This is a genomic window from Pseudomonas sp. CCC4.1, from assembly GCF_035019225.1.
Lineage (GTDB): Bacteria > Pseudomonadota > Gammaproteobacteria > Pseudomonadales > Pseudomonadaceae > Aquipseudomonas > Aquipseudomonas bubulae.
This window is the reverse complement of sequence record NZ_JASJWL010000028.1, coordinates 1-57671: the sequence shown is the minus strand read 5'-3', so window position 1 is coordinate 57671 and position 57671 is coordinate 1. Positions and strand designations below refer to the sequence as shown.

Sequence of the window (57671 nt, the reverse complement as noted above, 5' to 3'; positions counted from 1 at the left end):
TGATTCCAATGTGCTTGAGGTTCATGTGAACCATCTGCGTCGTAAGCTTGGGCGTACAGTCATCGAAACCCGTCGTGGTCAGGGGTATATGTTCGGTACGGCCAGTCAGTGAAGTCCATGCAAAGGCGCTTGAGCCTGGGTTTGATCAGTGTGCTCTTGATTGCCGGTCTGGTAGTAGGCCAGGTCAGTCTGTGGTTGTTTGAAAATGGCCTTCAGCGTTATCTGGAGTCAGGCCTGCAAAACGACAGCGAGAACTTGCTGATTGCCTTGAGTCGTGGCCCCCAGGGCTTGCAACTGGATGAGCGGCGTTTGTCGCCGGCGTATCAGCGGCCATTTTCCGGGCACTATTTCAGTATTGAATTCGGGGAGACTCACTGGCGTTCACGCTCGCTGTGGGATGCTCAATTACCGCGCCCCGACCGACCGGGCCTGAGTCGTGAACTACAGCCTGGCCCGGAAGGGCAGATGTTACTGGTCTTGCGCAGCGACTATCAGCGCCTTGGCCAGGCGGTATCGATCACGGTGGCTCAGGACTACACGCCGATACGCGATAGCTTGCGTCAAGTTCAACGGATCGGTCTTGGTATGGGGGTCTTGGCCCTTATTGTGATTTTGCTGCTGCAGCGCGTCACGGTTCGCCGTGCCCTGCGGCCGTTGGAAACAGCACGCCAGCAAATTTCTCAGCTTCAGTCGGGGCAGCGCTCTCAGCTGGATGCCCGGGTGCCCCTTGAGCTTGAGCCACTGGTCACGCAGATTAACCATTTGCTGGCTCATACCGAAGACACCCTCAAACGCTCGCGCAATGCGCTGGGCAACCTGGGGCATGCACTCAAAACTCCGTTGGCGGTGTTGATCAGCCTGGCCAACGATCCGCGGCTTGCGGCTTATCCGCAGATACAAAATACATTGTGTGAACAGTTGGAGCAGATACAGCAGCGCATGAGCCGTGAGCTTAACCGTGCGCGTCTTGCGGGCGATGCCTTGCCGGGTGCGCAATTCGATGCGGATGCAGAGTTGCCGGGGCTGCTGTCGACTCTCGGGATGATCCACGGCGAGCATCTGCAACTGACGCACAACGTTGCGCCGGGGTTGCTGTTGCCCTGGGATCGGGAAGACATGCTCGAATTGCTCGGCAATCTTCTGGATAACGCCTGCAAATGGGCGGACTCCCAAGTCGAACTGAGCATCAGCCAAACTGGCGACGGGTTTGTCATTGAAGTACAGGACGATGGCCCGGGCATTCCCGAGACTGAGCGTGATCAGGTGTTCAGTCGTGGTATGCGCCTTGACGAGCAAGCCAGTGGTCACGGCTTGGGGCTTGGCATCGTGCGGGATATTGTTGAAGCGTGGGGTGGCAAACTGCAGCTTGGAACGGCTGAGATAGGCGGGTTGCTGGTGAGCATCAAGCTACCGGCGCGTAAGCAAAAGGCGACGACGGCTTAAAGCCGTCATCGCCAAAGGGTCAGACGCGGAACTGATCCATCAGTTTTTGCTGCTGGTTGGCCAGTGAGTTAAGCGACTGGCTGACCCGTGCAGATTCATTGGCTTGCTCAGACAATGACTCGGTAACATCGCGAATGGTAGCAACGTTGTTGTTGATCTCTTCCGCCACGGCACTTTGTTCTTCTGCCGCACTGGCAATCTGCAAGTTCATGTCGGTAATCACGGTCACGGCATCGCCGATCTGTTGCAGGGCGGTCACGGCTTGACCCACCTGCTCGACACTGCCCTGGGCCTGGCGATGGCTGTTGCTCATGGAGCTCACCACTTCCTGGGTGCCGGCTTGCAGTTGTTCGATGACCTGGCGGGTTTCTTCAACCGATTCCTGGGTCCGGCGTGCCAGGTTGCGTACCTCGTCGGCCACCACGGCAAACCCGCGTCCGGCTTCGCCTGCTCGTGCCGCTTCGATCGCTGCGTTCAAGGCGAGGAGGTTGGTCTGTTCGGCGATTGCACGAATAACTTCCAGTACCGACCCGATTTTCTCGCTATCGGCAGCCAGCCCTTCAACCTGGGTCATGGCTACGCTCATGTCGGCGGCCAGATGATCGATACTGGCGGTGGTGCGATCGATGATGGTCAAGCCCTGTCGTGTGGCCTGGTCGGCATCACGGGCGGCCTGGGCCGCTTGCGCTGCGCTGCGTGCCACATCCTGTGCGGTAGCGCTCATCTCATGGGAAGCAGTGGCTGCCTGATCGACCTGACGGTATTGCTGCTCCATGCCTGCGCTGGTCTGGGTGGCAATCGCCGCTGACTGATCGGCCGTACTGCGGGCATCCTGCACCGAGCGTTTGACCTCGGCGATGGTCGGTTGCAGTTTGTCGAGAAAGCGGTTGAACCAACTGGCCAGTTGCCCCAATTCATCTTTTTTATCGTAGGCCAGGCGACGGGTCAGGTCTCCCTCACCGCTGGCAATATCTTCCAGCATATGGGCCACGCCGAGGATTGGCCGGGTCACGCTACGGGCCATCAGCCACACCAGCAAGAGCCCGATAATGGCCGCCAGTGAGCCCCAGGCTAGCTCGATCAATGCTCCGGCTTTATTACGCTCGTCCAGTTCGGCCTGCAACGCCTGGGCCGGGCCGATCAGAACTTTCTCGGGTACGTCGAGCAACACGCCCCACGGCTTGCTGCCCGGAATCGGCAGGAAGGGCGTGAGCACCTTCAGGCGTTGCTGGCTGCGAATGCTTTGTACCTGATCACCGCTGGCCATCATTCGGATCAGGGCCGTGCCATCGTTGCTGTCGACCTGATCGAGGCGTTGGGCAAGTTTGCTGGCATCAGCACTGAAACCGGCCAGGATGCCTGCCGAACTGATGATGCCCACCCGGGTTTCCCCGTCGTACAGTCGCTGGCTGGCTTGCAGGCTGAGGGCTTGCAAGCTGTTGAGGTTGATATCCACCGACAGCGAAGCGATGACTTTACCGTCCACGATCAATGGGAAAACGATACTGGTCAGCAGTACGCTTTGCCCGTCGATTGTATAAAAGTAAGGCTCGATGATGCACGGTTTGCGTGTGGTGCGCGGGCAGGTAAACCATGCGTTGTTGGCCTGGCCGCTGGGCCCGGTGCTGGTATCGGCCATGTCTGATTCGGGCAGTGCCATCGAGGTCAGCTTGCCCGGCGTCGGTTGCGACCAGTACAGGGCAAAGCGGCCCTTGTCGTTACTGCCCAGTTCTTTTTGATGATCGAACAGCTGATCCTTGCCATCCAGTGCGTTGGCTTCGAAAACCAGCGAGAGCCCCAGCAAGTCCGGGTTGGCCTGCAGGGCGGCTTTGACCTGACGGGTCAGGTCTTCACGCAGGTCGAAGGCATCCAGAAAGCGTTTTTCCGATTGCTCACGCAAAAACAGGACTTGGCGGGCGAAGCCGTTGCCGTACTGGTAGGCGTCCATAAACTGGCGGCTGATTGCCAGTGCCTGGGCTTCACCCTGCGCTTCAATGCGGGCCTGTGCCGCCTCATTGAGCATCTGCGAGCTGGATGCCTCCACCAGATCGGCAGTGTGGTCCATGCGATAGAGCGAAAGCCCCACCAGCAGGGTAACAACACCCAGCAGGCTGAGCCCGGCGAGAAGGGTGATTTTCCATTGGATGGAAAGCTGTCTGAGCGACATGGAGACATCCTGACTAAAAGAGGCTTTGTCTGTTAGCGGCCGCAGGTGGTATTTCTTTATGCCAAACCCCGTTTTTTTAGTATGTGACCCTCCCTTTAAAAGTACGATTTGGCCCTGCAAATACTAGGGTTAAGGCCGATTGTGGACGATTGTGGGGCCGCTATCGGCATGCGCTTTGACATGACGCTGATGGTGCTGCAAAGTGTGCGCCCCAAATACACCCACACTTCCAGATCCGGCGATTGGAACAGTCTTCTTTTGCCCGAAATTTTCCGCTTCACGGTGTTTTTATCGTGGTGCGCGCTATGAGGTTGTAATGATGAATGCAGTAATTGCCGCGGTCGGCATCATGCTGGTGCTCAGTCTGTCCCGTGTGCATGTGGTTATCGCACTGATTGTGGGTGCCCTTGTGGGCGGCCTGGTCGGCGGGCTGGGTATCGAGGCTACGCTCAATGCGTTTAATGGCGGCTTGGGTGGCGGTGCTCAGGTCGCTTTGTCCTATGCGATGCTGGGCGCTTTCGCAGTAGCCATTGCCAAGTCTGGCCTGGCCCATGCCATGGCCGATAAAGCACTGCGCATGGTCAACAAGCAGCAAGCCGTGGGTGGCAATCGGGTCAAATGGCTATTGATCGGCTTGCTGCTGGTGGTGGCTATTTCATCGCAGAATATTCTTCCTATTCATATCGCCTTTATCCCGCTCTTGGTTCCGCCGCTGTTGTATGTGCTGACCAAACTGAAAATCGATCGGCGCCTGATCGCCTGTGTCATGACCTTTGGTTTGATCACGCCCTACATGTTCTTGCCGGTGGGCTTTGGCAACATCTTCCTTAACCAGATACTGCTCGCCAACGTCAGCAAAAGTGGCGTGGATATCAGCGCTGTCAACGTGACCCACGCCATGGCAATCCCGGCTTTGGGCATGTTGTTCGGCTTGCTGGTGGCGGTATTTATCAGCTACCGCAAAAAGCGCGATTATGATCTGGGCAAGATCGAGCAGGTCGAGCAGGTGGCCATTAGTTATAACCCGCGCACATTGCTGGTGGCTGGGGTGGCCATTGCAGCGGCGTTTATCATTCAGCTGTGGCTGGGCTCCATGATCATTGGTGCGCTGGCAGGCTTTCTGATTTTCTCGGCCTCGGGGATCGTGCGCTGGCGTGAGACCGACGATCTGTTTACCGAAGGCATGAAAATGATGGCCATGATTGGTTTCATCATGATCGCCGCTTCGGGTTTCGCCGAAGTGCTCAAAGCCACGGGGGAGGTCAAGTCGCTGGTTGAAGCGTCTGCCGGCTGGATCAACCACAGCAAGGGGGTAGGTGCACTGCTGATGTTGCTGGTGGGTTTGCTGGTGACCATGGGCATCGGCTCGTCCTTTTCAACGGTGCCGATCCTGGCGGCCATTTTTGTGCCGCTGTGTGTGCAACTGGGTTTCAGCCCCATGGCCATCGTGTGTATCGTCGGTACGGCGGGCGCTCTGGGCGATGCCGGTTCGCCAGCGTCGGACTCCACCCTGGGCCCGACTTCCGGTCTGAATATTGACGGTCAGCATCACCACATCTGGGACACCGTGGTGCCCACCTTCCTGCATTACAACTTGCCACTGCTGGCCTTTGGCTGGGTTGCGGCAATGGTCTTGTAAGGCACGGGTTTTACGGCAGTTCGATCCGGCCGATTTCTCCGGGAACGGTCGGCCAGTCGCCTGCCGCCCAGCGTGCTCTGGCCTTTTCGATAAGGGCCGGGTCGCTGGCGACGAAGTTCCAGTTCATGCGCCGCGGGCCATCCAGCGGTGCGCCGCCGATCAGCACCAGGTGGCAGTCGCTGTCGGCACTCAGGGTCATCTCTTCGCCTGCTTCCAGCAGCACAAGGCTGTGGGGCTCCAGTGCCTGGCCATCCAGTTGCACGTCACCTTCAAGCATATAAAGCGCGCGTTCCGGGTAGTCGGCCGGGATCAGCAAGGTGGTGGCCGTTTGCATATGCACGTCTGCGTAAAGGGTAGGCGAGAGCACCGGTACCGGTGAAGTCAGGCAAAAGCCTGTTCCGGCTATCAGGCGAATCCGTACCCCGAGGTTGTCGCTTACGGGCAGGCTGTCGGCGGGGTGATGACTGTAGTGGCTTGCACCTTGCTCGTGGGTTTTGGGTGATGCCAGCCACACCTGCAGGCCGTGCAAATGTGAACCCTGCTCTAGCAATGATACCGGCGTGCGTTCGATATGGGCAATGGCTGCACCGGCGGTCATCCAGCTGACATCGCCGGGACCCACCAGTTGGTCAGATCCCAGGCTGTCCTTGTGCTGAATCTGGCCTTCAAACAGATAAGTCAGCGTAGACAGACCAATATGCGGGTGCTGTCGGATATTCATGCCGCTACCGGCAGGGTAATGGGTTAGCAGCATGTGGTCGAAAAATACGAATGGCCCGACGCTGCGGCATTTTGCCGAGGGCAGGGGGCGCAAAATCGGTTGGCCTTCTACGTCCTCGGCCCGAGGTCGGATCACTGTGAGTGCGCGCATGGTGCTGGCCCGGCAATGGATAAGCGCTGAGCATAACCCAGCGCTTATCCGGGCGGCAGGCCGTTACTGGCTGAAAGCGCCTTCAGACAGGTGGGTTTCGATGGTGACCTCGGCGGTGGTCATCAGTTTATGCACCGGGCACTTGTCGGCCACATTGTGCAGTTCCTCGCGCTGAGCGTCGGTCAGTACGCCCTTGAGGGTCAGTTTGACGTGCAGGGCATATTTGCCCTTAAGTTCTTCGCTGGCGTCGTGTTTGACTTCAACCGTGACTCCGGTGAGCGGGATCTCTTTTCTCTGTGCGTATAGCTTGAGCGTCAGCGCTTTGCAGGCGCCAAGGGCGGCATCGAAATAATCATGGGGGGTAGGGGCGCTGCCTTCGCCGCCCATTGTTTTGGGCAGATCGGTGAACACTTCGTAATCGTCGATCTTGATGCTGTGACGAAAACCTTCGTGTGACACGGTATTAACGGTAACAGTCATGGCAAACCTCAGCGTGGAGTGATTAAACGTCCTGATCTTTATAGAGCATGCTGGCGGCTGTACGTTCCCTCGGACAAAAAAATGCCCCGAACCAGTCGGGGCATTTTTTACTTCGCGAGCGGGTGGCTTATTTGCCAGCCCAGCGCTTGAGGACCAGAGTGGCGTTGGTGCCACCGAAGCCGAAGCTGTTGCTCATCACGTTGTTGAGCGTGACGTTCTCGCGGGTCTTGGTCAGGATCGGCATGTCGGCAACGACAGGATCGATCTCTTCGATGTTGGCCGAGCCAGCGATGAAATTGCCTTCCATCATCAGCAGGCAGTAGATCGCTTCATGAACGCCTGCGGCGCCCAGGGAGTGACCCGACAGGCTTTTGGTCGAGCTGATGGCCGGGGCCTTGTCGCCGAATACCGCGCGCACACCTTCCATTTCCTTGGCGTCGCCTACCGGAGTAGAGGTGCCGTGGGTGTTGAGGTAGTCGATCGGGCCGTCAACGGTGGCCATTGCCATCTGCATGCAGCGGATGGCGCCTTCACCGCTTGGGGCAACCATGTCGTAGCCGTCGGATGTTGCGCCGTAGCCGACGATTTCAGCGTAGACCTTGGCGCCACGGGCCAGGGCGTGTTCCAGTTCTTCAACAACAACCATGCCGCCGCCACCGGCGATGACGAAGCCGTCGCGGTTTTTGTCGTAGGCACGGGACGCTTTTTCAGGCGTGTCGTTGTACTGGGTGGACAGGGCGCCCATGGCGTCGAACAGGAACGACTGGCTCCAATGTTCTTCTTCGCCGCCGCCGGCAAATACGATGTCCTGCTTGCCCAGCTGGATCTGCTCGACTGCAGTACCGATGCAATGGGCGCTGGTGGCGCAGGCAGAGGAGATCGAGTAGTTCACGCCCTTGATTTTGAAGGGGGTGGCCAGGCAGGCGGAAACGGTGCTGCCCATGGTCCGCGTAACGCGGTACGGGCCAACACGCTTGACGCCTTTTTCACGCAGGATGTCGAGTGCTTCCATCTGATTCAGGGTCGACGCGCCGCCGGAGCCGGCGATCAGGCCGGTACGCGGGTTGGAGACTTGCTCCTCGGTCAGGCCCGAATCAGTGATGGCGTCTTTCATGGCCAGGTAGGCGTAAGCCGCTGCGTGGCCGACGAAGCGATAGATCTTGCGATCGATCAGCTCTTCGAGAGGCAGGTCAATGGAGCCGGAAACCTGGCTACGCAGACCCATTTCGGCATATTCCGGGTTGAATCGGATGCCAGGGCGACTTGCACGCAGGTTAGCGGAGACGGTCTCTTTGTCATTGCCCAGGCACGAAACGATGCCCAGACCAGTGATAACGACGCGGCGCATGCGGATAACCCTTAAAAGTTGTCAGTGGAAGTAAATACGCCGACCCGAAGGCCTTCGGCAGTATAAATCTCGCGACCGTCGACAGTTACCGAACCATCGGCAATGGCCAGGTTCAGCTTGCCCTTGAGGACGCGCTTGATTTGAATGTTGTAGGTGACTTTCTTGGCGGTCGGCAAGACCTGGCCAAAGAACTTCACTTCGCCCGAACCCAGGGCACGACCGCGGCCCGGCAGGCCCTGCCAGCCTAGGTAGAAGCCGACCAGCTGCCACATGGCATCAAGGCCCAGGCAGCCCGGCATCACCGGATCGCCTTCGAAATGGCAGGCGAAGAACCACAGGTCCGGGGTGATATCCAGCTCGGCGACCAATTCACCTTTGCCGTACTTGCCACCCTCTTCGCTGATATGGGTGATGCGATCTACCATCAGCATGTTAGGGGCGGGCAGTTGCGCGTTACCCGGGCCGAACAGTTCGCCGCGGCTACAGCGCAGCAGATCTTCCCGAGTAAAGGCGTTTTGTTTGGTCATGCGAGCTCCTCAATAATCCCATGCGGCGGGTGGGGCAAATCTTCCCGACCAACTGAAACACAGGTGTTTCAGTTCGCCAGCCTACACATAGACTATTGCGTTGTAGTGAAAGTCACAGCGCAAAGGACAAGAATGTACACTTGTGCACTGAAAATTTAAATCGGGCCGGTTCAGTGGCCCATTCGGGTGCCTAAGACTGCCGCACTTTTGTCTTTTACGCCAGTCGCAGGTGGCCTTTTAGCCATAAGTTACTGGACCCAGCGCTGCAGAATTTGTTCCAGGTCAGCGCGTTTGAACGGCTTTGCCAGGTAATCGTTCATTCCGGCCTGCAGGCAGGTCTCCCGGTCGCCCTGCAGGGCATTGGCGGTCAGGGCGATGATGGGCAGGGCCCGGCAACCGGGCAACTGGCGGATTTGCCGGGTGGCTTCATAGCCGTTGATGATCGGCAGCCGGCAGTCCATCAAGATCGCGGCGAAGCGCTCGCTGTTGGCAAAGTGAATGGCCTGTGCACCGTCACTGACCATAGTCACTTCATACCCCAGGCTGCTTAGCATGGCCTCAATGACGGTCTGGTTAACCTGGTTGTCTTCCACCAGCAGCACTTTGCGCCCGGGTGCACAGATGGCCCCAGGCTCCAGCAACGGTCTCTGGCTGAGCGTGACGGGTTGATGCAGTTGCAGCGGGATTTCGAGAGTGAACACCGAGCCTTGGGCCTCTTCGCTCATGGCGTGCAGCGTGCCGCCCATTCGCTCCGCCAGCGTGCGGGCGATGGGCAGGCCCAGCCCGGTGCCGCCATAACGTCGGGAAATAGAGCTGTCGGCCTGCTGGAAGGCGGTGAACATGGCGTCCAGTTTTTCGCTGTTGATTCCGATACCGCTGTCACGTACGGCGCAGGTAAACCAGATCAGTTCGTGATCCAGTTGTTGCCAGAGCGGTTCGATAATCACCTGACCCCGTTCAGTGAACTTCAGGGCATTACCGATCAGGTTGACCAGGATTTGCCGGATCCGGGTCGGATCGCCCAGTACAGGCAAGTCCTGCAGCCCTTCAGGAATGTTCAGTTGCAAGTGCAGGCCACGTTGCACGGCGTTGTGCTGGAATGCCTGGGCGCAGTTGCTGACCATTTCGGCGAGGTTGAAGGGGATACGCTCCAGCTCCAGTGCTGAGCGTTCGATTCGGGAGAAATCGAGGATGTCGTTGATGACCTTGAGCAAGTGTTCGGTGGATTCCGATGCCAGGGCGGCATATTCGGCCTGCTCTTCGGTCATCTGCGTGGTTTCCAGCAGTTGCAGCATGCCCAGCACGCCGTTCATGGGGGTGCGCAGTTCGTGACTCATCATGGCCAGGAAGTCGGTTTTCGCACGGTTGGCACGCTCGGCTTCTTCACGTGTCTGGATCAATTGCGCAATGGCAGATTGTTGCTCGCGGCTGGCTTGCTCAAGGCCTGTGGCCAGGTTGTTGATGTGTTGGGCCAATGTGCCCAGCTCGCCGTCGTCGACCACGGGCAAGGGGGTTTTATAGTCGCCGTACTGGATGGCCTTGACCGCCTTGCTCATGTCACTGATGGGCCTGGACAGGTTGGACGCCAGGCGCTTGGCCAGCAGATAAGTGAAGCCCAGGGCAAACAAGGCAAGAATCACGGCCTTGAGCAGGATTTCCTGCTGGCGCGTGCTGAATGCTTCGCCGGACATGCCGACCAGTACCCGGCCCAGATAATCTTCTGTCAGGTCCGCAGCCTGTCGATTGCCGAGCAGTAAATAACCGCCGGAGGGGCTCTTCTGCACTCTGACCGGCGCCTGAAACACTTCAACCTGCGAGCTCTTGTCAGCATTGGGCGCGGGATGCTCGGCGTGGGCCAGTATGTCGTTGGCCCGGTTCTGTACCTGCACGAATTGAACATGGGGAATGTTCAGCGAGGCGTTGATCAGGGTTTCCAGCACATCGTTGTTCCCCGACATGATCCCGTACTCGGTGGCGGGTGCCAGCTGGTTGGCGATCAATTGGCCGGTGTGCTTGAGTTCCTGGCGCAAATCCTGGATTCGTACGAAGGTAAAAAAGCTGATCAGCAACAGCGTCAATAGCAGGGCCGGGCCCAGACTCATCATCTGCGTGCGGGTGTGGATGTCCCACCGGCTGCGAGTCATCATGGGAACGCGGCTCCGTCGGTCAGTCGCCAGTGCGTCAGTCCATTTCCACTGTCCATTGTCATCCTTGACCTGCGCGTGTTCATTTTGAAGTGCAGCAATGCTGCCTCTGGGTGTGAGTACCGGAACCGCATGGTAACCGAGGTCCTGTTCTTTTTCAGTCATGGCCATCTATATGCTGTGGGGCTGGTCGCGGGGGATGTGCTCCGTATAATGCCGTCATTGCCACTGCTAGATGGATAACGGGATTGCATATGACTGAACAGCACGCTATTGCGGTCTTGGGAGGCGGAAGCTTTGGCACCGCCGTGGCCAACTTGCTGGCAGAAAACGGTCATCGAGTGCATCAGTGGATGCGCGACCCCGAGCAAGCCGAGGCCATTCGCCTCAATCGTGAAAACCCTCGTTACCTTAAAGGTATCAAGATTCATCCCGGGGTCGAGCCGGTCACTGACTTGCAGGCCACACTCGATGCCTGCCAGTTGTGCTTCGTGGCTTTGCCGTCCAGCGCCTTGCGCAGTGTGCTGGCGGAGCATGCCGGGCGCCTGAGCGGCAAGATGCTGGTCAGCCTGACCAAGGGGATTGAAGCCCACAGCTTCAAGCTGATGAGCGAGATCCTTGAAGAAATCGCCCCGCAGGCACGCATCGGTGTGCTTTCCGGGCCCAACCTCGCCCGCGAGGTGGCCGAACATGCGCTGACTGCCACCGTGGTCGCCAGCGCCGACGAAGAACTCTGCACCCGCGTGCAGGCTGCACTGCATGGCCGCACGTTCCGTGTCTACGCCAGTGCCGACCGCTTTGGCGTGGAGCTGGGCGGGGCCCTGAAAAACGTTTACGCGATCATCGCCGGCATGGCCGTGGCGCTGGGTATGGGCGAGAACACCAAAAGCATGCTGATTACCCGTGCCTTGGCAGAAATGACTCGCTTCGCCGTCAGCCAGGGTGCCAACCCCATGACCTTTCTCGGGCTGGCAGGAGTAGGCGACTTGATCGTTACCTGCTCATCGCCTAAAAGCCGCAACTATCAGGTCGGCTTTGCCCTGGGGCAGGGGCTGAGCCTTGAAGATGCCGTTACCCGCCTGGGTGAAGTGGCCGAAGGCGTGAATACCCTTAAGGTACTCAAGGCCAAGGCGCAGGAACTGAACGTTTACATGCCATTGGTTGCCGGGTTGCACGCAATCCTGTTCGAGGGCTACACCCTGGAGCAGGTGATCGGGCAATTGATGCGTGGCGAGCCCAAGACCGATGTCGACTTTATCTCCACCAGCGGTTTTAACTGAGCACCACAGGAGCAGCACATGAACGACACTAAAAACGCACCCAAGTACGAGTCGCTTGTTTTGCGCGTGCTGTGGATGCTGGTTTTCCTGCTGGTCTGGCAGGTGGCACAACTGGTTCTTGGCGGGCTGGTGCTGGTGCAGTTGATTTACCGTGTGGTCTACGGTGCGCCCAATGGCGGCTTGATGAACTTTGGTGACAGCCTGAGCCTTTACCTGGCGCAGATCGGTCGTTTCGGCAGTTTTCACACCGAACAAAAACCCTGGCCGTTCGCCGACTGGCCAGTGCCGCGGGCACCTGAAGGCGAAGCGCCCTACACGCCAGGCGCCAATGGTGAAGGGACCAAGCCATGAAAGTCTGGATTCTGCGTCATGGCGAAGCCGAGCCCCATGCCCGCCGTGATGCCGAGCGTGAGCTGACCCCCCACGGGCGTGAGCAGGTGCTGGGCAGCGCCGCTCATTTGATTGGCCAGCCGCTGGACTGCATTCTGGTCAGTCCTTATGTGCGCGCCCAGCAAACCGCCGCGTTGGTTTGCCAGGCCCTGGGCTTTTCATCACCACCCGTCACCGTGCCCTGGCTGACGCCCGAAAGTGAACCCAAGTATGCGCTCGGCAAACTGCCGGACAGCGGCAATGTGCTGTTGGTCAGTCATCAGCCGTTTGTAGGTGAATTGATCAGCCTGATGCTGCACGGGCACATGCGGCAACCGCAGCCCATGCACACGGCCAGCCTGGTGGAGCTTGAAGGTGAGTGGCCGCTGGCGGGCAGCATGACATTGCTCAGCGCATATCACCCCTGAGCATTGCAGCGGTTGCACAGTACGGTCGTAGTGCAAGATAGTTGGGGGCGGGTTAATGGCATTTGACGCTTGCGTCGAGGGCCAGTGGCTCCGTCACCAACACTCACTGACCAAGGAATGACCACATGAGCTTGTGGACGACCCAGCCAGATCTGGCACGCCTCAATGAAATGCGCAAAAACACCATTTGCGATGTGCTGGATATCACGTTCGATGCGTTTGACGACAACTCCATCACCGCAAGCATGGTAGTGGACCATCGTACCCACCAGCCCTTCGGCTTGCTGCATGGCGGTGCGTCGGTGGTGCTGGCAGAAACACTCGGCTCGATGGCCAGCTACATGTGCATCGATACGCAAAAATTCTATTGTGTGGGCCTTGAGGTCAATGCCAACCACTTGCGTGGCGTGCGCAGCGGCCGGGTGAGTGCAATCGCACGCCCGGTCCATATCGGTCGCACCACCCATGTGTGGGATATCCGCCTGAGCGACGACAGCGGTAAAATAAACTGCATCTCGCGCCTGACCATCGCCGTTGTGCCCCTGGGTGAAACACCCCCAGCGCGGTGATCAAACGGTCAGTCAATGGCCGTAGTGTCGTCACTCATGGCGCATACGGTCATTGATATGAAGAATATTCCTGCAGACAATACGGCATTCTTCCTACATCTGGATGCCTTGTATGTCTCGGCAGATTTTTTTCGCCCATGCCAACGGCTTCCCTTCAGCCACGTACGGGAAGTTGTTCAATGCCCTGGCGCCGGATTTTTGCGTGACGCATTTGTCACAGCACGGGCATGACCCGCGTTACCCGGTGGACAACAACTGGCATAACCTGGTCGATGAGCTGATATATCATCTTCGCCAGCAAGCCGGGCCCGTACTGGGCGTGGGTCACTCGCTGGGCGGGATGTTGCATTTGCATGCCGCAATCCGCTGCCCGCAGCTTTACCGGGGCGTCGTCATGCTGGATTCGCCGGTGTTGACGCGCACTGATCAATGGGTGATTCGCGCGGCCAAGCGCTTTGGCCTGATTGATCGCCTGACCCCCGCCGGTCGCACGCTGGGGCGGCGTGAAGAGTTTGCCGACCGTGAAGCGGCACGCGCTTACTTTGCCGGCAAATCACTGTTTCGCAGCTTTGACCCCGATTGCTTCGAGGCCTATCTGGAGCACGGCTTGCAACCTGTGGATGAGTGTTTGCGGTTGCGCTTTGACCCTGCCACCGAAATCGATATCTATCGCAGCGTTCCGCATACCAGTCCGGGGCAGGCCTTCAAGCTGCAGGTGCCGCTGACCGTGGTGCGTGGTCGCGACAGCCGCGTGGTCATGAACCATCATGCCAGGGCGGTGGCGCGCATGCCCAACGGCGAGGCGTTGAGCGTGCCGGGCGGGCACATGTTCCCGCTTGAGCAGCCGCAGGATACCGCCAGCCTGCTGAAACAGATTTTTGCCCGCTGGGAACTCCGTCATCCCGGCCTTTAACGAGCATTTCGCATGAGCCCTGTGGTTGAAGAAATTCGTCTGAGCCTGCCGCATATCGAGCTGGCTGCACATATATTCGGCCCCGAGGATGGCTTGCCTGTTATCGCCCTGCATGGCTGGCTGGATAACGCCAACAGCTTTGCCCGGCTGGCGCCAAAGCTGACGGGCTTGCGTATCGTGGCCCTGGATTTTGCCGGGCATGGCCATTCCGATCACCGTCCCCGTGGCGCCGGCTATGCGCTGGCGGACTATGCCTTTGATGTGCTGTGCGTGGCCGAGCAACTGGGCTGGGAGCGCTTTGCTCTGCTTGGGCACTCACTGGGTGCCATTGTGTCTGTGGTCATTGCCGGTTCGTTCCCGGAGCGCGTGACCCGCATGGGGCTGATTGATGGCATTGTCGCGCGCAGCGGCCCCGAGGGTGATGCCGCCGAGCGCATGGGCCAGGCTCTGCAGGCGCAGCTCGATCTGGAGCACAAGCGCAAGTCGGTGCATCCGACACTCGACCGGGCTGTCGAAGCGCGGATGAAAGGCCTGGTAGCCGTCAGCCGTGAGGCCGCCGAGCTGCTCGCCCAGCGCGGGCTGATGCCCGTGCCCGGCGGCTACAGCTGGCGCAGCGACAGCCGGCTCACCTTGCCATCGCCCTTGCGCCTGAGTGACGAGCAGGCGATGTCCTTTGTACGACGGGTGAGTTGCCCGACCACCCTGGTGGTGGCGCAGCAGGGCATGCTGGCCAGCCACCCCGAGCTACTGGATCGGCTACCCTTCAACCTGGAACGGTTGCCGGGTGGCCATCATTTGCACCTGAATGACGAGGCGGGAGCGATCCTTGTTGCAGACTGTTTCAATCGCTTCTTCGCTGTTCCTTGACTTGCGGCTAGCAACTGTCGAGGCTTGGCGGGTTGAAATGGGAGACAACCATGATAGATCTGTACACCGCTGCGACCCCGAAAGGCCACCCGGTCTCTATCGTGAGGATGCTCAGCCACACGTCATCACCCGGTGATGTGCGCCGATGAAAATACCCAGCCGATTTATCCTGGCTCTGGGCCTGGGCTGTTTGAGCCCGTTACTTTGGGCCAGCGATGTGCCCGGCAGCAGTGATTTGCCGGATGTGCCGCGCCTCGCGGACGCGCAGATTGTCGATTACAGCGTGCGGCCCGATGTCGAACGTATCTACCCGATGGGCTCGATCCGCAAGATCAGCGGCCGCCTGCGATTCGAAGGGCAGGTCAATGCCCGTGGTCAGATAACGGCCGTCACCTACGAGCTGCCTGCCGAGCACTCGGCCACCGAAGCCTTTACCGCTGCACGCGAGGCGTTGCAAAAGCAGGGCGCCGAGTTGTTGTTCTGGTGTCAGGCTCGTGACTGTGGCGAAAGCAGCCTGTGGGCCAATGAAGTGTTCGGCAATTCCAAGCTGGTGGGCTCCGACGAGCAGCAGTCTTACTTGCTGCTGCGCCGTGCGGCCCCCGCTCAGAACCAGCTGGTTGCCCTGTACGGGATCAATCGGGGCAATCGCAAGGCCTATCTGCACGTTGAGCAGATGCAGGCGAGTGCCGACCTGGGAGAACTGTTGCCTACCTCGGCTACCCTGCAACGCCAGCTTAAAAGCACGGGCGAGCTGGATTTCCCCAAGCTTGCGAGCGACCCGGATACTCAGTGGCTGACGTTAATTTCAAGGGCATTGAACCTGGATGCAACCTCCAGGGTCAGTTTAACCGGTGCCAAGGCTGGCGCCTGGCGCGATGCGCTGATCGCTAACGGTGTACGGGCGTCGCGCCTGGAACTGGGTGACGGTCAGGCCAAAGGGTTGCGCATCGAACTGTTGCGTTAAGCCTGTGTAAACGACGACTACACTCTACGTAGTCGTCGTCCTTCTTTGATTTCTGAATTTTCTGTGGAACACACATGCTCAATAACGATCGCCTGCTGGTGCAGATTCTGCTCCTGGTGTTGTTCGGTGCCAGCCTGTGGGTGATGGCCCCTTTCTGGTCGGCCTTGTTCTGGGGCGCGGTACTGGCATTTGCCAGTTGGCCCCTGATGCGCCTGCTGACACGCTTGCTCGGTGGGCGCGAGTCGCTCGCTGCCGGCATCCTTACCCTGGGCTGGATGCTGTTGGTGGCCGGGCCTCTGGTGTGGCTGGGGTTGAACCTGGCAGATCATGTTCGCGATGCCACCACCTTCGTCAAGGATGTGCAGCTTGAAGGTTTGCCTGAAGCGCCGGCCTGGCTGGCCGGTCTGCCGCTGGTGGGGGAGCGTCTGGTGGGCATCTGGAACACCATCGACGAGCAGGGTGCGGCAATGCTGGTGGCCATCAAGCCTTACCTGGGGCAGGTCGGTAACTGGTTGCTGGCGCGCAGTGCACAGATCGGCAGCGGTATTCTGGAACTGACGCTGAGTATTGTCTTTGTGTTCTTTTTCTATCGTGACGGGCCGCGCCTGGCGAGTTTTGTACACGGTTTGCTGGAGCGCCTGATCGGTGAGCGCGCGGATTATTATCAGGAGCTGGTGGCCGGTACCGTGCAGCGCGTGGTCAACGGTGTGATCGGCACCGCAGCGGCGCAGGCATTGCTGGCATTGATCGGCTTCTTGATTGCCGGCGTGCCGGGGGCGCTGGTACTTGGGCTGGCTACGTTCCTGCTCAGCCTGATTCCGATGGGGCCGCCGCTGATCTGGGTACCTGCCACGGCCTGGCTGGTCTGGAAGGGTGACTACGGGATGGCGATCTTTCTCGGCATCTGGGGCACGCTGATCATCAGCGGTGTCGATAACGTGCTCAAGCCTTATCTGATCAGTCGGGGCGGCAACCTGCCACTGGTGATCGTGCTGCTGGGCGTGTTTGGCGGCTTGATAGCTTTCGGCTTTATCGGCCTTTTCATCGGCCCCACCTTGCTCGCCATCGCCTACAGCCTGCTGGTGGACTGGAGTGCCAGCCAGCAGAACAGAGGCAAGGTCTGACCTAGCCGAACTTGGGCCCGGAACGGGTATTGTTGCCCTTGGCCAAGCGGTCGTAGAGCACCACGTTGACTGTTGCAGCCAGGTTCATGCAGCCGGTGGTGGGGATGTAAATCACGTCCTCACACCATTCCAGCACATCCTTGCCGAGGGATCCGTCTTCCGGGCCAAAGATATAAATCGCCCGATCCGGGTGGGTGTACTCGGGCAATGGGCGCGCGCCCTCGACCATTTCTACGGCGACGGGGATACAGCCCAGGGGGATGATTTTTTTCAGGTCATCGATACCGATCAGCGGGATATCCTGATGGACTTTCTTGGTATCGGTGATGAAGTCGCGGGCGCGTTCATAGCGCTTGCCGGTATAAAACACCGACGCCACGTTGTAGCAACCAGCCGCACGCATCACCGAGCCGACGTTTTCCGGTGATTTGGGGTTATACAAACCAATGCAGCTGTACCGTTTGTTTGCCACGTGCCCGAGCCCTTGCGAAAAAAGACGCGAGTATACCTGTGTTGTCCCAAACTCCGTAGCAGCTGCCGCAGGCTGCGTCCGGCGACGGAGTCGTCGTAAAGCCCGAGCCTTGCGGTCTGCTCGTGAAGTCGCGGGCTCTGGTTTTACGATCGCTGCGCAATCGGACGCAGTTTCGGCAGTTGCAACGAAAACAGGCTACTCGTCTTTTTTCATCAGCCCGGCCAGTGCTGCGAATGGGTTGTGGGTAGCTTTGGCGATTTTCGGGCTGCTGGTGGAACTGTCCGAAAAATACTGCTGGTCGGTGTAGCGCGAGTGTTCGTTGTCGTGGCAGTACAGGCACAACAGCTCCCAGTTGGAGCCGTCCTGCGGGTTGTTGTCGTGGTTGTGGTCGCGGTGGTGAACAGTCAGCTCGCTCAGGCGCTTGCCGGCAAATTCACGGGCGCAGCGGCCGCACACGTGGGGGTACATTTTCAGGGCCTTGTCGCGATAGCCCATTTCGCGGTCACGCTGGGCATCGGCCAGGATGCGATCCAGCTTGGCGGTGTGGGAGGGTGGATTCGCCGAACTCATGGGTTCACCTTGTAAGACTAATGACGGTTATGTCGTTAAGTTTAGCTGTTGATCAGCCTTTGATTTTTTCTGCAATCCAGATGGTGTGTCGGGTGCCCTTGTTGCCGTGGGCAAACACCTGGACTTCCTCAGCCTTGAAACCGGCTTTGCGCAGTTTGTCCGAAAATTGTTTGTCGGCACTGGCAGACCATACCGCCAGTATGCCTTTGGGGCGCAAGGCCTTGGCGCAGGCACTCAGGCCGCCGGCCGAATACAGCCAGCTATTGGCTTTTTGGGTCAGGCCTTCGGGGCCGTTGTCGACGTCGAGCATGATTGCGTCAAAACCGTTGGGTTCGGCTTGCAGCACCTTGGCCACGTCTTCCATGCGAATCACGGTGCGTGGGTCTTGCAACGGGTTGCCCGATTTTTCGCCAAGCGGGCCGCGGTTCCATTCCACAACGCCGGGCACCAGCTCGGCAACCACCACTTCAGCCGTTTTACCCAGATGTTTGAGTGCTGAAGCCAGGGTAAAGCCCATGCCCAGCCCGCCGATCAGTACCCGCGATTGCTGGCGCCCTGCGACTTTGCGGCAAGGTATTTCGGCCAGTGCGTCTTCGGAGCCGTGCATGCGGGTGTTCATCAGCTGGCCGCCATCACCACCCTGAATCTTGATCACGAAGTCTTCGCCATACTCGAACAGGCACAAGGCGCCGCCGTTTTCGGGGATCGGAGTGGTGTCGAGCAAAACAAAACGTTTCATGGAAATCTCATTGAGGGGGGCAAAAACCGCAGGTTACGAGTAGCCTGAGGGCAGACAAGCCGGTCTGGCAACGGAGTGATTGATGAAACGCACTATTCTAACGGCCATTGCAGGGTGCGCGCTCTTGATAAGTGCGGCCCAGGCAGCGGAATTGACCACAGTACCGATTACCCCCGTGACAGCCGCGCCGGGTTCGCCGGGCACCGCCACGCCAACCCCGTACCCGCAAATCACCCCGCGCGCCGTGCCCAAGCCTGTGGCCGGTAGTGGCAGCCTGATACCGCTGCCACCGATCGACCTGCCGCAGCCGCCCAAGGATCAGCCACTGCCGGGGCTGGAGCTTAAAGACCCGAAGGGCAAAAGCTCGCAGGATTGACCGTGCATCCACCGAGCTGATGCTTTGCCTTTGCGGGAGCGAGCCTGCTCGGGAACGATCTTCGCGAGCAGGCTCGCTCCCACGGTTACAGTATCTCTAACGGTTGAAGAGGGGTGTGATCGGCGGGGCTGTCAAATCCCCAGCACCTTGAACACAAATGCATATTCCAGCGCCACGTCGCGCAAGCCCTGATAACGCCCGCTCATGCCGCCATGGCCTGCTTCTAGCTCGGTCTTCAGCAATAGCAAATTGTCATCGGTCTTGCTGGCGCGCAGCTTGGCCACCCATTTGGCCGCTTCCCAGTACTGCACGCGACTGTCGTTGTACCCGGCAATCACCAGCATTGACGGGTAAGCCTGCGCGGTAACGTTTTCATAGGGCGCGTAAGCCTTGATCCGTTCATAGACCTCGGGGTCTTGCGGGTTGCCCCATTCGTCGTATTCGGTGACGGTCAGCGGCAGTTCCGGGTCGAGCATGGTGTTGAGCACATCCACAAACGGCACTTCGGCAATCGCTGCCTTGAACAGTTCCGGGCGCTGATTGAGTACGGCACCGATCAACAGGCCACCGGCGCTGCCGCCACTGATGACCAGTTGTTCGCTGCGGGTCAGCCCTTGGTCGATCAGGTGTTCGGCGCAGGCGATAAAGTCGGTGAAGGTGTTGTGTTTGTGTTCCTGCTTGCCCGCGCGATACCAGGCCTCGCCCAACTCGCCGCCGCCACGTACATGGGCAATGGCAAAGGCCACGCCACGATCAAGCAGGCTTAGACGGGCATGGGAAAACCACGGGTCAAGGCATTCGCCATAGGCCCCGTAGCCATACAGGTAGAGCGGCACAGGTTTGCCCAGCACATCGCGTTTGACCACCAGGCTGATCGGCACCTGAGTACCATCGGGGGCGGTGGCCCATAAACGATGGCTGACGTAATCATCGGCGTTGAATGGCCCCAGCACAGGGGTTTCCTTGAGAACGCTTTGCTCGCCTGTGGCAAGGGTCAACTGGCGCACTTGTGCCGGGCGATTCAGCGCCTCGTAGCGAAGGCGAATGTACTTGCTGTCAAATTCCAGGCTGTCTTGCACATACAGGCTGTAGGCCGCGTCCGGCAATTGCACGCGATATGGCGTCAGGCCGTCGGGGCGGATTTCGATAATGGGCAAGCCGCCCTCGCGCAGGCTCAGGCACAAGGCTTGGGCGTTGAGGGTCATGCCTTCCAGCATCACGCTGTCACTATGGGCAATCAGTGGCTGCCAGTCATTGCGTGACGGCACCTCGCCGAAGGCGTAATACAGGGCAAAGTTGATGCCGTCCTGATTGGTGCGGATAAACCACGCCCACTGGCCTTCAAACAGGCCGTGATCGACGCTGTAGTCGTGGTTTTCAACCCGTAGTGCCAGACAGCTGAAGGGCTGGCGCGGCAGGTTGGCGTCCAGCACCCAGGTTTCGCTGGTGGTTTTACTGTTAAGCAACAAAATCAGTTGCTGTTCAGAACTAGAGCGGTAGCAGTGCAGGAAAAACCTCCCGTCCGCTTCATGGAATACTTCATGGGCAGCTGTTTCGCCGAGGGTGTGGCGAAACAACTTGTGCGGACGATGGGTGTCGTCCAGCCCGGCGAAAAACAGGGTCTGGCTGTCATTCGCCCAAGTCATGCTGCCATCGCAGTCTTCAAACGGCAGCTCGGTGACCGTGCCGCTGCCCAGCTCTTTTACAAACAGGCGGTAGGTTTCTTCGCCGCTAGTGTCCAGGCTGTAGGCCAGGCGCTGGTGATCGGGGCTGATACTGAACGCCCCCAGAGAAATAAAGCCACCATCGGCCAATGCATTGGGGTCCAGCAACAAATGTTCGGCGTTCTCGTCCACCTGCTGGCTGTCATCGGCCGGGCGCGGGCAACGGTAGTGGCGGGCGTATTCATCGCCGGCGTTGGTGCGCGTGTAATACAGATACGGGCCCCAGGGGGAGGGCAGCGACAGATCAGTCTCGCGAATCCGTCCCTTGATCTCTTGAAACAGCGTCTCCCGCAATTCAGCCTGGTCGGCCAACTGCGCCTCCTGATAACTGTTTTCGGCTTTCAGGTAGTCCAAAACCTCGTCACTGTCGCGGTTTTGCAGCCACGAGTAAGGGTCTGAGCCCTCGATCTTATGTGCGATAGGAGCGCTGATTGGGGAGGCTGATTGGGTCATTGAGTGTGCTCTGAAATCTGCATGAAAAATAAGTGACGCTGACGGCGTTGCAGCCGCACTGCCTAAAAGCCGTTATCATAGCCTCTCATTGCCTGCCGACCATGGATACCATGACCGAGAACGACTATCTGATCGCCTGGGGCCTTTACGCCTTTGCTGCTTTGGGCTGCCTGCTCGTATGGTGCCGCATGACCCGCTTTATGTGGCGCTGGTTGCGCGAACCGTTGCGGGTATTAATGGCCGTGTTGCTGTTCAGCCCGACCATCATTGACCCGGTCAAGGAAAAATTTGCCCCTGCAGTGGCGATTGCTGCTCTGGATCTGGCCTTTAAAGTGGGCGACAACGCCTGGCGCGCGGTCTCTGACCTGCTGATGTACGCCATAATTGCACTGTGCGTTTACGCTATATTTGTGCTGATCCGCTGGCCGATCGAGCGCTCCGGCAAAGCCCGCAAGGCGCAAGCCGCCGCGGCCGCCAAAGCCCGTCAGGCCGATCCTGAAGACGACCAGCCTTTTGGCCCGGCCGGCGATGACCGTCATGTTCCAAAGAGTGCGCCGCGTGCATCGGGCCCGTCACGGGTTGAGCCGCGGTTGTAATTTTGTTTCGTCCAGCCTGAATGCGAGAGTGCGAGCGTGTGTGAATTATTGGGCATGAGCGCCAACGTCCCGACTGATATTGTGTTCAGCTTTACCGGCCTGATGCAGCGCGGCGGGCGTACTGGCCCGCATCGTGATGGCTGGGGCATTGCCTTCTATGAAGGCCGGGGCCTGCGCTTGTTCCAGGACCCTGCCGCCAGTTGCGACTCCGAAGTCGCCCTGCTGGTACAGCGTTACCCGATCAAAAGCGAAGTGGTGATTGGCCATATCCGCCAGGCCAACGTGGGCAAGGTGTGCCTGTCCAATACCCACCCGTTTGTTCGCGAGCTGTGGGGACGCAACTGGTGTTTTGCGCACAATGGCCAGTTGGCCGACTTTTCTCCGAGTACGAGTTTTTACCGCCCTATTGGTGATACCGACAGTGAAGCGGCGTTCTGTGACCTGCTCAACCGGGTCCGTGAAGCCTTCCCGGAGCCGGTCGACGTCGAACGCATCCTGCCGGTGCTGGTCGAGGCGTGCGCCGGGTTTCGCAGCAAAGGCGTGTTCAATTGCCTGCTCAGTGATGGCGACTGGCTTTTCTGCTATTGCTCGACCAAGCTGGCGCAAATTACCCGGCGAGCCCCGTTTGGCCCGGCGCGCCTGAAAGATGTCGATGTTATCGTCGATTTTCAGGCAGAGACCACGCCCAACGATGTAGTCACCGTGATTGCCACCGAGCCACTGACTGAAAACGAAACCTGGACACGCTACGAACCGGGCCAATGGAGTCTGTGGCGACGCGGTGAATGCGTCAGCCAGGGCATAACCGAATAAGGATGGGTGTGTATGTTCCTGAGCTACCTGCGGTTGGTATTGTTTACTCTTGGCCTGCTGATCGGTGTGCAAGTGCCGGGGTTTATCAATGATTACGCCAACCGTGTTGAAGCTCATCTGATCGAGGCCCAGACCGGGTTGGCGGGGTTCCAGAACACCGCCAACCAGTTTTTCAAGGGTGACCTGCAAGCGCTGGTGGCCCATTACCAGGCCAGCGGTGACCCGGTTTTTCGCAGTGATGCCGGCAGCCTCGGCACCTTGCTCAACCGTCAACGCCTGCTTGATGAGCAGTTCCAGGCCATGCAGGGCCCATGGTACATGCGCGCCCTGCAAGTGGCCTATGCGGCTGACCCGGCCATTCGCGAAGAAACCCTGAACGCCTACACCTACCAGGTGTTGCTGTCGCCGAGCGCCATTGGTTGGGCGATGGCGGGTGCCTTGCTGTTCTCCTTCATTATCGAAGGTTTCCTGCGGCTGGTGGACTGGGTCGTGCTCGGCGGCAAACGCCAGCGTGAGCGCATTGCCCGCCGCGAGCGCAGCTACTGACCCCGGGGGAATATCCCCTTTCACAAGAAATGTTAAGCAATCAAATTTTTCTTATGCCCGAGCCCGGCTTTTATTAGTTGGACGAATGGCCCGCGCCTGTCGAAAAATGCTCCTACCTAATCTATAAAAAGACCACAGGAGCATCATCGTGAGCCGCCTGTTATTGAATTGTGACATGGGTGAGAGTTTTGGCAGCTGGACCATGGGCCTGGATGCCGAAGTCATGCCGTTTATCGATTGCGCCAACATTGCCTGCGGCTTTCATGCCGGCGACCCAGGCATCATGCGCAAAACCGTGGCCCTGGCTGTGGCGCATAATGTGAAGATCGGTGCTCATCCGGCGTATCAGGATCTGGCGGGCTTTGGGCGCCGCTCCATAAGCTATTCGGGGCAGGAAGTGCAGGATCTGCTGCATTATCAGATCGGTGCACTGGACGGTATTTGCCGCGCACAGGGTGTGCAGGTCAGCTATGTCAAACCCCACGGCGCGATGTACAACGACATGATGGCCAACCCGGTACAGCTGCGGGCAGTGGTTCAGGCTGTGGCCGCTTACGATTCCAGCTTGCCGCTCATGCTGATGGCCACGCGCGACAACAGCGCCGCCCAGGCAATCGGCGACGAGTTTGGGGTAACACTGTGGTTTGAAGCGTTTGCCGACCGCGCCTACGACAATGCCGGGCGGCTGGTCTCGCGACAACTACCGGGGGCAGTCCACCACGATGCGGATGTCATCGTGCAGCAGGCCCTGACCATTGCAGCGGGCAAGGCCCTGCTTGCCAGTGACGGCAGTGCCCTGCATTTGCACGCTGATACCCTGTGTGTGCATGGCGACAACATTAGCTCGATTGCTGCTGTGCAGCGTATTCGCGAAGCCCTTGAGCAGCAGGCGCGGGCATGAAGCCGCGTATCGAAGTGGTCGCCATCGATTGCCTGATGCTGCGCCTGTTTGATGAAATTGCCGAAAGCAACATGCCCTGGATACTGGCTGCCAGCGAGCGGATCCGCACCTGCTTTGCGGTGCATCTGATCGATCTGGTGCCGTCCTACACCACAATGATGGTGCATTACGACGGGCTGGCGCTGACCCCGGCCCAGGCCCGTGAATTGATCGCCCAGGCCTTGACCGACCTGCGCCCGGAAACCCGCAACCTTGGCCAGTGTCATGTGCTGCCCGTGTGGTACGACGTGAGCGTGGGCCCGGAACTGACGTTGCTGGCCCAGCGCGCCGGCTGCTCGGTAAGCGAAGTGATTCGCCGGCACAGTGAGCACGAATACCAGGTGTTTGCCCTCGGTTTTGCTCCAGGTTTTGCCTTTATGGGGCTGGTTGAAGAGGCTCTGGCCGCGCCACGCCTGAACACCCCGCGCAAGCGTGTGGCCAGTGGCAGCGTGGGCATTGCCGAGCGACAGACGGCAGCCTACCCGGCGCAATCCCCGGGGGGCTGGAACCTGGTCGGGCGTACGCCGAGCGCACTGTTTGATCGTGAACGTGATGGCTACAGCCTGATGCAACCCGGTGACAGGGTGCAGTTTGCACCCGTGTCCCATGCTGAATTTATCCGCCTGGGCGGTGACGACACGCCTCAGGAGGCCTTGGCATGAGCCACTTATTGATTCAGGCCAGCACTCCATTGTGCCTGCTGCAAGACGCGGGGCGTTTTGGCGTGCGGCATTTGGGCGTAACCCAGGGCGGCGCCGCAGACTGGCTGTCGATGGCCTGGGCCAACTGGCTGCTGGGCAATTCGCCGGATGCAGCGGTGATTGAAATCACCCTGGGCGGCCTGACCCTTGTTGCCAAGGCCGATTGCACTCTGGCATTGGCGGGCGCGGACCTGGCGGCCACCATTGACGGGCAGCCGCTCAAGCCCTGGCGCAGTTTTGTCCTGAAGCAAGGCCAGACCCTTGTATTTACCCGGCCGCTGAGCGGTGCCCGGGCTTATCTGGCAGCGCCCGCGGGCTTTGTTGCGCCGCAAGTGCTGGGCAGTTGCGCGACTGTCGCCCGTGAGCAGCTCGGCGGGCCGGATGGTTTTGGTCGCGGGCTGGTGGCAGGTGATGAATTGACGTACGCCGGGCATGCCGGGCAATTGCGAGAGTTGCCATGCGAACTGCAACCGGTATTCAGCGCCAATCCGGCGCTGGACGTGGTAATGGGCGCGCAAATGGGTGCTTTCAGCGGGCAAAGTACCTTCGATGCTTTCAACAGCGCCTGGACGCTGGACACTCGCGCCGATCGCATGGGCATCCGTTTGCTGGGGCCTGCGTTGGTGTATCAGGGCGCACCGATGATCTCGGAAGGGATACCGCTGGGCGCCATTCAAGTGCCGCCGGATGGCCAGCCGATCGTGCTGCTCAATGACCGCCAGACCATTGGCGGTTACCCGCGACTTGGCGCCTTGACGCCTTTGGCGCTGGCGCGACTGGCCCAGTGCTTGCCGGGGGAGGGCGTGCATATGCGTCCGACCACGCAGGAGGCGGCGCAACGCCAGCATGTGGTGTTTATGCGGCGGTTTGTGGCTTAGCGCCATTTATGTGGGAGCGGGCTTGCTCGCGATTCAGGCGGCGCGGTAAAGCAGGAACACCGCGTCGAACAATCGCGAGCAAGCCCGCTGCCACACTCACCGCGCTGAATTATTTGGCCAAAAACCGCATCCCTTCTTCCAGCCCTTCAAGGGTGAGCGGATACATGCGGTCTTCGATCAGATCACGTACGATCCCGATCGAAGCCGTGTAATGCCATGTGTCCTTGGGATACGGGTTAATCCACACCAGCTTTTTGTATTTCTCCATAAAACGCTGCATCCACTTGTAGCCCGGCTCTTCATTCCAGTGCTCGACACTGCCCCCGGCATGGGTGATCTCATAGGGTCCCATCGTCGCGTCACCGATAAAGATCACTTTGTAATCCGCGCCATATTTGTTCAGCAGGTCCTGGGTCGAGATGCGCTCAACCTGACGACGCTGGTTGTTCTTCCACACCGATTCATAGATAAAGTTGTGAAAGTAGTAGTACTCCAGATGTTTGAACTCGGTTCTGCACGCGGAAAACAGCTCTTCACAAATTTTGATATGGGCGTCCATCGAACCGCCGATATCGAACAGCAACAGCAGTTTGATATTGTTGCGCCGCTCCGGGCGCATCTGAATATTCAGCAACCCGGCATCGCGAGCGGTGTGGTCGATGGTGCCATCGATATCCAGCTCATCCGCTGCGCCCTGGCGGGCGAATTTACGTAGCCGACGCAGCGCGACCTTGATATTGCGCGTGCCCAGCTCGACCTGATCATCCAGGTTCTTGTACTCGCGCTGTTCCCAGACCTTGGCCGCCTTGCCCTGACGTGCGCCAGCATCGCCCACGCGGATGCCTTCGGGGTGATAACCGCCCGAGCCGAACGGACTGGTGCCACCGGTGCCGATCCATTTGTTGCCGCCGGCATGGCGTTCCTTTTGCTCTTCCAGACGCTGCTTGAACGCCTCGATCAGCTTGTCCAGCCCGCCCAGTGACTGCAGCTGGGCGCGATCTTCGTCGCTCAGCGAGCGTTCGAACTCCTTGCGCAGCCAGTCTTCGGGGATCAGTGCCTCCAGGTGTTCATTGAGGTTTTGCAGACCATTGAAATAGGCGCCAAATGCGCGGTCGAACTTGTCGAAATGGCGCTCGTCCTTCACCAGGATCGTACGGGCCAGATAATAGAACTCGTCCATATCGGCGAAGGTCACCCGGTTTTTCAGGGCGTTGATCAGGTCCAGCAGCTCACGCACTGAAACCGGCACCTTGGCCGCACGCATTTCATTGAACAGATTAAGCAGCATGCTTTTCGCCTTCTCGGAAATCAGCGATTGGGGCGGCGGCTCATAAACGCCAGGCGCTCAAGCAATTGCACATCCTGCTCGTTTTTCACCAGGGCACCGGCCAGTGGCGGAATGGCTTTGGTCGGATCACGTTCGCGCAATACCGCTTCGCCGATATTGTCGGCCATCAGCAACTTGAGCCAGTCGACCAGCTCGGAGGTGGAAGGTTTTTTCTTTAAGCCCGGGACCTTGCGCACATCGAAAAACACATCAAGCGCTTCGCTGACCAGCTCTTTCTTGATGTTGGGGAAGTGCACGTCGACGATTTTCTGCAGCGTGGTGCGGTCCGGGAAACTGATGTAGTGGAAGAAGCAGCGGCGCAGGAAGGCGTCCGGCAGTTCTTTTTCGTTATTGGAGGTAATGATGATGATCGGGCGCACCTTGGCCTTGATCGTCTCGTCCGTCTCGTAAACGTAGAACTCCATCTTGTCGAGTTCTTGCAGCAGATCATTGGGGAACTCGATGTCTGCCTTGTCGATCTCGTCGATCAGCAGGATGACGCGTTCTTCGGCCTCGAAGGCTTCCCACAACTTGCCCTTTTTAAGGTAGTTGCGCACATCGTGAACCTTGTCGACACCCAGTTGCGAGTCACGCAGGCGACTGACTGCGTCGTACTCATAGAGGCCCTGGTGGGCCTTGGTGGTTGACTTGATATGCCAGGTGATCAGCTTGCAGCCAAAGGATTCAGCCAGTTGCTCGGCAAGCATGGTTTTACCGGTGCCGGGCTCGCCCTTGACCAGCAGCGGCCGCTCCAGGGTAATGGCCGCGTTGACCGCCAGTTTCAGGTCATCGGTGGCCACATAGGCGTGTGTGCCTTCAAACTTCATCTGCAATTCCTCAAACCATGACCCGGGTCCTGCAAGGGGCAGGGCGGGAGAACTGAAAAGTATGTCCGACTATAACGCGCTGCCCGCCTGACGTGAACGCAGACGCGCCATTCAGTCCCTGAATGAGGCGTCACGCCATGACTGGACGCATGTCAGCGTGAGGCCTACCCTTGGGATCTTCCCAAAAGGTGCACAAGGACCCCGCCATGAGCCGCATTTATGCAGACAACGCCCAATCCATCGGCAACACGCCTTTAGTCCAGATCAACAGCATTGCGCCGCGCGGCGTGACCATCCTGGCCAAGATCGAAGGCCGCAACCCCGGTTATTCAGTTAAATGCCGGATTGGCGCCAACATGATCTGGGATGCCGAAAGCCGTGGCGTACTCAAGCCGGGCATGACCATCATCGAGCCTACGTCGGGGAACACGGGGATCGGCCTGGCGTTTGTCGCAGCGGCGCGTGGTTACAAATTGATGCTGACCATGCCGTCATCGATGAGTATCGAGCGGCGCAAGGTACTCAAGGCGCTGGGTGCCGAGCTGGTCTTGACCGAGCCGGCCAAGGGCATGAAGGGTGCGATCGACAAAGCCGCAGAAATTCAGGCCAGCGACCCGGCCAGGTATTTCATGCCGCAGCAGTTTGAGAACCCGGCCAACCCCGCGATCCACGAAAAAACCACCGGCCCGGAAATCTGGAACGACACCGATGGCGGCGTTGATGTACTGGTTTCTGGCGTCGGCACCGGCGGCACGATCACCGGGGTTTCACGCTACATCAAGCACACCCAGGGCAAGCCGATTCTGTCGGTGGCCGTCGAGCCCATCACCTCGCCGGTGATCACCCAGGCGTTGGCCGGAGAAGAAATCAAGCCTTCACCGCACAAGATCCAGGGCATCGGTGCCGGTTTCGTCCCCAAAAACCTTGATCTGTCGATCGTCGACAAGGTCGAACTCGTCAGCGATGACGAATCCAAGGCCATGGCCCTGCGCCTGATGCAGGAAGAGGGCATCTTGTGCGGTATATCCTGCGGTGCAGCGATGGCCGTGGCGGTGCGACTGGCGGAAACCCCGGAAATGCAAGGCAAGACCATCGTCGTGATCCTCCCCGATTCGGGCGAGCGTTATCTGTCGAGCTTCCTGTTCAGCGACCTGTTCAGCGAGCAGGAATTGCACCCGTAACATTGTGCGGGGGGTGGCGCGCCCGTTCCCCGCAGAGTTTGTGCAACTGACTCAAATCAAGTGGCTAATGCCCAAGTTTCTGAATAATCAGCCTGCTGTTGCGTAAGACTTAATACTGATTATTTGGATTCGTGGGTTTTGTCCTACGCCTGTAGTGTTTATCATGGCCTGCTGCTACATCGGGCTATTGATGCTGCACGGTATTTTTGAGGAGTTGTTGCATGACCTTATCCTTCGCCATCAAGGCAGGGCTCATACTGTTATTTGTCGGCAGCATTCTTTACGTGCACCTGCGCGGCAAGGCACGGTTGCCGGTGTTGCGCCAATTCGTCAACCACTCCGCGTTCTTTGCGCCCTACAACGCCCTGATGTACCTGTTCTCCGGGGTACCGTCCAAGCCGTACCTGGACCGCAGCAAGTTCCCCGAGCTGGATGTGCTCAAGGACAACTGGCAAGCGATCCGCGAAGAAGCCATGCACTTGTTCGATGAGGGCTATATACGCGCCGCCGAGAAGAACAACGACGCAGGCTTCGGTTCGTTCTTCAAAAAGGGCTGGAAGCGCTTTTACCTCAAGTGGTACGACAAGGCGCTGCCATCGGCTGAATTGCTGTGCCCCAAAACCGTTGAATTGGTCAACAGCATCCCCAACGTCAAAGGCGCGATGTTTGCCCTGTTGCCGGGCGGTAGCCACCTCAACCCGCACCGCGACCCGTTTGCCGGATCGCTGCGTTACCACCTGGGCCTGTCGACCCCCAACTCCGACGCTTGCCGCATCTTTGTCGATGGCGAGGAATACGCCTGGCGTGATGGTGAAGACGTGATGTTCGACGAGACTTATGTGCACTGGGTCAAGAACGAAACCGATATCACCCGCGTCATTCTGTTTTGCGATATCGAGCGGCCATTGACCAGCCCGCTGATGACCCGTATCAACCGTTGGGTCAGCGCGCAACTGGGTAAGGCGACTGCGCCGCAGAACCTGGACGACGAACGCGTTGGCGGGATCAACAAGGCCTACGCCTGGAGCAAAACCTTCAGTGACCGCTTCAGTGGCGTGGTCAAACAGTGGAAGCGCCGCAATCCCAAGCTTTATCGTATCGCCCGGCCGATATTGGCGGTGCTGGTACTGATACTGCTGTGGCGCTGGTTGTTTGGCTGATTGCATCAGACACAAAAAACCGCTCTATCGAGAGCGGTTTTTTTTTGGATTTTTTAAGTCAATTGCCTGCCAAAACCCCACCACGGCATGTGATTATTTGGACGCTGCCATTGCCCCGGGCTTGAGCACCAGCCACAGCGCCACGGCGATCAGCAGACCTCCGTACAGGTGCGCCATCGACAGCGGCTCGCCCAGAAACAGCGCGCCCCACAGCACGCCAAACGGCGGGATCATAAAGGTCACGGTCATGGATTTGACCGGGCCAATGCTGGTCAGCAAGCGGAAGTACAGGATATAGGCAAACGCGGTACACACCAGCCCCAGACCCAGCAACGATAACCAGACACTCGTCCCGCCCCAACTGACCGGTGGCTGATTGATCACACTCAGCCCGAACAGCGGCAGCAGGAACAAAGTAGCCCCGAGCATACTGCCCAGTGCCGAAAGACGAGGGTCGAGACCGCCTTGCTGATCCAGCCAGCGGCGTGCCAAAAAGCCGGCAAATCCATAAAAGGTGGTGGCCAGCAGACAGGCGAGGGCGCCCATCAGCAAGTCCAGATTGAAAGCAACCGGCCCGGCACGGGTCAAAATGCCTACACCGAGCAAGCCCAGAAACACCCCGGCCATTTTGGTCAGGGTCAATTTTTCGCTGAAAAACAGACCGCCGATCAATACGCCCATCAACGGTGTGGTGGCGTTGAAAATCGATGAGTAACCGGCAGGCAACACCTGGGCCGCCACCGAATACAGTGTGGCCGGTACCCCGGAGTTGATAACCCCCAGTATCAGGATTACCTTGAGTTTGCCGCCGAAATCCCAGCGCACGCGCATCAGCGCCAGAATTACCACCAGACCGGTTGCTGCGATGGAAACCCGGAAAAAAGCTGTCGGGATGGTCCCGAGTACCGGTGCAATGATCCGCATAAACAGAAAGCTGGCGCCCCAAATGCCTGCCAGCGACAGCATGCGCAGCAAATCGACAAGTCTCACGGGATTTTCCTTACAAGTTTCAAGGCGGGCAGTGTAGGGGATGCAGCGGACAAGACAACGCGCTAATTCCTACAGATTCGTGCATGAGCGTCCAAATCTGCGACAATCCGCCCCCTGCATTTACGAAGAATTCTGCGCACCTGATGACTGACGAATCGCCTGCTATCGACCAACTGTTGAAAAACCTCGATCAAGCCATGATTGCCGACCGCCACAAGCTGCGCCGGCAATTGCATGAGCTGCGCAAAAAGCCTGACGACGCCAAGCTGGCCGCCTGGGCCGAGCGGGTGCAGTCGTCGTGCGCGCAGGTGGCAGCGCGGGCGGCCAGTGTGCCGCAGGTTCGCTATGACGAAAATCTGCCGATCGCGGCCAAGCGGGACGAGATCAAGGCCGCGCTGCTCAAGCATCAGGTGCTGATCCTGGCCGGTGAAACCGGCTCGGGCAAAACCACCCAGTTACCGAAGATCTGCCTTGAAATCGGCCGTGGGCAGCACGGCCTGATCGGCCATACCCAACCGCGCCGCATCGCCGCCCGCAGTGTGGCCAGCCGGGTGGCTGAAGAGCTGGGCACGCCGCTGGGTGCGCTGGTCGGCTATCAGGTGCGGTTTGAGGATCAGAGCGATTCCAATACCCTGATCAAGCTGATGACCGACGGTATCCTGCTGGCCGAAACCCAGCACGACCGCTATCTCGAACGCTATGACACGATCATCGTCGACGAAGCCCACGAGCGCAGCCTGAACATCGACTTTTTGCTCGGTTATCTGAAGATCCTGCTGCCCCGTCGTCCCGATTTGAAGGTCATCATCACCTCGGCAACCATCGATCTTGAGCGTTTCTCCAAACACTTCAATGACGCGCCCATTGTCGAAGTGTCGGGCCGTACCTTTCCGGTCGAGACCTGGTATCGCCCGTTGACCTCCCAGCAGGACGAAGAGGGCAACAACGTTGAAGAAGACCTGAGCGTCGACCAGGCCATAATTGCCACCCTGGACGAGATTGCCGCGTTCGAGCGCAGTGAGCGTAAAAGCCCCGGCGATGTGCTGGTATTTTTACCAGGCGAGCGGGAAATCCGCGATGCCGCCGACATGCTGCGCAAGGCGCAACTCAAGCACACCGAGATCCTGCCGTTGTATGCGCGGTTGTCGCCTGCCGAACAGCAGCGGATTTTCCAGTCGCACCCGGGCCGCCGTGTGGTGCTGGCCACCAACGTAGCGGAAACGTCATTGACTGTGCCGGGCATCCGTTACGTGATTGACAGCGGCACGGCGCGCATCAGCCGATACAGCTACCGGGCCAAGGTCCAGCGCCTGCCGATAGAAGCGATTTCCCAGGCCAGCGCCAACCAGCGCAAGGGCCGTTGTGGCCGGGTCGAGCCGGGTATCTGCGTGCGCCTGTATGCCGAAGAAGATTTTAACGGTCGCCCGGAGTTTACCGATCCTGAGATTCTTCGTACCAACCTTGCGGCAGTCATTCTGCAAATGCTGCACCTGCGCCTGGGCGAAATCACCGCGTTTCCGTTTATTGAGCCGCCGGACGGCAAGGCAATCACCGACGGTTTCAATCTGCTGCAAGAACTGTCGGCGGTTAACCGCGAAAATCAGCTCACACCGCTGGGCCGTCAGTTGGCCCGCCTGCCGGTGGACCCGCGCATGGGCCGTATGTTGCTCGAAGCCGCCAAGCTCGGCAGTTTGCAGGAAGTATTGATCGTCGCCAGCGCGATGTCGGTACAAGACCCGCGCGAACGTCCGCCGGAACGTCAACAAGCGGCTGATCAGGCCCACGCGCAATGGAAAGATGTCGACTCTGACTTTGCCGGTCTGATCAACGTATGGCGCGGTTTTGAGGAGCAGCGCCAGGCGCTGACGGCCAGCCCGCTGCGCAACTGGTGTCGCAAGAACTTCCTCAACTACCTGCGGTTGCGCGAGTGGCGTGATTCCCACCGTCAATTGAGCCTGATCTGTCGCGATATGCAGCTCACGGTCAATCAGGAACCGGCCGATTATGCAAAACTGCACAAGGCGGTGCTGTCGGGGTTGCTGAGCCAGATCGGGCAAAAAACCGAGGACGGAGATTACCTCGGGGCGCGCCAGCGCCGGTTCTGGATCCATCCGTCTTCGGGGCTGGGTAAAAAGCGTCCGCAGTGGCTGATGACTGCCGAGCTGGTAGAAACGACCAAATTGTATGCGCGGATGGTGGCCAAGATCGAGCCGGACTGGATCGAACCGCTGGCCGGGCATCTGGTGAAAAAGAACTATTTCGAGCCCCATTGGGAGAAGAAGCGCGGGCAGGTGGTGGCCTATGAGCAGATCACCCTGTTCGGCCTGATCGTGGTCGGTCGCCGTGCCGTGCATTACGGGCCGATTGACCCGGTGCTGTCCCGCGAGCTGTTTATCCGTGAAGGGCTGGTGCGTGGCGAAATTCAGTCGCGGGCCAAATGCCTGACGGCCAACGCGCAGTTGCTTGAACAACTCGACGAACTGGAGGCCAAGGCCCGGCGCCGTGACATTCTGGCGGATGAAGAAACCCTCTACGCGTTTTACGACGCTCGCCTGCCGGCCGAGATTCATCAGACCGCGACATTTGACAGCTGGTATCGGGTCAACAGCCAGAAAGATCCACAGTTGCTGATCATGCGCGAAGAAGACGTGCTGGCCCGCGAAGCCACCGAAATCACGGCCATGCATTACCCTGACACGTTGCATCTGGGGGATTTGACCCTGGAGCTCAGCTATCACTTTGAACCCAACCACCCCCGCGATGGCGTGACGGTCAAGGTGCCAGCGCCGCTGCTCCCGGTTTTGCCGCCGGAACGAATGGAGTGGCTGGTGCCCGGCATGATAGAAGCCAAATGCATCGCTCTGGTGCGCAGTTTACCCAAGGCATTGCGCAAAAACTTCGTGCCGGTGCCGGACTTCGTCAAGGCCGCGTTGCAGCGCATGGAATTTGCTGAGGGATCATTGCCACAAACCCTGGGCCGCGAATTGCTGCGCATGACCGGCGCTCGGGTGAGCGACGAGGCCTGGGCGCAAGCCGCGCAGCAAGTTGAAAATCATCTGAAGATGAATATCGAAGTGGTCGACGCCGACGGCAAGTTTCTCGGCGAGGGTCGTGATCTGGCCGAATTGACGGCCCGCTTTGCCCAGGCCAGTCAGGCAGCACTGGCCGTACCGCAAACCGCGAAAAATCAGCAGCCGGTCGAGGCCAAGGTGTTTGCCCCGGTGGCGGAGAAAACCCAGCAGAAGATCGCCGGGCTGTCGATGACGGTTTACCCGGCGCTGGTGGAAGAGGGCAATACGGTCAAGGAAGGGCGCTTTTCTACCCCGGCCGAGGCTGAGTTCCAGCATCGCCGTGCGTTGCAGCGTTTGCTGATGCAACAACTGGCGGAACCGGCGAAATTTTTGCGTGGCAAGCTGCCAGGGTTGACTGAGCTTGGCCTTTTGTACCGCGAATTGGGTCGGGTCGAGAGCCTGGTGGAGGACATTCTGCTGGCCAGCCTCGACAGCTGCATCCTGGAAGGCGAGGCGGTACTACCCCGTGATGGCGCGGGGCTGGCATCGCTTGCCGAGCGCAAGCGCGGAGCCTGGACCGAACATGCGGAAAAGCTGGCCAGATTGACGCTGGAAATCCTCAAACTGTGGCATGGTCTGCAAAAACGCTTCAAGGGCAAGATCGATCTGGCCCAGGCGGTGGCGTTGAATGACATAAAGCAGCAGCTGAGCCATCTGGTGTACCCGGGTTTTGTGCGCGAAACCCCGGCTTTGTGGCTTAAAGAGTTGCCGCGCTACCTCAAGGCGATAGAAATGCGTCTTGAAAAACTGCCGGGCCAGGTGCAAAAAGACCGGGTCTGGAGTGGTGAGCTGAGTGGTTTGTGGGCGCAGTACCAAGCGCGTGCGACCAAGCATGCGCAGGAGGGCAAGCGCGATCCGCAACTTGAGTTGTACCGCTGGTGGCTGGAAGAATATCGGGTGTCGTTATTCGGCCAGCAACTGGGGACCAAGGTGCCGATTTCGGACAAGCGCCTGAGTAAGCAGTGGAGTTTGGTGGAGGCTTGATCCTGCAGTCCTGTGGGAGCGGGCTTGCTCGCGATGCAGGCGACGCGGTCATGCATTTGCACCGTGTTGCTGCAATCGAGAGCAGGCCAGCTCCCACGGGGGATTACTGCAAGATCCGTAAATAACGCCAAATGCTGGCATTTATGGCAAACTTCGCGGCTATCCGTACCTGAAACGATTTCAATATCTTCTGCTTGAACAGAATAGAGGAACGATCGTGCATAACGTCGTCATCAGCGGCACCGGCCTGTACACCCCGGCCAACAGCATCTCCAACGAAGAGCTGGTGCAGTCTTTCAATACCTATGTACAACAGTTCAACGCGGACCACGCCGTGGCTATCGAGGCCGGTGAAATCCAGCCTCTGGCCGAGTCCAGCGCCGCCTTTATCGAAAAGGCTTCGGGCATAAAAAGCCGCTTTGTGATGGACAAGGACGGCATCCTTGACCCGCAGCGCATGCGCCCGCATTTGCCGGAGCGCTCCAACGACGAAATGTCGGTACTCTGCGAAATGGCCGTTGGCGCTGCCAAACAAGCGCTGGAACGCGCGGGTAAAACCGCCGCTGACATCGACGGCGTGATCGTGGCCTGCTCCAACCTGCAACGCCCGTACCCGGCCATTGCCATCGAAGTGCAACATGCACTGGGCATTCAGGGTTTTGGTTTTGACATGAACGTGGCCTGTTCTTCCGCAACGTTCGGTATCCAGACCGCCAGCAACAGCGTCCAGTTGGGCCAGGCTCGCGCGGTACTGCTTATCAGCCCTGAAGTATGCACCGGCCACTTGAACTTCCGTGACCGTGACAGCCACTTTATCTTTGGCGATGCCGCGACCGCGATAGTGGTCGAGCGTGCCGACCTGGCAACGTCCGAACACCAGTTCGACATCGTCAGCACTAAACTGCTGACTACGTATTCGAACAATATTCGCAACAATTTCGGCTTCCTCAACCGTGCATCCGACGAGCCAGCTGACAGCCCGGACAAACTGTTCGTACAAGAAGGGCGCAAGGTCTTCCGCGATGTCTGCCCGATGGTGGCTGAACTGATCGGCCAGCATCTGCAGGAAAACCAGCTGGACGTGGCGCAAGTCAAACGTTTCTGGTTGCATCAGGCCAACCTGAGCATGAACCACCTGATCGTGCGCAAGCTGTTGGGCCGCGAAGCTTCGGTCGAAGAAGCTCCGGTGATTCTCGACACCTATGCCAACACCAGTTCGGCCGGTTCGGTGATTGCCTTCCACAAGTACCAGGACGACTTGCCAAGCGGTTCGCTGGCGGTGCTCAGCTCGTTCGGTGCCGGCTACTCGATTGGCAGCGTGATTCTGCGTAAACGCTAAGGTCACAGCTGGTTTGTGGTGGGAGCGGGCTTGCTCGCGATACAGGCAGCGCGGTCTGACAGGCAAACTGCGGTGATGCTATCGCGAGCAAGCCCGCTCCCACACAGAAAAATCACTTTCCGGTTGCGGAGACCTGCATGGCAACTGTTGACGACGCTGACCTGCTCAAACGTCTGCTTAACGGCGAGCAACAGGCCTTCCGCGAGCTGGTCACTACCTATCAAGGTGCCATGCGCGCTGTGGCCCATGCGATCGTCGGCAATCGCCATGCTGACGAAATCGTTCAGGACGCCTGGCTGTCAGTGGTGCGCAACCTGTCCGGGTTCGAAGGCCGTTCGAGCCTGAAAACCTGGCTGCTGACCATCACGGCCAATGCGGCGAAACAACGCTACAAGCAAAATCGTCGTGAAGTGCTGCTCGACGATTTGCCTTCGCCCCACGGTACTGTCGACGATGAGCGGTTTTCCAGCGATGGCCACTGGTTGCTTACCCCTTATTCCTGGCATCAGGACAGCCCTGACGCATTGCTCAGCGAAGATGAGTTGCGCGAATGTCTTGAGCAAACGCTCCTCAGTCTGCCGCAGTTGCAGAGCAGTGTGCTGGTGTTGCGCGAGCGCCAGGGGCTCGAGCTCGAAGAAATTTGTAATATTCTTGAGATATCGCTCTCTAATGTCCGGGTGTTGATACATCGCGCCCGACTCAAAGTCTTCGCGACCGTGGAACATTTCGAGGAAACTGGCGAATGTTGACCTGCAAACAGCAAGTAGCGGTCTCAAGTGACTATCTGGATGGTCAGCTGAGTTTTCGTCAGCGGTTGTTGGTACGCCATCATTTGCTGTTCTGTCCGAACTGCAGGCGTTTTATCAGGCAAATGCGTTTGTTGAGGGGCACGTTGCAAAAACTTCCCGAACCGCCACCGGAGGATCTGGAGCAGACGGTTGAGCGAATGATGCGCGAGCAGTCGCGCTGATGGCGGGGCATGAACGAGAACACTGTCGGTGGATGTGATGGGGGCCGACGGCATCCTCGCTCTGCTTTTACGGCACAAAACGCTGAATGACTTCAGCGTTTTGTCTATTGAGTAAACCTTTCTTTTAGAACTTGGCTTCCAGGTCCAGCTGCAAGGTGTTGGCCTTGGCATCTTTCTGGGTGGAGGTCGCGTAGTCGGCCTTGGTCAGGAAGTAGGTCACGCCGACACCGAAGTTCTTGTCGATTTCATAACCCACTTTGAACTTGTGACCGCGGGAACCGGTAGTACCGTTGGCGAAGTCAGAATCGGTGAAAGCGCCGACCACGGCGTTACGCTGAATATCGCGGTAGTTGTAGTCCAGGCTGAAGGCGTTGAGCTTGGATTTGAAGCCCACCAACCAGGCATCATCCTGATCGCTGTCGGTGGCAGCGTTATGCACGTATTGGCCGTACAGCGACAGCGGCACGGGCAGGTTGGCGATATCGACCTGACCGAAGCCTTCGTACAGGCGGAACTCGTCAGTGCTGTTACCGTTGACGCCGAGTGCACATGGGGTGGTCTTGGTCCCGGTGGTCGGGCACTTGCTGTCCTTGTCGTTGTTGTAGCTGTAAACGCTGCCGCCCAAGGTCACTTTCAGGCTGTCGGTAGGGGCGAAGCGAGCACCCAGCTGGCCGGCGTACAGGCTCAGGTCGTGCTTGAATTGCACGCCTTCGCCGTCAACGTTGTCCTTGAGGGTGTAGTAACCGGCGCTACCAAACATTTCGACGCCGCTGTTGCCCAGGTTGTGTTTGTAAGTGGCGGCCAGACCTTCCGGGTTGATATCGCTATCCCAGATTACATCGCCCATATTGACCCACGGCTGTGGCATCTTGCCGGCAATCAGGTGCAGGTCCTTGACGGCGGTCGGGTGGTAGTCGATAAACGCCATGTCCAGCCACAGTTGCTTCTTGTCGAAGTAGTTGTCCAGATCCTGGTTGGTGGAACGTGCATCATCACCGCCGCCAGTGGCAATACGGATACCGGTATTCACCTGCGGGTTGATTTCGGTATAGGCGCCCAGGCGAGCACGAATGCGTTGGCGGTCCTTGTTCTTGCCATCGGATTCGCCGTCGATCTTGACGGTTTCCTGACGAACCCGTACATCCCCCTTGAGTTCGGTTTTGGCGGCCCAGGCGACTTTCTGTTCGAAGGCACTGAGATCGGATTTTTTCACCTGGTCGGCGGCAGCTTCTTGCTTGGCTTGATTCTCACTGGCGAGTTCAGTTTGCAGCTCGGAGTACTGTGCAGGCGAAATAGAGCCGTTGGCTTTTAGCATTTCGAGCAGTTTGGCATCGACCGCAGCGCTGGCCGGAACGCTCATGGCCAATACCAGGCCACCACACAGTCCCGCAGCAACCCGTGTAGATACAAGACGCATTATGAATCTCCCAGTGCTGAGATGGCCCTAGCCACCCCAAGAAAAATCGGCCCTTTACGGGCTCACGTTAACGAGGCTTGGCGTGTCATGAGCGTGTTGGCAAACAGGTCGCTCATAACCCCGTGTTCTAAGAAGCGGCGTCAGTATCGCGGGTGGATATGACAGAAAAGTGGCAGACTGATAGCAAGTCTGTGACAGTGAAGCGATTCAGTGGTTGGGTGATACCATCGCGTCTAAGCCGCGCCTTGAGGACTATTAATGCCGCTTCAACGACTCGATAGCCTGTCCACCATCCCCTCCCATGAATGGGATGCGCTGGTGCCGGTGGCCCAGCCTTTTTTGCGCCATGCCTTTCTCAGTACCCTGGAAGACAGTGCCAGCCTGGGCCCGCATTCAGGCTGGCAGCCCGAGCATTTACTGCATTATGAAAATGGGCAGTTGCAGGCGGCGTTGCCCAGTTATCGAAAATGGCATTCCTACGGTGAGTACGTGTTCGATCACGAGTGGGCGCAAGCCTGTGAGCGGGCAGGTATCGAGTACTACCCCAAGCTGCTTGCGGCAGTACCGTTCAGTCCGGTCAGCGGCCCCCGGTTGTTGGCCGCCCGTGCCGAGGACGGGCTTGAGCTGCTGGCGGCCTTGCCCGGTTATCTGCAGATCGAAGGGTTGTCCAGCGCCCATATCAATTTCACCGACCTGCTGGCCGATACGGCGCTGGCGCAACAACCCGGCTGGATGCAACGGCTGGGTTGTCAGTTTCACTGGCAGAACCGCGGGTACCGGGACTTTCAGGATTTTCTCGATGCCCTGAGCTCACGCAAGCGCAAACAGATGCGCAAAGAGCGTGAGCAAGTGGCAGGGCAGGGGTTTGAGTTTGAGTGGCTGGAAGGCCAGCAGGTGAGTGAAGCGCAATGGGATTTTGTCTACGCCTGCTACGCCAACACCTATGCTGTGCGACGGCAAACGCCGTATCTGACCCGGGATTTCTTCAGCCTGCTGGCCGAGCGCATGCCCGAATCGATTCGCGTGGTGCTGGCCAAACAGGGTTCGACCCCGGTTGCGATGGCGTTCAGCCTGATCGGCGGCGACAGTCTCTATGGTCGCTACTGGGGATGTCTTGGCGAGTTTGACCGCCTGCATTTCGAGACGTGTTTCTACCAGGGCATGGATTACGCTATCGCCCACGGTATCAGGCGTTTTGATGCCGGTGCTCAGGGCGAGCACAAGCTGATTCGCGGCTTTGAACCGGTGATCACACACTCATGGCATTACCTGCGCCATCAGGGCTTGAAGGCGGCCGTAAGTGACTTTTTGCAGCGTGAGCGGGTCGGTGTGCTGGCGTATGCTGAAGAGGCGAGGTCGGCGCTGCCATATCGGCAGGCCTGACCCTCGCGTCCGGCCGTTTAGCTGCCTTCCTTGCCCAGCCAGCGATAGACCAGTGCGCCAATGGCCGCACCCAGCATTGGCGCCAACCAGAACATCCATAACTGCTGAAGCGCCCAGCCGCCTACGATCAGCGCCGGGCCTGTGCTGCGCGCCGGGTTGACCGACGTGTTGGTCACCGGGATCGAAATCAGGTGGATCAGCGTCAGCGCCAGGCCGATGGCCAGAGGGGCGTGCCCCGCGGATACCCGTTTGTCAGTGGCGCCCATGATGATCAGGATAAACATGGCGGTCATGGTGATTTCACAGATGAGCCCCGACACCATGGAGTAGCCACCGGGTGAGTGGTCGCCATAGCCATTGGCTGCGAGCCCGCTGGCAGCCAGATCAAAGCCGGGTTTGCCACTGGCAATCATGTACAGGAGCCCGGCAGCAATCACACCGCCGAGGATCTGGGCAATGATGTAGGCAGGCAGTTCTTTTGCAGGAAAGCGTCCACCAACCCACAAGCCGAAAGACACGGCCGGGTTGAGATGGCAACCACTTATATGGCCGATGGCAAAGGCCATGGTCACCACGGTCAAGCCAAATGCCAGAGCCACCCCCAGCAGGCCGATGCCGACATCAGGAAACGCGGCTGCGAGCACAGCACTGCCGCAACCGCCCAATACCAACCAGAAAGTACCCAGCAACTCAGTGACGGAACGTTTGAACAAGGTCATGGAGGAGATCCCGGATGGATAAATCCATCGAGCAATTGAAGCGGCGTTGCCTCCTGCGATTTACTACAGGATTCTCCCGAATCCTTTACTAATTACAGCACTCGCCGATTTTTTTTCCAGTGCCATAAAAAACGCCAGCCCCCTTTGAAATCGGGGGCTGGCGTTGTGCTCCACGCGCTTTGCAGTTAGCGCTTTTTTGGTTCAGTCGATGCCGACAAAACCACCGGTCTGGTGTTGCCACAAACGCGAGTACAAGCCACCTTTGGCGAGCAGCTCGCTGTGGGTTCCGGATTCAGCGATACGGCCGTTTTCCAGGACCACCAGACGGTCCATCCGTGCAATGGTGGAGAGGCGGTGGGCGATGGCAATCACGGTTTTGCCTTGCATCAGGGTTTCCAGGCTTTCCTGGATCGCGGCTTCGACTTCGGAGTCCAGTGCCGAGGTGGCCTCGTCCATGATCAGGATCGGAGCGTTCTTGAGCAGCACGCGGGCAATGGCGATACGCTGGCGCTGGCCGCCGGACAGCTTGACGCCGCGCTCGCCCACATGAGCGTCAAAACCGGTGCGGCCCTGGGCATCGGATAGCAGCGGGATAAACTCATCGGCCCGGGCTTTGCGCACGGCTTCCCACAGCTCCTCGTCGGTGGCGTCCGGCTTGCCGTACAGCAAATTGTCGCGGATCGAACGATGCAGCAGCGAGGTGTCCTGGGTAATCATTCCGATCTGTTCGCGCAAGCTTTCCTGCGTCACTTCGGCGATGTTTTGATCGTCGATCAGGATGCGACCGCCTTGTAGGTCATACAAGCGCAACAACAGGTTCACCAGGGTTGACTTGCCGGCACCGGAAGGGCCGATCAGGCCGATTTTTTCACCGGGTTTAATTACCAGGTTGAGGTCGCTGATGATCCCGCTGCGCTTGCCGTAGTGGAAGTCAACGTGTTCAAAACGCACTTCGCCACGGTTGACGATCAAGCGTGGAGCCTGGTCGCGGTCAGTCACGGCGACAGGTTGGGCGATGGTCTCCAGGCCGTCCTGAACCATGCCGATATTTTCAAAAATGCCGTTGACCACCCACATGATCCAGCCGGACATGTTGACGATACGAATCACCAGGCCGGTGGCCAGGGCAATTGCGCCGACGCTGATCAGCGACTGGCTCCACAGCCACAGCGCCAGGCCGCTGGTGCTGACGATCAGCAGGCCATTCAGGCTGGTGATTGCCACGTCCATGCTGGTGACCACGCGACTGGCCAGTCGGGTTTTTTCGGTTTGCTCGATAATGGCTTCGCGCGCGTACTGCTGCTCAAAGTTTGTGTGGGCGAACAATTTGAGGGTGGTGATGTTGGTATAGCCGTCGACGATGCGGCCCATCAGTTTGGAGCGTGCATCAGAAGATACCACCGAGCGTTCCTTGACCCGTGGTACGAAGTAATACAAGGCCCCGACATAGCACAGGATCCAGGTCAGCAGGGGGATCATCAGGCGCCAGTCGGCTTCGGCAAACAGCACCAGCGAGCTGATGGCATAGATCAGGACGTGCCACAGCGCATCGACGGCCTGTACCGCCGAATCACGCAGGGAGTTGCCGGTTTGCATGATGCGCTGGGCGATGCGCCCGGCAAAATCGTTCTGGAAAAAGTTGAGGCTTTGCTTGAGTACATAACTGTGGTTTTGCCAGCGGATCATGCTGGTCATGCTGGGGCTCAGGGTCTGGTGCACCAGCAGGTCATGCAGGCCGAAGAACACCGGGCGGATGATCAGTGCGACCACGGCCATCCAGATCAGCTCACCGCTGTGGACCTTGAAAAAGTCAGTATTGGGCGTGCCCTGGGTCAGGTCGATCAGCGTGCTCAAGTAGCTGAAAAGCGATACTTCGATCAGTGCCGCGATCAGCCCGACCACCAGCAAGGCGGCAAACACGGGCCAGACCTGGCGCAGGTAGTAGAGATAAAATGCCCAGACAGTGCTGGGCGGAGCCGGAGTGGGGGCTTCGCGAAAAATATCGATCAGTTGTTCGAAGCGACGATAGAGCATTGGCACTGACGCCCGCAGCGCGGGCTCTCCTTATAGTGGTGTGACCGGCAGAGCAAAACACGGTCGCTGCAGGCGAAGGCAGCATAGCCGTCTGCGGCAGCAGCGACCGTGTATTGTTTCCAGTCAGCGCTTCCTGCGTGATAGCGCCTGTCAGTCGATACGCTTGGCCGACTTGATCAGTACCGGATCGATGGGCACATTTTGCATGCCTTGTTTGGTGGTGGTTTGCGAGTTGACGATCTGGTCAACAACGTCCATGCCATTTACCACCTTGGCAAAAACGGCGTAACCGGCATCACGGCCCGGGTCCAGAAACGCATTGTCTGCCACGTTGATGAAGAATTGACTGGTGGCCGAGTTCGGATTCGACGTGCGTGCCATCGACAGGGTCCCGCGAACGTTATGCAAGCCGTTGCTGGCTTCGTTCTTGATCGGGTCGCGGGTCTGTTTTTGCACCATCTGCGACGTAAAACCACCACCTTGCACCATGAAACCCGGGATCACGCGGTGAAAAATGGTGTTGTTGTAAAAGCCGCTGTCGACATACTTGAGGAAGTTGTCAGTGCTGATCGGAGCCTTGACCGGGTCCAGTTCGATTTCGATCTTGCCAAAGCTGGTATCCAGTACCACGTGAGGCGCTTTGGCAGTTTCAGCCGCCATAAGGTTGGCAGCGAACAGCAGGGCGCCAGCGGCAAGAGCAATTTTTTTAAGCATGGTTCAGTGATCCTGAAAAGTTGGGTGACCGTTCTATGCCGCACCGTCAGTGAAGTTGGGGGGCATTGAACCAGTGCCCGTGCCACATCTTGCAATGGCAGATGTTCACGGGCGGCGGGTGTTGGACAGGATATTCTCGAATCAGGTTCCTGCCCACTGCTCATCACGCTTGCTGCGGTGCGGCGAAAGGTGCCTCGAGCGGTGCCGTGTCGAAAGTTCGCAACAATTCGACAAGGATTTGAGTTGCCGGGCCCAGGGGTTTGTCCTTGTTGGCGTACAGGAAAAACACCGGGTGACGATTGCCGCCCTGGTTGAGCGGCAACGGCTTGAGGAGACCTTCCTTGAGCTCGCGCTCGATCATGTGCCGTGGCAACCAGGCAAACCCCAGCCCGCTGCCCACAAAGGCAGCCGCCGTGGCCAGGCTGCCGACGGTCCAGCGCTGCTCGGAGCCCAGCCAGCCCACGTCGCGTGGTTGCTGGCGCCCGGAGTCACGAATCACCACTTGTAACTGGCTTTCGAGGTCCTGGAAATGCAACTCGCGTTGCAGGCGATGCAACGGGTGGTCGGGATGGGCCACGGCGACAAACTCCACGGTGCTCAACTCGGTACCCAGGTAGCCGGGAATATTGAAGCTGCTGATGGCCAGGTCAGCCACGCCTTCGAGCAGCACTTCCTCGACGCCGGAAAGAACCTCTTCACGCAGACGTACGCGACAGCCCCGGCTTTGCGGCATAAAGGCGGTCAGGGCGCGCACCAACCGGGCATTGGGGTAGGCTGCGTCGACGACCAGGCGCACCTCGGCTTCCCAGCCTTGCTCCATATGATGGGCAAGGTCTTCGAGCTGGCTGGCCTGCTTGACCAGTTGCCGGGAGCGACGCAGCAACACGCCACCGGCTTCTGTCAGCACCGCCTTGCGTCCGTCGATGCGCAGCAGCGGCACGCCGAGCTGGTCCTGCATGCGGGCCACGGTATAGCTGACAGACGACTGTGAGCGGTGGAGAACTTCAGCGGCTTGTGCGAAGCCTCCGTGGTCGACCACAGCCTGCAAGGTGCGCCATTGATCAAGGGTCACGCGGGGCGCTTTCACAATGAATTCCTCTGATTTTGAAGTGGTTACAGGATACCGTTAAACAAACAGATTTATAGATAGGTTGTAGCAGGTAATTGCGCTTTTTTATCGAATCAATGACCCCTAATCTTGGCTCCATTCTTACAGCATTTACAGATGGAGCTTGTCCGCCATGTCCAATGTTCTGATCATTGAAAGTAGCGCCCGCCAGCAAGGCTCGTTTTCCCGTCAGTTGACCCAGCAGTTCATCAGCCAGTGGCAAGCAGCCCATCCGACCGATCAGGTCACCGTTCGCGACCTTGCCCTGCACCCGGTACCGCACCTTGATGCCAACCTGTTGGGTGGCTGGATGAAGCCCGAAGCACAACGCAGTGCAGACGAGCACGCCTCCCTCAAGCGCTCCGATGAGTTGACCGACGAGTTGCTGGCCGCTGATGTACTGGTGCTGGCGGCGCCCATGTACAACTTTGCGATACCGAGCACGCTCAAGGCCTGGCTGGACCACGTATTGCGCGCCGGGGTGACCTTCAAGTACACCGAAACCGGTCCACAGGGGCTTTTGACCGGCAAGAAAGCATACGTGTTGACGGCTCGCGGCGGGCTATATGCGGGTAGCACCTCGGACCATCAGGAACCATATCTGCGTCAGGTCATGGCCTTTGTCGGCATTCACGATGTGACCTTTATCCATGCCGAAGGGATGAACCTGGGCGGTGACTTCCAGGAGAAAGGTTTGAATCAGGCCAAGGCCAGGTTGTCTGCCATCGCGTAGTCTGTTAATCGACAGATAATCGCCCGATGGCTTAATTGTTTCATTGCTCCTTCAAGCATGCGGTTCGCGCATCGAACCTCCCTTTGCACTTTATTGAGTGCCCGTGCCCGATCAGCCTTTGCGCTGGATCGGGCTTTTTTTGTCTGGAGCATTTGTTGCGTACAAGCATGTTCACGCCTTTCAAGTGCGCTATGTATCTATCTTTTTACAGGTCCATGCTCTGTTAGCTTTGCCCTTTAATTGTTTTGCCCGGGATCCTTATCGGATGGCAAAACATCACTGATTAAGGGCTGTGTGCCATGTCCATGCTTTCGTCCCGCCCAGAGGCGCAACTCCAAAGAGAAGCGCTGGCCATTGCCGGCCACCTATCCCGACAGCCCACTTTTCTTGCGGCCGCCAGAGATTCGTTTCGCACAACGTTGCACCGGCGCTTTGCGTTTGTGTCACAAGCATTTGACCTGGATGCAATGCATGTCACTGATTATCGGCTTGTGTGGAATCAGGATCAGACCGAGCAGGTTGCCAGTCCCGCCACTTCCCGGACTCTGGGTGAGGAACTGAGTCGATATCTGGCGAGCCGTGAGCTGCCGGTTTTTCAGGGGTTGGTCGGTATCTTCGACAAGGCGGGAGTCTATGGGGATCTGGGGGCGCGCATTGTTGGCGGTGACAATACCGGCAGTGAGCTCGTGGCCATGTTGCAGGATGCAGGTGTCCGGGCCTGCTTGAACTACCAGCAACAGGTAGCGGCTTTTTATAGCGGTACACCGCTGGACGGGCTCAAGTCGGCCATGGCTGTTGCCTCGCCCCATGAGCTGGCAGGTGTCGATCCGCAGCGACTTGTCTTCGGCGTCCTGGGGGTATCCGGCCATGAATGGGAGAGCCGCAGCATTGTCCAGCTGTTCGCGGCCTACAGGGAGAGCGGCGAGTTGGCTGCGCATCCGGACGGCATGAGCACGGACGGCCAAATGACTGCCTGGACATACCCTGCGGCCAGTGCGGGCCATTTTTATCGCAGTCACTCCGGTCTGGAGAAGCCTGGGGTTCTGCTTAAACTTCTGCAGGACGCCGATAATCGCTATGCCCGTGACCTGCCGATGAACGAGCCTCTCAAGGCCTGGCTGGCACAAAGAATGGCCAGGCAAAGGGCTGCTGAAGCCAATCTGCGTTTGCGCGACGGCACCTTGACGGCTGAAGGGGCGGCCATGATCAAGGGGATAACCGGCGGCGTGCGCGATGCGATGGATCTGCACAGCCCCGGCGTGTATGAGCTGTTTCTGCGGGTGCCTGGAATCGAGGCCCGGGTTGCCGGATGTCTGGTTCTTACCAGCAGTCCGCGGGATCTGCCCATCTACAGTCCTGCGGGTGTCATCCTGTTGATTGCAGGTCAGGGACTGATCGAGTTTTCCTCGGGCAGTGAGTTCAGTGACTGCATGACGCTCTGGCTGGATCAACCACAAAACCATCCCTGGTTGCGAGCCGGGGTTGCGTTGGGCCACCGGGACGCTGTTTTTGCCCATCGTCCACGTGCGCTTGTGGACTATCCGGGTGTACCCGGCGGCGATGCCTTTGCCCACTGCCTGACAACATTGCTGAGCTGGCAGCAGGACAGTTGTACGCACCTGATCCGTTCTGGCTCGGTGGAGCCCCTTTATCTGGAGCAGGCAATTGATCTCAGGGCCAGGTTTCGTGTCGGGCATGTGCTGCAGGTGTGCGAGTCAGCCCGACAGGGAAAGCACACCGCGCAAGCGTTCAGGAACACCGCCCTGAATGACGGGTTGGTGCAGGTATTCCCCCTGATCCAGCCGCTGGTTTCACCATTCGATATGGACAGTCTGAATCTCAAGGGTTACCGCGATGACAGCAAAGTCACAGATCTGTCAGTCGGGAGGATAAATCCAGAGCATTTGCAGCTTGTCAGTACCAGTCCGCTCGGCGATGTACTGCGTGAAATGGTTGCCAATCTCGAGGCATTCAACGTTTTTGCCCAAGCAGATCTTTTCTTTATCTGTGCAGGTGACAATTGCATCGAAATGGCAGCGCAGGAGTTTCGTGAAAGCATACAGGCTCTTGTTCGCCCATTGAGGTACATCGCTGTCGAGTACCAATTGCCTGTAGCACCCGAGGCGGTGCCAGATGAACCGATAAACACGTTCAAACAGCAGGCAGACGCTACCTTGGCGGACTTGCAGGCTATGTCCGAAATGCTCAAGCAGTCTGCTGTACCGTCTTCGCGCAGGCTGCGTCCAGCCATGCATTCAGAGCTGCAGTGCGCCATCAGTGAGGTAATTCGCCAGTTTCAGTTGTTCAAGGATGACTTGCGTGGCGAGGCTATACAGGTGCTGTACCAGCGCCTGCCGCTTGCAGAAACACTGCCGGTCAGACTGCGCGGGCATCTGGAGACCTACCTGCAGGGTGACGGGCAAACCTATCTTTTTGATTACGGTGAGTCTGTAACTCTGCCGGAAATGCTCGAGTACTACCGTGTCATTCCGGCTGGCCCAACTACGGCTCCTGCCAGGCTGCAGGCACTGAACGATCTTGAAGAGCAGTATGCAGTTCGGTGTATGGGTATGGAGCGGGGCACGCCCCTGATTGACTGCCTTCTCACTGCGGATCAGGAGCGAAAGCTGCTGAATGCCGTCAAGGGTTTTATATCGTCCCGGCAGCCTTCACAAGGTGTTAACGCTCTGCCGCCGCTGGAATTGCTGGCACATTACCTGCCTGATTTTGACCCTGCCCGGTTCGCTCACACCAGGCCTGCAGTCGCGCTGCAACAGCTGCTGACTTCAGAATGCGGTCAGTGTCTCGGTCGCGAATTGCTCAAGGTCCTGGGGTGGCATGGCGCACGCGATGGTGAGACCAGCCCGGTGACGCTATGTACCCAACTGGTCTGGAAGACTCTTGTGCTTCGATACTCGCAGGCTGGTGAAGTGGCCGGTTACGATTTGCACTCGGATCGTCTATGGGGCAGGACCTATGCGTGGATCCGCAGCGATTTTGAGACCTTTTTGCTTACTTCGCGACAAGCTGCATCCTCGGCGTTTGCCGCGTTGCTGGCGCGGTTGTTGCGAACGGCCATGCCACCGGATTTCAGTGTCCGCGATATTCCTGGCGAACTGACTTACGGTTCGCCCAGTTGGGTCAACTTGCGCCATGGTGCCGAACTGGCGCATGCCATCGAGCCAGGCTCGACACTGCGCATGACATTTCAGGAAGTCATCCTGTTGCCTGGCAAGCAGGGGCAGGGGCTCGTTTTTTCCGCCAAAGCAAACGAGCAGGAACAGGTTCTGCTCCGCGAGAAGTCTTCAGCCATTCTTGCCTTGCGCCTGCCTCCACTGATGGCCTGGGCGGCCCTGCATGGCGTTGTACCTAAAATGCCCCTGGCTGCTTATTCCAGCGTGGAGATGCAGCGCGCAGTACAAGCGCTGGATGCGTATGAACACGCGATTTTCAAAGCAACCAATGACCTGTTCAAACCTGCCCCCAACAGGTTTGAAATTGCAAAAAAAGAGCTGGCACGGCGCGGCCTGAATCCCTATTTCAGCGAGTTCACGGCTGCCAGGGGCAGAATGCCGCTGTTTGAGCTTTACGCTGCCGGCAAGCATCTGGAGCTGGATTTTCCGCCCTACACATCAGCCACCATACCGAGTGCCGAGGAGGTTCGTGCAAGTGCCGAGCGCTTCTCACGGCTCAAGAAGTTGCCGGTGAATATCGAGCTGGAATTCAACCGGCAGTACAATGCCTATGAAGCGGCGCTGGTGGCAGCACAACAGGCGGTTGTCAGGTTTTTACTGGACAGCCTGCCCCCGCGGCAGCGTCAGGACATTGAATACAGCCATGTCAGGGTATTGCGTGTCAGAGCTGAAAGTACCGGCAGTGTCAGTGAGGACAGCCCCGAAATCACGGATTCACTGATGTTGCGTCAGGGGTTTATTCTCGAAGTGTGCAAAAAAGAAACCTGTGATCTCTACGAGATTTTCCCAAGGGCGCTGCACATACAAGAGAGTCCAAGGCTCAAGCCATTGCTGGTAGGAGGCGTAATCGCTCCAAAGAAAATCGGTATTCACACCTGGCTCCACACTTTTCGGCATGGCACGGTTTTGAATATTGACGAAAATGCCTATCGGACCGGGCACAAACCCATGCCCCATGAGACCTCCCGATCCAGGCTGATTATTGAGGAGCTTGGTAGCGTGCCAGCGGGAGACGAGACGAGCAGCCATCTGCCCGATACGTTCAACTCCTTGCGCAGCAAACAGATTGCCAGGCTGATTCCGCTCTATATCGACAAGGGGCAAGCTCGTGCGGCTGCCCGGGGAGTGACGGCTTTTGACCAGGCACATCCTGCCCTGTCATTGCTAAAGGCGATTACGCCTTTCTGGGGGGGCATCGAGGATCTGCTTTCGGATGATCAGAAACGCAGAGCTTCGGGGGCATTCGGGATGCTCCTGGACCTGCTGTTTTTGGTCCCCGTCGTAAGATTTGCCGGGGGGGCAGTGCGGGTGATCAACCTGGCTGGAAAGATCGGTTTCAAGGCCGTGTTGCCCCGGATGGGCAAGCTCGCCAGAACCCTGCTGGTGTCTCTGGCTCAGGAGCTGAACCCCCTGGATGGCTTGCCCCGTTTGCTCAAGTGGAGCGGTGCCAAACTGCTTGAGGGTGGTGCTTGTCTGGCTGAGAAAGGTCTCGGGCACTTCAGGCAAGTGACCAGCCTTTCAAGCGTGGCGCGTTACGACATTAAACAGGGGCTGGTAACGGTCGCGGATCCCGGGGCCTGGAAGCTTGTGGCTTAGGGCGATGAGCTGCGTACGGTCAGTGATGTTAAAAACGTGCAGGTTCGCAACACGGGCAGCGTCACGACCAGTGATTACCGCCTGATTGATCCTGTATCCAGTCTTCCCTATGGGCCGCGCTTGGCCTCAGGCGCCCGGTCAGTACATTTCGGCCAGCAAAAATTCTTTGTTTCTGCCAGCCCTGATCTTCCCGATGGTTATTACTTGCTGCGAGTCAGAAGTCCTGACAATTCCTCGCAACTGCTCAGCAGCGGGGTAATTGGCAAGCCTGAAGCGGGAGCTGCGGGGCAATGGAAAAGAAGAGGGATCAAGGGCGGGGGAGATGAGGTGCCAGAGACCGCCAGTTTGCATACCTGGAGACTGCAGGACGATAACGGGCTGGCCTCATTGGTGGACATGACCACATTCCGGCGCAGCGACGTTTCATTGAAAGGGCGGCAGCCCGATACGACAACAGGTGTCCATACCTTCGACAATAGATCCTATATCGCGGTTGGAGATCCGCCCGAGGCTTATGAGGTGGTGCGGGTCAGAAACAGATTCTGGCAGTTGCATACGGATGGTGAACAGGCTGGCCCCTTTGTTGCGTATAGGCCAGCTCAGGGCCAGACCTCAGGTGTCTGGGACCTGGCCCCGCAGATTACTCTGCAACCCAAGCCAAGATCGAAATGGGAGACCGCCCCCGAGATCCTGTTCACCCCGGAGCCGGACGGGCCGCAGCTTTACCGCAACCTGAACAAGCTGCCGACGAGTACCCCCTGGCAGGTTGAGAGCGGCATCGACTTCAAGCGAATTGAGCAGGAAATCCGCACCCGGTTCAATGTCGAACTGGAGGGCGTTGAAGTCATTTCGACAACGGCCAGTGATTTGGCGGTCAGGATGGATATCCCCTACGACGCGGCCTCTACGAAAGCCAGCCCTGTCGCCTGGACCTCCCCGCAAGGCAAGATCCATATCGCCACGGATCATCCGGATTATGTGGTAAACGGTCTGGTGGACTCCGACAAGGTGCGCTCCACGGTAGTGCATGAGTATGTCCATGCGGCCTCTCATCGCAGAGCCGGTTTGCAGGTCATTTCCGGGGAGGGGGTCAATTATGATGAAAGTGTGGTGGATTATTTCGCGGAAAAAATCTACTCGCAGATTTATCCCGGACGGCCCTACAAAAGCGGCTATTTCACCGCGGACGGAGCCCTGTGGCACGGGCAACTGGTGCCGTTTATGAGTCAAAGCGCAACCATGAACCTGGTTGAGATCCAGCAGGCACTCTTTCACGATCCGGCGTTGTTCAGGCCGCTGGGCCCGGACGCCCTGCAGGAATGGAAGCGGCTGACCGGTTTCTAGTGCTGTGCGCCCTGAGGTCTCAATTGCCCTGGAGCGGATGAGATTGGCAAGCCAGCATTTTACTTCCCCGGCAAACCCGCTAAGGTCGCCCATTCTTTCGAATTCGCCACGGCGTAAACGAACAGGCAACTACGGTTTTTGAGCGAGAGATTCATGGGCTATCTGTTAATTGTTACCCTGATTCAGGCGTTTTCATTCAGCCTGATTGGCGAGTATCTGGCGGGGCACGTCGACAGTTACTTTGCGGTACTGGTGCGTGTGGTACTGGCGGGGCTGGTATTTATTCCGCTCACACGCTGGCGTCAGGTCGAACCCGGTTTCATGCGCGGCATGCTGTTGATCGGGGCGCTGCAGTTCGGTGTCACCTACGTCTGTCTGTACTTGAGTTTTCGAGTGCTTACGGTTCCGGAGGTGTTGTTATTCACCATCCTGACCCCCCTGCACGTGACCCTAATCGAGGATGCAATCAACCGCCGTTTCAACCCGTGGGCGCTTGTTGCGGCACTGGTCGCCGTTATGGGGGCTGCGGTCATTCGTTTTGACACCATCAGCCCCGAATTTTTCAAGGGCTTCCTGCTCCTGCAACTGGGCAACTTCACTTATGCCGCCGGTCAGGTGATGTACCGGCATCTGGTCGCACGCTACCCGAGCGATTTGCCGCATTACCGGCGCTTCGGTTACTTCTATCTGGGTGCGCTGGCTGTGGTACTGCCTGCTTTTGTGTTGTTCGGCAAAGCCGATTTCTGGCCTGAAGCCCCCTTGCAGTGGGGAGTGCTGGTGTTTCTGGGGCTGGTCTCCACTGCACTTGGCCTGTATTGGTGGAACAAGGGCGCGTGCATGGTCAGTGGCGCGACCCTGGCGGTCATGAACAACGTGCATGTGCCGGTGGGTCTGTTTTTCAGCCTGTTGATCTGGAATCAACACGAGCCTCTGGGGCGGTTGTTCCTGGGCGGGCTGGTGATATTGATTGCCGTCTGGATAAGCCGGCTAGACCGCAGGGCTGTGACGGTCTAAGGTCAATCTCAGTCCATCTATCGCCTTAAGGGAGAGTCGGAATGACAGTCAGGGTGTTGATCTTGCCGGGCCTGTTCAATTCAGGAACAGAGCATTGGCAATCTCACTGGGAGCAGCGCTACAGCGGTTTGCATCGGGTCAAACAGGACAATTGGGAAACCCCCGCCTGTGTTGACTGGGTGCAGAACCTGCATAAAAAAATCACCAAGAGCGAGCGCCCCGTAGTGCTGGTGGGTCACAGCCTGGCGTGTACGCTGATAGCCCGCTGGGCCCAGCAGCACCCCAAGGAGGCAAGGCGGGTGCGCGGGGCGTTGCTGGTGGCACCCAGTGATACCGAGGCCGACAGCTACCCGGCCGGGACCTCAGGCTTTAGCCCCATGCCGCTCAATACCCTGCCTTTTGATGCCATCACCGTAGCCAGTACCAACGACCCCTATGTCACCCGCGAGCGGGCCGAGGCCTTCAGCCAGGCCTGGGGGAGTGAACTGGTATGGTTGGAGAATGCCGGGCATATCAATGGCGAAGGTGGCTTTGGCACCTGGCCGCAGGGCATCGAGTTACTCTTCAAACTGACCGGTGACCCGCAGTTCAAGCAGGCTTGAGCAGGTAGATACTCTGTGGCAAGTCAAGCCCAATCAAAAGCCCCCTCACCCTAGCCCTCTCCCGAAGGGAGAGGGCACTGACCGCATGCGGCCTCAAAAACTTCACTGATCAGCACCCTCTCCTTTCGGGAGAGGGTTGGGGTGAGGGGCTTTCAGCTATCACTTTTGCCTCAGCGGCTATACATCACTCTTCGATCGGTATTCTGGTCAACAGCCCCTTGCGCAGGTCATTGCCGCTTGGTTGCTGGTACACGCTTAAACCGAACTCGGGCAGTACTGACAGCAGATAATCGAAGATATCGCCCTGAATGCGTTCGTATTCGTCCCATACCGTTGTTCGGGTAAAGCAGTACACCTCCAGGGGTACGCCTTGAGGCGTGGTTTGCAGTTGGCGCACCATGCAGGTCATGTTCGGCTGGATATCGGCATGGCTTTTCAGATAGGCAAGGGCATAGGCGCGGAAAGTACCGATATTGGTCATGCGTCGACGGTTGGCTGACATGGCTGCCACGTTGCCCTGGGCTTCATTCCAGCTTTTGAGTTCGGCTTTCTTGCGATGCAGGTAGTCGCTCAGCAAGCGCACTCCCTCCAGACGTTGCTCCTGCTCATCGGTCAGGAACGCAACATCGCTTGCGTCAATAAACAGGCTGCGCTTGATCCGCCGGCCGCCGGACTGCTGCATGCCGCGCCAGTTCTTGAACGACTCGGACATCAGGCGCCAGGTGGGTATCGAGACAATGGTCTTGTCGAAATTCTGCACCTTGACGGTATGCAGGGTGATATCGATCACATCACCATCGGCCCCGACCTGAGGCATTTCGATCCAGTCACCAACCCGCAGCAAGTCGTTGCTGGTCAACTGTACGCTGGCCACGAACGACAGCAGGGTGTCCTTGTAGACCAGCAGGATAACCGCAGACATTGCCCCCAGCCCGGAAAGCAGCAGCATTGGCGAGCGGTCGATCAGGGTCGCGACAATGATGATGGCCGAGAACACATACAGCAACATTTTGGTCAGCTGAATGTAGCCCTTAATCGGGCGGGTCTTGGCGTAGTTGGTGCGCGAATAGATGTCGAGCAAGGCGTCCAGCAGTGAACTGATAACCCGCGTCAGTACGAAGATGGTGATGGCCAGCGCCAGGTTGCCAAGGAAGTGGCGACCGTTGTCGCTCATGTCCGGCACCAGATTGCGCCCGAACTGCACTATCAGCGAGGGAGTCAGTTGCGCCAGGCGATGGAACACCTTGTGTTCGCGTAAATCATTGATCCAGTGCAGGGCCGGTTGGCGGCCGAGCATTTTGGTCACGCGCAGGATAATAATGCGTGCGATATGACCGGCCAGCAGGGCGACGCCCACGAGAACGATCAGGCCCAGTATGGCCGAAACCCAGGGATGTTGATCCAGATTGGCCCACAGGTCCTGGATTTGGCTCCAGAGTGCTTGAGTATCCATAAGCTAAAACGATATCCGGTAATAAATGGCCATGGGATTAGAGCACTTCAGGGCGATTTGTGGGCCCTGATTGGACTAAAGACCCTAAAAAACCATTTGTTTCACGCCGTTCGTGCAAAGTAACTCGGCCTTGGCGCTCGAAACCGTTACTCTATGCCGCTGATTTTTTGTATTTCTTCGAGGTAGCACCCGTGTTTTCCGATTTCGCCCTGCACGAACGCCTGCTTAAAGCTGTGGCCGAGCTTAAATTTGTCGAGCCTACGCCTGTGCAAGCAGCGGCCATCCCGCTCGCGCTCGAAGGGCGTGACCTGCGGGTTACAGCTCAAACCGGGAGTGGCAAAACTGCCGCTTTCGTACTGCCGATTCTGAATCGTCTGATTGGTCCTGCCAAAATCCGCGTCAGTATCAAAGCGTTGATTTTGCTGCCGACCCGCGAGCTGGCACAGCAAACGCTAAAAGAAGTTGAGCGTTTTTCGCAGTTCACGTTCATCAAGTCCGGTCTGATCACCGGCGGTGAGGACTTCAAGGTTCAGGCGGCCATGCTGCGCAAGGTGCCGGATATCCTGATCGGCACCCCTGGCCGTTTGCTCGAGCAACTGAATGCCGGCAACCTCGACTTGAAAGAAGTTGAAGTTCTGGTACTCGACGAAGCCGACCGCATGCTCGACATGGGTTTCTCCGAAGACGTGCAACGTCTGGTCGATGAGTGCCCGAACCGTCAGCAAACCATGCTGTTCTCGGCCACCACCGGTGGTTCGGGTCTGCGTGAGATGATCGGCAAGGTACTGAACAACCCTGAGCACTTGCAGCTCAACCAGGTCAGCCAGTTGAACGCCACCACGCGTCAGCAGATCATCACGGCAGACCACAACCAGCACAAAGAGCAAATTGTTAACTGGCTGCTGGCTAACGAGACTTATCAAAAAGCCATCGTTTTCACCAACACCCGTGCCATGGCTGACCGCATCTACGGTCGCCTGGTGGCTCAGGAGTACAAGGCGTTCGTCTTGCACGGTGAAAAAGACCAGAAAGACCGCAAGCTGGCCATCGATCGCCTGAAGCAGGGCGGCGTCAAGATTCTGGTGGCTACCGACGTGGCGGCCCGTGGTCTGGACGTTGAAGGCCTGGATCTGGTGATCAACTTCGATATGCCTCGCAGCGGCGACGAGTACGTTCACCGTATTGGTCGTACTGGCCGCGCGGGCAATGATGGCCTGGCGATCTCGCTGATCTGCCACGGTGACTGGAACCTGATGTCCAGCATTGAGCGCTACCTGAAGCAAAGCTTCGAGCGCCGTACCATCAAGGAAGTCAAAGGCGTCTACGGCGGCCCGAAAAACGTCAAGGCTTCGGGTAAGGCTGTTGGTGTGAAGAAGAAAAAGACCGACGCCAAGGGCGTCAAGAAGAAGTCGGGCGCCAAGGCACCGACCAAGCGCAAGATCGCCAACCGCCCGAAGACCGACGCTCTTTCGTTGGTCAGCAAGGACGGCATGGCGCCGCTCAAGCGCCGCAAGCCAGAAGCACCAGCGGCTGAGTAAATCGCTGGCATGGCTCACAAAAAACCCGGCCTGCGCCGGGTTTTTTGTTGCCTGAAACGCCGCAGATTTTGTGAGCGCCGCAATGTCTGCAGGAGCTGGCTTGCCTGCGATGGTGTCATCGTGGGGTGACTGGGAAACCGCGCCGTCTGCATCGCGAGCTAGCCCGCTCCGACAAAACCCGGGCGTTTCAGTAGAACGTCCGCTCGGCCTTAAATGTCAGTAAGCCATCACACTGGGTGTTCTGCCCTGAGTAGGCAGAGCAGTCGCTGCCGTCCAGGCTGGAATCGCTGTAGATCACGTTGAGGTCAATGCCCATCCAGGGGCGCGAGAGTTTGATCGACCAGTCATTGAATGCGCGTACGCTGCCACCGTCGGCAATGGACACCGGTGAGCCCAGTTGGTGGGTGGTGTATTTCATGCTTACGCCGATGCCAAAGGGCTGGTTGACCCCCAGATCGGCAAACAATGTACTGTCGCGGCGCCCCGGATCATTGCTGAAGGCGGCGCCAAAGCGCGTGCCCAGCACGGTGAGGCCTGCAAAGATCTGCTGGCTGTCCAGTGAGTCGACTTTGGGGTAGCTGTAATGGATCACCCCCAGCTCATAGCTCAGGGTCTGGTCAAAGGGGCGCTTGTAACCCAGATACGAATCCACTTCCAGGTTGCTGCCAGGCTTGATGCCCATGGTTGGCGCCCATTGCCCGACATACCAGCCGCTGTCGTGGGTCAGATCCAGGCCGCCATGAAAGGTCGAGCCGGGGCTGGTGGGCTTGACCAGGCCCTGGGCCATGCTGCGGCTGGGCTGGGTGGCCAGCTTCAGGTCGAAGTCGCCCAGCTCGCGGGAAAACACCTGTGCGTCTGCAATGGTGCTGGTCAGCAGCGTGCTGGCCAGCAACACCGTCCGTGTCAGCATGATCGGCTCCCTATTTGGGCTCAAAGGCTTGATTCAGAGCCTTCGGAGCATACGCAGGAATATCGGCAACAAAGTGCCGTTCGTCGATTTATCGATGCGAATCCTGTCTCTTATACACATCT

52 protein-coding genes and 1 pseudogene (1 of these 53 running past the window's edge) are annotated in these 57671 nt (G+C 58.4%); 31 read left to right on the top strand and 22 right to left on the bottom strand.

The features are described 5' to 3' along the window. Together QN377_RS13230 and QN377_RS13225 are read left to right on the top strand one after the other, a co-directional pair. Positions 1-112, top strand: partial view of a response regulator transcription factor gene (locus QN377_RS13230; protein WP_095002705.1) — the 3' portion only. The gene continues 557 nt to the left of window position 1, outside the view; the window shows 112 of its 669 coding nt (coding positions 558-669); its start codon lies off the left edge, out of view; its stop codon occupies positions 110-112. Further along, positions 109-1443 carry a sensor histidine kinase gene (locus QN377_RS13225; protein ID WP_095021292.1) on the top strand — a complete coding sequence of 445 codons (1335 nt, stop codon included), beginning with the start codon at positions 109-111 and terminating at the stop codon, positions 1441-1443. The genes QN377_RS13230 and QN377_RS13225 overlap by 4 nt, the downstream gene beginning before the upstream one ends. 19 nt (positions 1444-1462) lie before the next feature. Here QN377_RS13225 and QN377_RS22875 read toward each other — a convergent pair whose 3' ends face one another. Further along, positions 1463-2218 carry a methyl-accepting chemotaxis protein gene (locus QN377_RS22875; RefSeq protein ID WP_370688632.1) on the bottom strand — a complete coding sequence of 252 codons (756 nt, stop codon included), beginning with the start codon at positions 2216-2218 and terminating at the stop codon, positions 1463-1465. Between the two features lie 102 nt (positions 2219-2320). Further along, positions 2321-2467 (bottom strand): annotated as a pseudogene (locus QN377_RS22870) (HAMP domain-containing protein); the annotation flags it as partial. Positions 2468-3929: 1462 nt separating this feature from the next. Here QN377_RS22870 and QN377_RS13215 point away from each other — a divergent pair. Then, a complete protein-coding gene (locus QN377_RS13215; protein ID WP_095002716.1) occupies positions 3930-5249 on the top strand; it encodes a Na+/H+ antiporter family protein in 1320 nt (439 codons plus the stop codon). Positions 5250-5259: 10 nt separating this feature from the next. Here the strand turns inward: QN377_RS13215 and QN377_RS13210 are convergent, their stop codons facing one another. From QN377_RS13210 to QN377_RS13190, 5 genes are all read right to left on the bottom strand, one after another. After that, entirely contained in the window at positions 5260-6120 is an 861-nt protein-coding gene (locus tag QN377_RS13210) for a pirin family protein (protein WP_095002702.1), read from the bottom strand. A gap of 63 nt (positions 6121-6183) precedes the next feature. After that, entirely contained in the window at positions 6184-6600 is a 417-nt protein-coding gene (locus QN377_RS13205; RefSeq protein WP_095002701.1) for an OsmC family protein, read from the bottom strand. 127 nt (positions 6601-6727) lie between these two features. Then, a complete protein-coding gene (fabB, locus tag QN377_RS13200) occupies positions 6728-7948 on the bottom strand; it encodes a beta-ketoacyl-ACP synthase I (protein ID WP_322212603.1) in 1221 nt (406 codons plus the stop codon). 11 nt (positions 7949-7959) lie between these two features. Then, positions 7960-8475, bottom strand: coding sequence for a 3-hydroxyacyl-[acyl-carrier-protein] dehydratase FabA (gene fabA / locus QN377_RS13195; protein WP_003210552.1), 516 nt, complete (start codon positions 8473-8475; stop codon positions 7960-7962). A 248-nt stretch (positions 8476-8723) separates the two neighbouring features. Then, positions 8724-10622: a response regulator gene (locus QN377_RS13190; RefSeq protein ID WP_095002715.1), complete on the bottom strand. Its 1899-nt coding sequence runs from the start codon at positions 10620-10622 to the stop codon at positions 8724-8726. Between the two features lie 251 nt (positions 10623-10873). Between QN377_RS13190 and QN377_RS13185 the strand changes: the two genes are divergently transcribed. From QN377_RS13185 to QN377_RS13150, 8 genes are all read left to right on the top strand, one after another. Continuing rightward, a complete protein-coding gene (locus tag QN377_RS13185; protein WP_095002699.1) occupies positions 10874-11899 on the top strand; it encodes an NAD(P)H-dependent glycerol-3-phosphate dehydrogenase in 1026 nt (341 codons plus the stop codon). Positions 11900-11917: 18 nt separating this feature from the next. Beyond that, positions 11918-12250: a DUF4389 domain-containing protein gene (locus QN377_RS13180; protein WP_095002698.1), complete on the top strand. Its 333-nt coding sequence runs from the start codon at positions 11918-11920 to the stop codon at positions 12248-12250. Continuing rightward, positions 12247-12696 (top strand): phosphohistidine phosphatase SixA, encoded by a 450-nt coding sequence (gene sixA, locus QN377_RS13175; RefSeq protein ID WP_095002697.1) that lies wholly within the window; start codon positions 12247-12249, stop codon positions 12694-12696. Before QN377_RS13180 ends, sixA begins: the two co-directional genes overlap by 4 nt. Positions 12697-12821: 125 nt before the next feature. Further along, positions 12822-13265, top strand: coding sequence for a hotdog fold thioesterase (locus tag QN377_RS13170; RefSeq protein ID WP_095002696.1), 444 nt, complete (start codon positions 12822-12824; stop codon positions 13263-13265). 112 nt (positions 13266-13377) lie between these two features. Beyond that, a complete protein-coding gene (locus tag QN377_RS13165) occupies positions 13378-14178 on the top strand; it encodes an alpha/beta fold hydrolase (RefSeq protein ID WP_095002695.1) in 801 nt (266 codons plus the stop codon). Positions 14179-14190: 12 nt separating this feature from the next. Further along, entirely contained in the window at positions 14191-15045 is an 855-nt protein-coding gene (locus QN377_RS13160; protein ID WP_095018948.1) for an alpha/beta fold hydrolase, read from the top strand. Between the two features lie 145 nt (positions 15046-15190). After that, a complete protein-coding gene (locus QN377_RS13155; RefSeq protein WP_322212604.1) occupies positions 15191-16009 on the top strand; it encodes a DUF4892 domain-containing protein in 819 nt (272 codons plus the stop codon). A 74-nt stretch (positions 16010-16083) separates the two neighbouring features. Then, positions 16084-17133 carry an AI-2E family transporter gene (locus QN377_RS13150; RefSeq protein WP_095002692.1) on the top strand — a complete coding sequence of 350 codons (1050 nt, stop codon included), beginning with the start codon at positions 16084-16086 and terminating at the stop codon, positions 17131-17133. Between the two features lies 1 nt (position 17134). Here QN377_RS13150 and QN377_RS13145 read toward each other — a convergent pair whose 3' ends face one another. The 3 genes from QN377_RS13145 to QN377_RS13135 all read right to left on the bottom strand — a co-directional run bounded on the left by QN377_RS13145 (position 17135) and on the right by QN377_RS13135 (position 18914). Next, positions 17135-17605 (bottom strand): RNA methyltransferase, encoded by a 471-nt coding sequence (locus QN377_RS13145; protein ID WP_016781674.1) that lies wholly within the window; start codon positions 17603-17605, stop codon positions 17135-17137. A 195-nt stretch (positions 17606-17800) separates the two neighbouring features. Beyond that, positions 17801-18175 (bottom strand): YajD family HNH nuclease, encoded by a 375-nt coding sequence (locus QN377_RS13140; protein ID WP_016781673.1) that lies wholly within the window; start codon positions 18173-18175, stop codon positions 17801-17803. Between the two features lie 52 nt (positions 18176-18227). Continuing rightward, positions 18228-18914: a spermidine synthase gene (locus QN377_RS13135; protein ID WP_095002691.1), complete on the bottom strand. Its 687-nt coding sequence runs from the start codon at positions 18912-18914 to the stop codon at positions 18228-18230. An 82-nt stretch (positions 18915-18996) separates the two neighbouring features. Between QN377_RS13135 and QN377_RS13130 the strand changes: the two genes are divergently transcribed. Continuing rightward, positions 18997-19290: a hypothetical protein gene (locus tag QN377_RS13130; RefSeq protein WP_095018947.1), complete on the top strand. Its 294-nt coding sequence runs from the start codon at positions 18997-18999 to the stop codon at positions 19288-19290. 131 nt (positions 19291-19421) lie between these two features. On the opposite strand, the gene QN377_RS13125 is transcribed toward QN377_RS13130, so the two are convergent. Continuing rightward, on the bottom strand, positions 19422-21467 hold the full coding sequence (locus QN377_RS13125) for a S9 family peptidase (protein ID WP_130872533.1): 2046 nt from the start codon (positions 21465-21467) through the stop codon (positions 19422-19424). 101 nt (positions 21468-21568) lie between these two features. On the opposite strand from QN377_RS13125, the gene QN377_RS13120 reads away from it, so the two are divergent. The 6 genes from QN377_RS13120 (at position 21569) to QN377_RS13095 (ending at position 25941) form a co-directional block, all read left to right on the top strand. Next, positions 21569-22063 (top strand): MFS transporter, encoded by a 495-nt coding sequence (locus QN377_RS13120; protein WP_095002714.1) that lies wholly within the window; start codon positions 21569-21571, stop codon positions 22061-22063. 36 nt (positions 22064-22099) lie between these two features. Next, complete coding sequence (locus QN377_RS13115) at positions 22100-22876, top strand: class II glutamine amidotransferase (RefSeq protein WP_150629383.1); 777 nt, start codon at positions 22100-22102, stop codon at positions 22874-22876. Positions 22877-22888: 12 nt separating this feature from the next. Further along, positions 22889-23422, top strand: coding sequence for a DUF2937 family protein (locus tag QN377_RS13110; RefSeq protein ID WP_322212607.1), 534 nt, complete (start codon positions 22889-22891; stop codon positions 23420-23422). A 148-nt stretch (positions 23423-23570) separates the two neighbouring features. Continuing rightward, complete coding sequence (locus QN377_RS13105; protein ID WP_322212609.1) at positions 23571-24323, top strand: 5-oxoprolinase subunit PxpA; 753 nt, start codon at positions 23571-23573, stop codon at positions 24321-24323. Then, complete coding sequence (locus tag QN377_RS13100; RefSeq protein WP_095002685.1) at positions 24320-25024, top strand: 5-oxoprolinase subunit B family protein; 705 nt, start codon at positions 24320-24322, stop codon at positions 25022-25024. Before QN377_RS13105 ends, QN377_RS13100 begins: the two co-directional genes overlap by 4 nt. Then, positions 25021-25941 (top strand): biotin-dependent carboxyltransferase family protein, encoded by a 921-nt coding sequence (locus tag QN377_RS13095; protein ID WP_095002684.1) that lies wholly within the window; start codon positions 25021-25023, stop codon positions 25939-25941. The genes QN377_RS13100 and QN377_RS13095 overlap by 4 nt, the downstream gene beginning before the upstream one ends. Before the next feature lie 109 nt (positions 25942-26050). Here the strand turns inward: QN377_RS13095 and QN377_RS13090 are convergent, their stop codons facing one another. Both QN377_RS13090 and QN377_RS13085 read right to left on the bottom strand, forming a co-directional pair. Further along, the gene (locus QN377_RS13090) at positions 26051-27229 is read right to left on the bottom strand and encodes a vWA domain-containing protein (protein WP_095002683.1); all 1179 of its coding nucleotides are present in this window, start codon (positions 27227-27229) and stop codon (positions 26051-26053) included. A 20-nt stretch (positions 27230-27249) separates the two neighbouring features. Continuing rightward, positions 27250-28095: an AAA family ATPase gene (locus QN377_RS13085; protein ID WP_095002682.1), complete on the bottom strand. Its 846-nt coding sequence runs from the start codon at positions 28093-28095 to the stop codon at positions 27250-27252. Between the two features lie 206 nt (positions 28096-28301). Here QN377_RS13085 and cysK point away from each other — a divergent pair, with 206 nt between their 5' ends. Next, the gene (gene cysK / locus QN377_RS13080; protein ID WP_095002681.1) at positions 28302-29276 is read left to right on the top strand and encodes a cysteine synthase A; all 975 of its coding nucleotides are present in this window, start codon (positions 28302-28304) and stop codon (positions 29274-29276) included. A gap of 221 nt (positions 29277-29497) precedes the next feature. After that, on the top strand, positions 29498-30436 hold the full coding sequence (locus tag QN377_RS13075; protein WP_088377780.1) for an aspartyl/asparaginyl beta-hydroxylase domain-containing protein: 939 nt from the start codon (positions 29498-29500) through the stop codon (positions 30434-30436). A 93-nt stretch (positions 30437-30529) separates the two neighbouring features. Here the strand turns inward: QN377_RS13075 and QN377_RS13070 are convergent, their stop codons facing one another. Next, the gene (locus tag QN377_RS13070) at positions 30530-31426 is read right to left on the bottom strand and encodes a DMT family transporter (RefSeq protein WP_095002680.1); all 897 of its coding nucleotides are present in this window, start codon (positions 31424-31426) and stop codon (positions 30530-30532) included. A gap of 143 nt (positions 31427-31569) precedes the next feature. Between QN377_RS13070 and hrpA the strand changes: the two genes are divergently transcribed. The 4 genes from hrpA to QN377_RS13050 all read left to right on the top strand — a co-directional run bounded on the left by hrpA (position 31570) and on the right by QN377_RS13050 (position 37790). Beyond that, complete coding sequence (gene hrpA / locus QN377_RS13065) at positions 31570-35481, top strand: ATP-dependent RNA helicase HrpA (protein WP_322212615.1); 3912 nt, start codon at positions 31570-31572, stop codon at positions 35479-35481. Positions 35482-35698: 217 nt separating this feature from the next. Further along, positions 35699-36820: a beta-ketoacyl-ACP synthase III gene (locus QN377_RS13060; protein ID WP_095002679.1), complete on the top strand. Its 1122-nt coding sequence runs from the start codon at positions 35699-35701 to the stop codon at positions 36818-36820. A 137-nt stretch (positions 36821-36957) separates the two neighbouring features. After that, positions 36958-37569 carry an RNA polymerase sigma factor gene (locus QN377_RS13055; RefSeq protein WP_322212618.1) on the top strand — a complete coding sequence of 204 codons (612 nt, stop codon included), beginning with the start codon at positions 36958-36960 and terminating at the stop codon, positions 37567-37569. Beyond that, positions 37563-37790, top strand: coding sequence for an anti-sigma factor family protein (locus tag QN377_RS13050; RefSeq protein WP_095002677.1), 228 nt, complete (start codon positions 37563-37565; stop codon positions 37788-37790). The genes QN377_RS13055 and QN377_RS13050 overlap by 7 nt, the downstream gene beginning before the upstream one ends. 124 nt (positions 37791-37914) lie before the next feature. Here QN377_RS13050 and QN377_RS13045 read toward each other — a convergent pair whose 3' ends face one another. Then, positions 37915-39207, bottom strand: coding sequence for a putative porin (locus QN377_RS13045; protein ID WP_165446539.1), 1293 nt, complete (start codon positions 39205-39207; stop codon positions 37915-37917). A 258-nt stretch (positions 39208-39465) separates the two neighbouring features. Here QN377_RS13045 and QN377_RS13040 point away from each other — a divergent pair, with 258 nt between their 5' ends. Continuing rightward, positions 39466-40590: a GNAT family N-acetyltransferase gene (locus tag QN377_RS13040; RefSeq protein WP_095018936.1), complete on the top strand. Its 1125-nt coding sequence runs from the start codon at positions 39466-39468 to the stop codon at positions 40588-40590. A 17-nt stretch (positions 40591-40607) separates the two neighbouring features. Here QN377_RS13040 and aqpZ read toward each other — a convergent pair whose 3' ends face one another. From aqpZ to QN377_RS13020, 4 genes are all read right to left on the bottom strand, one after another. Continuing rightward, the gene (aqpZ, locus tag QN377_RS13035) at positions 40608-41309 is read right to left on the bottom strand and encodes an aquaporin Z (RefSeq protein WP_095002674.1); all 702 of its coding nucleotides are present in this window, start codon (positions 41307-41309) and stop codon (positions 40608-40610) included. 201 nt (positions 41310-41510) lie between these two features. Then, the gene (locus QN377_RS13030; protein WP_095002673.1) at positions 41511-43343 is read right to left on the bottom strand and encodes an ABC transporter ATP-binding protein; all 1833 of its coding nucleotides are present in this window, start codon (positions 43341-43343) and stop codon (positions 41511-41513) included. 150 nt (positions 43344-43493) lie between these two features. Continuing rightward, positions 43494-44057, bottom strand: coding sequence for a peptidylprolyl isomerase (locus tag QN377_RS13025; protein WP_095002672.1), 564 nt, complete (start codon positions 44055-44057; stop codon positions 43494-43496). 163 nt (positions 44058-44220) lie between these two features. Then, complete coding sequence (locus QN377_RS13020; RefSeq protein WP_095002671.1) at positions 44221-45144, bottom strand: LysR family transcriptional regulator; 924 nt, start codon at positions 45142-45144, stop codon at positions 44221-44223. 154 nt (positions 45145-45298) lie between these two features. Between QN377_RS13020 and QN377_RS13015 the strand changes: the two genes are divergently transcribed. Further along, positions 45299-45898, top strand: coding sequence for an FMN-dependent NADH-azoreductase (locus QN377_RS13015; RefSeq protein WP_095002670.1), 600 nt, complete (start codon positions 45299-45301; stop codon positions 45896-45898). A gap of 443 nt (positions 45899-46341) precedes the next feature. On the opposite strand, the gene QN377_RS13010 is transcribed toward QN377_RS13015, so the two are convergent. Next, positions 46342-46836, bottom strand: coding sequence for a hypothetical protein (locus tag QN377_RS13010; RefSeq protein ID WP_322212623.1), 495 nt, complete (start codon positions 46834-46836; stop codon positions 46342-46344). A 264-nt stretch (positions 46837-47100) separates the two neighbouring features. Between QN377_RS13010 and QN377_RS13005 the strand changes: the two genes are divergently transcribed. The 4 genes from QN377_RS13005 (at position 47101) to QN377_RS12990 (ending at position 53648) form a co-directional block, all read left to right on the top strand. Further along, the gene (locus tag QN377_RS13005) at positions 47101-50688 is read left to right on the top strand and encodes a hypothetical protein (protein WP_322212624.1); all 3588 of its coding nucleotides are present in this window, start codon (positions 47101-47103) and stop codon (positions 50686-50688) included. Between the two features lie 36 nt (positions 50689-50724). Then, positions 50725-52032, top strand: a complete 1308-nt coding sequence (locus QN377_RS13000) for a hypothetical protein (protein WP_322212625.1) — start codon at positions 50725-50727, stop codon at positions 52030-52032. Between the two features lie 153 nt (positions 52033-52185). Continuing rightward, positions 52186-53046, top strand: a complete 861-nt coding sequence (locus tag QN377_RS12995) for a carboxylate/amino acid/amine transporter (protein ID WP_095002668.1) — start codon at positions 52186-52188, stop codon at positions 53044-53046. A 41-nt stretch (positions 53047-53087) separates the two neighbouring features. Continuing rightward, positions 53088-53648, top strand: coding sequence for an RBBP9/YdeN family alpha/beta hydrolase (locus tag QN377_RS12990; RefSeq protein WP_095018934.1), 561 nt, complete (start codon positions 53088-53090; stop codon positions 53646-53648). Between the two features lie 184 nt (positions 53649-53832). Here the strand turns inward: QN377_RS12990 and QN377_RS12985 are convergent, their stop codons facing one another. Then, the gene (locus QN377_RS12985) at positions 53833-55101 is read right to left on the bottom strand and encodes a mechanosensitive ion channel family protein (RefSeq protein ID WP_095002666.1); all 1269 of its coding nucleotides are present in this window, start codon (positions 55099-55101) and stop codon (positions 53833-53835) included. A gap of 191 nt (positions 55102-55292) precedes the next feature. Between QN377_RS12985 and QN377_RS12980 the strand changes: the two genes are divergently transcribed. Further along, on the top strand, positions 55293-56639 hold the full coding sequence (locus tag QN377_RS12980; RefSeq protein WP_095002665.1) for a DEAD/DEAH box helicase: 1347 nt from the start codon (positions 55293-55295) through the stop codon (positions 56637-56639). A gap of 187 nt (positions 56640-56826) precedes the next feature. Here the strand turns inward: QN377_RS12980 and QN377_RS12975 are convergent, their stop codons facing one another. Beyond that, positions 56827-57549 carry a TorF family putative porin gene (locus tag QN377_RS12975; RefSeq protein ID WP_095002664.1) on the bottom strand — a complete coding sequence of 241 codons (723 nt, stop codon included), beginning with the start codon at positions 57547-57549 and terminating at the stop codon, positions 56827-56829. Between the last annotated feature and the right edge of the window lie 122 nt (positions 57550-57671).

Coding starts and splice junctions, on each gene's coding strand:
- QN377_RS22875 (WP_370688632.1), bottom strand. CDS start 2,218: ATGGAGCAGCAATACCGTCAGGTCGATCAGGCAGCCACTGCTTCCCAT.
- QN377_RS13215 (WP_095002716.1), top strand. CDS start 3,930: ATGAATGCAGTAATTGCCGCGGTCGGCATCATGCTGGTGCTCAGTCTG.
- QN377_RS13210 (WP_095002702.1), bottom strand. CDS start 6,120: ATGCGCGCACTCACAGTGATCCGACCTCGGGCCGAGGACGTAGAAGGC.
- QN377_RS13205 (WP_095002701.1), bottom strand. CDS start 6,600: ATGACTGTTACCGTTAATACCGTGTCACACGAAGGTTTTCGTCACAGC.
- fabB (WP_322212603.1), bottom strand. CDS start 7,948: ATGCGCCGCGTCGTTATCACTGGTCTGGGCATCGTTTCGTGCCTGGGC.
- fabA (WP_003210552.1), bottom strand. CDS start 8,475: ATGACCAAACAAAACGCCTTTACTCGGGAAGATCTGCTGCGCTGTAGC.
- QN377_RS13190 (WP_095002715.1), bottom strand. CDS start 10,622: ATGATGACTCGCAGCCGGTGGGACATCCACACCCGCACGCAGATGATG.
- QN377_RS13185 (WP_095002699.1), top strand. CDS start 10,874: ATGACTGAACAGCACGCTATTGCGGTCTTGGGAGGCGGAAGCTTTGGC.
- QN377_RS13180 (WP_095002698.1), top strand. CDS start 11,918: ATGAACGACACTAAAAACGCACCCAAGTACGAGTCGCTTGTTTTGCGC.
- sixA (WP_095002697.1), top strand. CDS start 12,247: ATGAAAGTCTGGATTCTGCGTCATGGCGAAGCCGAGCCCCATGCCCGC.
- QN377_RS13170 (WP_095002696.1), top strand. CDS start 12,822: ATGAGCTTGTGGACGACCCAGCCAGATCTGGCACGCCTCAATGAAATG.
- QN377_RS13165 (WP_095002695.1), top strand. CDS start 13,378: ATGTCTCGGCAGATTTTTTTCGCCCATGCCAACGGCTTCCCTTCAGCC.
- QN377_RS13160 (WP_095018948.1), top strand. CDS start 14,191: ATGAGCCCTGTGGTTGAAGAAATTCGTCTGAGCCTGCCGCATATCGAG.
- QN377_RS13155 (WP_322212604.1), top strand. CDS start 15,191: ATGAAAATACCCAGCCGATTTATCCTGGCTCTGGGCCTGGGCTGTTTG.
- QN377_RS13150 (WP_095002692.1), top strand. CDS start 16,084: ATGCTCAATAACGATCGCCTGCTGGTGCAGATTCTGCTCCTGGTGTTG.
- QN377_RS13140 (WP_016781673.1), bottom strand. CDS start 18,175: ATGAGTTCGGCGAATCCACCCTCCCACACCGCCAAGCTGGATCGCATC.
- QN377_RS13135 (WP_095002691.1), bottom strand. CDS start 18,914: ATGAAACGTTTTGTTTTGCTCGACACCACTCCGATCCCCGAAAACGGC.
- QN377_RS13130 (WP_095018947.1), top strand. CDS start 18,997: ATGAAACGCACTATTCTAACGGCCATTGCAGGGTGCGCGCTCTTGATA.
- QN377_RS13125 (WP_130872533.1), bottom strand. CDS start 21,467: ATGACCCAATCAGCCTCCCCAATCAGCGCTCCTATCGCACATAAGATC.
- QN377_RS13120 (WP_095002714.1), top strand. CDS start 21,569: ATGGATACCATGACCGAGAACGACTATCTGATCGCCTGGGGCCTTTAC.
- QN377_RS13110 (WP_322212607.1), top strand. CDS start 22,889: ATGTTCCTGAGCTACCTGCGGTTGGTATTGTTTACTCTTGGCCTGCTG.
- QN377_RS13100 (WP_095002685.1), top strand. CDS start 24,320: ATGAAGCCGCGTATCGAAGTGGTCGCCATCGATTGCCTGATGCTGCGC.
- QN377_RS13095 (WP_095002684.1), top strand. CDS start 25,021: ATGAGCCACTTATTGATTCAGGCCAGCACTCCATTGTGCCTGCTGCAA.
- QN377_RS13090 (WP_095002683.1), bottom strand. CDS start 27,229: ATGCTGCTTAATCTGTTCAATGAAATGCGTGCGGCCAAGGTGCCGGTT.
- QN377_RS13085 (WP_095002682.1), bottom strand. CDS start 28,095: ATGAAGTTTGAAGGCACACACGCCTATGTGGCCACCGATGACCTGAAA.
- cysK (WP_095002681.1), top strand. CDS start 28,302: ATGAGCCGCATTTATGCAGACAACGCCCAATCCATCGGCAACACGCCT.
- QN377_RS13075 (WP_088377780.1), top strand. CDS start 29,498: ATGACCTTATCCTTCGCCATCAAGGCAGGGCTCATACTGTTATTTGTC.
- hrpA (WP_322212615.1), top strand. CDS start 31,570: ATGACTGACGAATCGCCTGCTATCGACCAACTGTTGAAAAACCTCGAT.
- QN377_RS13055 (WP_322212618.1), top strand. CDS start 36,958: ATGGCAACTGTTGACGACGCTGACCTGCTCAAACGTCTGCTTAACGGC.
- QN377_RS13050 (WP_095002677.1), top strand. CDS start 37,563: ATGTTGACCTGCAAACAGCAAGTAGCGGTCTCAAGTGACTATCTGGAT.
- QN377_RS13045 (WP_165446539.1), bottom strand. CDS start 39,207: ATGCGTCTTGTATCTACACGGGTTGCTGCGGGACTGTGTGGTGGCCTG.
- QN377_RS13040 (WP_095018936.1), top strand. CDS start 39,466: ATGCCGCTTCAACGACTCGATAGCCTGTCCACCATCCCCTCCCATGAA.
- aqpZ (WP_095002674.1), bottom strand. CDS start 41,309: ATGACCTTGTTCAAACGTTCCGTCACTGAGTTGCTGGGTACTTTCTGG.
- QN377_RS13030 (WP_095002673.1), bottom strand. CDS start 43,343: ATGCTCTATCGTCGCTTCGAACAACTGATCGATATTTTTCGCGAAGCC.
- QN377_RS13025 (WP_095002672.1), bottom strand. CDS start 44,057: ATGCTTAAAAAAATTGCTCTTGCCGCTGGCGCCCTGCTGTTCGCTGCC.
- QN377_RS13015 (WP_095002670.1), top strand. CDS start 45,299: ATGTCCAATGTTCTGATCATTGAAAGTAGCGCCCGCCAGCAAGGCTCG.
- QN377_RS13010 (WP_322212623.1), bottom strand. CDS start 46,836: ATGCGCAGCCAACTCGCCGCTCTCCCTGTAGGCCGCGAACAGCTGGAC.
- QN377_RS13005 (WP_322212624.1), top strand. CDS start 47,101: ATGATCAAGGGGATAACCGGCGGCGTGCGCGATGCGATGGATCTGCAC.
- QN377_RS12995 (WP_095002668.1), top strand. CDS start 52,186: ATGGGCTATCTGTTAATTGTTACCCTGATTCAGGCGTTTTCATTCAGC.
- QN377_RS12990 (WP_095018934.1), top strand. CDS start 53,088: ATGACAGTCAGGGTGTTGATCTTGCCGGGCCTGTTCAATTCAGGAACA.
- QN377_RS12985 (WP_095002666.1), bottom strand. CDS start 55,101: ATGGATACTCAAGCACTCTGGAGCCAAATCCAGGACCTGTGGGCCAAT.
- QN377_RS12975 (WP_095002664.1), bottom strand. CDS start 57,549: ATGCTGACACGGACGGTGTTGCTGGCCAGCACGCTGCTGACCAGCACC.